This is a genomic window from Candidatus Hydrogenedentota bacterium, from assembly GCA_016791475.1.
Taxonomy (GTDB): Bacteria; Hydrogenedentota; Hydrogenedentia; order Hydrogenedentales; family JAEUWI01; genus JAEUWI01.
Map to the genome: position 1 here is coordinate 1 of JAEUWI010000049.1, position 56153 is coordinate 56153.

Below are 56153 nucleotides of genomic sequence, written 5' to 3' on the forward strand. Positions count from 1 at the left end.
CTTCACCTTCACCTTCACCTTCACCTTCACCTTCACCTTCACCTTCACCTTCGCCCTCGCCCTCGCCTTCGCCACCCAACTGGGTGATGCTGGACATCAGCATCGCGCCCGTCTCCACCTCTGAAAGTTCGATTCGAGACTCCGGAGTCACTACCGGCACTTCATCGCCCAGTCGCGTATCCAGGATCGCGTCGATACCGTCGTCTCTCTTGCTGTCGTCGGGCCTTCCGGCCAGACTTTCAATCGTCGCTACATAGGCGCCGTCAACCCACAAGTCCACCTGTCCCGCGAATGCCAGGTCTTCCGCTTCAATCTTCAGCTTGCGACGGTCGCCCTCCTGCTCGTACTCGGCCTTACCTGTCGCGCCCAGGGCCGACCCGACACCGGACAATAAGATGGAGAATTCGTTCGTCTGGCTCTGGTTTCCGCCCGGGAGAATTACGATTGTGTCGGATACGAGATGGCCGTCCACCGCGAGCGTTCCCGACGCGAATACTCTCAAACCGACGGCGAGATCGGCGGCCGACCCGGTTGGCGCGTCGAAGTCGCTGGGCGTGAAGATCGTGGCGGCGTCAAAGGCGACCGTGATGGCTGCGGCGTCCCGCTTGAGCACGAAGCGCTTGGCTGCGGTATCGATGCTCTCGATCACACCGATGGCCCGAGCCTCCACGGAAGTGTCAAAGAGGTCCACCCGCAGATCCGGTACGAGCTGGTAGGAGCCGTCCTCCAGCGACACCAGGCTGATGTTGCCCAACTCAACGAGCAAAAGACCGGTCCCGTTTTCAGTGGCGGTGAAGTTCACGTTTACCGACAGAATTCCGCCGTCGGGAAGGGCGATGTTATCAATCAAGGCATCGGGTGTCGATGCGAGCCTGAGTCGCGGCGCGGAGAGGCGCAGCTCAACTTCCGTATAGTCGCCCGCGGGCACCACAACGGAGTCCAGCACATCCCGGACGCCCATCAGGTCGAGCAAGTTAACCTGCAGCGGGTCGGAGAAAACGGAGAGCGACTCGCTCAAACCATTCACCAGGCGAATCAGGCGGATTTCGTCCAGATTTACGAAGAGCGAATCGATCTCATCTTGCGGGACGACCCGGGCCTTCGTGTCCAGCGCCTTGACGGATGCGGCGTCGAAGGAGCCATCGCTCGCGCCGAGCAACATGGTGAGCCTGGTTCCGTCCTGAGGGTCAACGGTCACCGGGCATCCGGTGAGCCCCAGGGCCGCCACAAGCACCAGTGCCGAAGCCAGAAGCCGGGTCGGTTGGATAGTACGAATCATCGAAGTTTCTCCGTATCTTTCATGTTCAGTGGCCGCGGCGAAATGCCGGGCTCCTGGGGCACGAGACGGAGAGAGGCGGGCTTTACTTACATCCGGCCCGGAGGGTTACTCCCCCGGTGCGAGGGAGAACAGAAAGGTCGTTTTCCCGCCCGCCGCGTCGATCTCGACTTCGTAGTCTTCGGTATCGAGCTCGGAGAACTCCACCGCCCCTGTTGATTCGAGGGTACGGCTTTCGAGGAGCGCGCCCCCGCTCTTCAGGTGGACCCGACAACGCCTCCCCGGCTCGGGGGCTCCTTCAAAAACGAGCCGGAGCGTGGCCTTCTCCCCCCTGTCGTGTTGCACCGTGACCCGGATCGGACCGGCCGCACTGTCCAGGTCCCAGGACAGAACCTTGGGACACAATGAGCCGTCCAGCACCGGCACGGCGGCAAGGGGAACCGCCGTGAAGGTCTCCACGGCCGCCCCGACCACCTTCAGGCCGTCGCGAAGCCACGCCAGGACAAGTTGCGGGGCGGTTTGGGCCGGTTGTGCCGCCGCCAGGAGCGTATGCAGGTCGGCAACGCTACGGACACAATGCCCGCAGGTCGCCAGATGGGCCTCCGCCGTCACGCGGTCTTCCCAGGACATCACGCCGTCGACATATTCCGCCAGATCGTTGTCGTCGAGGCAGGGCCCCCGGGCACTATCCACGGTTGGGTGCTTGGCCGACCGGCGAAGCCCCGAAAAGAGCGCCAGGGCCTCCCCGCACGCATCACACACGGCGGCATGCTCTATGGCCCGACGCACATCGCCGGACGTAATCGTGCCCGCCGCGGCGCTCAGGGCCGCGTCCATCAGGAGTTCATCGCCGGGGCATGTCGTGCTTTCATTCTTCATGGTTGTGCTCGTTCATCAGGGCGAGTATGCCCGTCCGCAATTTGGTCAGCGCCCGCGAGTTTTCCACCGAAATGGTACCCAGCGGTCTGCCGGTTATCTCCGCAATTTCCTGCAGCGTCTTCCCTTCAAGTCTCAGTCGAATCAGCAGAGCCTGCTTCTCCGGAAGCGACCTCAGCACCGTCTCCAGGGCCGCGCGACGCAGCGACTGTTCTTCATCCTCGCCGGCATCGTGCTCGACCTCTTCGCAGACCTGATACTCCTCGGCGAGGGGGCCCTTGTTTCGCAAGGCGTAATAATCCATCACCAGGTTGCGGGTCACTTGAACCAGGTAGGTGGAAAACCTCGCCCGGCCCTGCCAGGCCCGGATCCGGCGGCGGTCATCTTCCAGCAGTTTCTGGTAGATGTGGTGCTCCAGATCATCCGTGTCGATACTGGCCACCTCATAGCGCCGGCGCAACTGGGCCGAGGTGGACCGGATCAACCGGCGGTACTGGCTCATGAAACTTTCCCAGGCCGCTGGCTCTTCCGCCAGGCAGGCCGCGATAAGTTCATTGTCTGTTCTGTAACTATGAGACGACATGGGGCGCAGTTTACTTACATGCCGCTTCCGGCGCAATGGGCGCCAGTCGCTGCACAGGGTTGCCGTAAAGAATGAACGCGGCCCAGGAAAGATCATCGTCACCCCGGGCACGCCGGGTTACCATCCGGGCCTCCCGAAGCGCCGCGCCGATGGGAGTTCCGCGAAGCAATCGGTGAAAGAATACGTTGGCGAGGGCCGCACTGCTCTCCGCGCGTATGGGCCAGCGTGCGCCCACCACGGCCCCAACCCCCGCCAGCAGCAGCCCCGAGGCCAGCCCTGTGTTGGGGGCGTGGCCCATGTGCTCCTTTTTCTGCGGGGTCTCCTCCGCGGAATTGCACGCGTTGGAAAAGACGAGCCGTGGCGGACGGGACAGGCTGCGAATTTGCGCCGGTCCGAGTGCGCCATCGCTCAGTTGCCAGCCCGAGGCCTCGGGGCGCTCCGGATCATAGACCCCGTGGCCGATATAATAGACGAGGTCGGCCGACTCCATGGCCCGGAGCACCGCGACCTGGGTGGCCCGCCCACCGGCCAGGAAGTCCACATCCAGGAAACTGCGCCCTGATTCCAGTGACCAGAGCAGAGTCTCTGCCTCCTCTCGGGCCTCCGGAAGGTCGCCCCGGGGGTCGGCGATAATCAGCATGCGCTGGCGCTTCGGGGCTCCGTGGATCGCCATACGCTGGCTCAGGTCGCCAAGAACCACCTGGCGACCCAGGGCAAAACGTTCACACCAAAGGAGTTCCCCCGAAAGCACCAGCTCCCAGGGAACATCAATCAACTCGCTGTCATGGGACACAATCAGCCCATCGCTGGGAAGCGCCTCCAACCGTTCGCGGACCCGTTGTGGTATAATTTGCGCACCCAGCAGGGTTCCCAGTTCCCGCAGCTCGGCCATGCCGCCGGACCACCCCGCGTTTCCGCGCTGGGCTATCCGGGCGAGGTCTCGCCCAATGCGGGAAGCCAGCGAATCGGGATAGTCGATGGTATATTGCCGCGACAGGGGGTCGCTTCCGGACAGCCGGTAGCGCAGTTGGCCTTCGGAAAAGGCGATTTGCAGCACCGTCGCCGCGATGACCGGTTCGGGTGACGCGGCGGTGCTGGTGTGGACCTCCGAAAGCACGACCCGGAGGCGGGTCGCGCCGAGGACGAGGACAGTCTCGGGTTGCAGGGGCAGGGGGACAGAAATACGGGAAAGCTGGTCAAGCGATTGGACTAAGAGGCCGTTTCGGCTGCCGCAATCTTCTGCAAACCACTGGCCTGAATCGACATAGATACGGGCGTGACGCTCGGATACCGTGTGGTCGTCGGCGAGGGAAACTTCGTTGTCCGCTCCCCGACCGATGCGGATTTCGGGTCCGGAAAGCCCGATCCGCCGCCCCTGGTGCGGGCCGGATTCCACCTGGATCTCCACCGTCCATTGCGCTCGCTCGATCATGGTACTCCCGTGTCGCCCAATTGCAGGGCAGTATAGTGGAGTGGAAAAGAGGCGGTCAATGTAAGCGAATCACCGGACCGCCCGTCCGATGATATGTGCAACGAATATGCGATTATGCTTGAAGTGTCTTTGGACCGGGAAACAGTACACGTGGTAGCCAACAACCCCATGCCCCATCAGCCGCCGGAGGATTCGCGAGCGCGAACCCAGGCCTTCGATCCGGCAGCGGCCCAATCCGACCCCTGGCTGGGCCGGATGGCGGGCAACTACCATATCCTCTCCAAACTCGGCAGCGGTGGCTTTGGGGCCGTCTACACGGCCCGTGACATCCACCTGGACCGATTGGTCGCCCTCAAGATGCTCCGGTACCCGGAGGATTCCGTCGCCCGGGCGGATCTGCTCAAAGAGGCCCGCGTGCTGGCGAAGCTCGGCGAGCAGCCCGGCGTCGTGCAGGTTTTTGGCTGGGGCGAGGTGGACGGCAACTGCTATTTTGCGCTCGAGATGCTGCCCAGAAGCGCAGCGGACCTGCTGCGCGAAGCGCCTTGCGGTCTCCCCGCCACGCAGGCGCTGGAGCTGCTCATCCCCTGTGCCGAAGCGCTGGCCCAGGCCCATGGCCGGGGCATTGTCCACGGCGATATCAAGCCGGCGAATATCTTGAGCGACGGCGGGCGCGGCAAACTCTGCGATTTTGGCCTGGCCAGATTCTACCGGCACTCGACTCCCGCGAACGGGATGGTGATTGGTTCCCCCGCCTTCATGGCGCCGGAACAATTGCGGGGCGAAATCGCCGGACCGGCCTCCGATATTTTTGCGATCGGCGTCACCCTTTATCAGCTCCTGAGCGGGCAACTGCCCTTCGACCGGCCAACGCCGGAGGAAACGACCGCCGCGATTCTGGACAATCACTGGCGCCCCCTCCGGGATTTGATGCCCAGCGTCGACGCGCGGCTGGAACGCATCGTGGAAGCCTGCCTGGCGCCCGATCCGGACCTGCGCTACCCCTCGGCAAAGGCCCTGGCGGATGCGCTGCGCGCATGCCGGACGCGGGAAAAGTCCGCACGTTCCGGGCGCGACCGGCGGCGCGTCCTTCTGCCTTTTGCGGCGGCCCTGCTGGCCGTGGTACTGGGTGCGGTGCTCTTTCCGTTGCTGGAAACAGGCCTCCACTCCGGCGGCGCCAACACGGCACAGGCCGAGGCCCGGAATCTGCTGGAGCAGGGTAATTATCAGGCCGCCGCTAGAGCGTTTCAGGAAGCACTCGCCGGCGGCGCCGCCGATGACCGCGTTCGGTATGGCCTGGGGTACGCCCTGTTGCTCGATGGCAAACTGGAAGAGGCCGAAACGGCATTCGCTTCCATCGAGGATCCCGTGCGCGCCGCCGAAGGCCATGCCGCCGTGGCCCAGGCCCGCAATGACAGCGACGCCCCCGAGGACCTCGCCGAGGCGGCACGTCAGGATGAATCGAGCTATGCCTCGGTTCTGCTCGCCTCCGCCGATCTCTCGGCGGGACACTGGAGCGAAGCGCGGGATAGACTGGCGCAGCTCGATGAAAATGACCTCGACTACAACTGGCAGCGCGCCCGGCTCTGGCAGTCATTGGGAACGGCCCACTTCCGGCTCGGCGAAGTGGCCGAGGCCCGCGCCGCCTTCGAACGCGCGGCCGGTACGGGAAACGCCCAGAGCGCGGTCGTGGCCGAAGGCTATCTGGAAATAACCGAACGGGAGCTCGCCCGGGAGGCGCGCCAAGATTTGAGCGCCCAGATCGCGCGGCTGCGGGATCTCCGCGATCGCGCGCCTGAAGTGGAGATCACCGACCGCTGGACGAGCCGTCCGATGCGGGTGTGGATCCCCCCGGTCGACGTGGGCAACAGCGCCATCGCCGCCGACTCCGGTCTGGCGGACGTTCTGCCCTGGCGCCTGAGCACGGCGCTTTTTGCCCAGACCGACCGGCCCGTGGACGTGGTCGATCGCAGCATTACCGCGTCGCTCCTTTCGGAACAGGAACTCTCCGCCCAGTTGAGCGCGCCGGAGGACACGGTCCGCCTCGGCGAATTCCTGGGCGCGCGCGTGGCCGTCCTCTGCCAGGCCAACACGGTCTTTGGCGAACAGGCCATTTCCGTATCTCTGGTGGACGTTGAAACCAGCCGCCGCATCCCCGCGGGCGAATTCCCCCTGAACCGTGCGACGGCACTGGCGCCGCTGGTGGAGCAAATCGGCCGGGCTGTCGTGACCGCGCTGGAGAAGGCCTATCCCCTTCGGGGCCAGGTACGCCAGACCGACGAAGGACTCCGAATCAATATCGGCACGGATGCTGGCCTGAAAGCGGGCATGTCCCTGAAGCTTATGACGGGCCCCGGCCCGGAATACACCCTGCCTGGCATCTCGGCCACCATTGCCGAGCCCATTGGCGCGTCCACCGCCGGCGTGACCCTGGTCCCTGCGGATGCGACGGTACCTGCCGAGGGCTGGCACGCGGAGGCAACGCCCCGACCCGAGGTCGACCATGGATAAGCGCATCTTCCTATTGATCGCGCTGGCCGCCTCGGGCTGCGCCTCGGACACGGCACGCTTTGAAAAAGAGGGGGTGGCCTATGGTGTTACCGAGGGCCCCTTTCGCGGGCGCTGGTGGAGCTACTATGAACGGGGTCGCTCTTTCCTGGACGGTGGCTTTTATGCCGAGGCCCAGCGCGATTTTGAGACCGCCTTGAACGAGCGGGATTTGGATCAGCGGTGGGCGCGAACCTATGGGCTCCATTTCACGGCACAATACTTCCCAAATCGGGAGCTCGGTGTAGCCCTCTATCATCAGGGCGCCTATGAGGAAGCGGCGGCCCGCCTCGAAAGCAGCCAGGCCCAGCAGCCCTCCGCCAGAGCGGAATGGTATCTTCGCGAGACACGCAAGAAACTGAGCGAGGGCGACACCGTGGCGCCCGCGCTCTCGTTTGAAGGCGAGCACCCGACGAGCCTGTCCACACGGACGGCCACCCTGATGTTGCGCGCTGAGGACAACACCTACATCGACACCATTACCGTAGACGGGCGCGCGTTGAATATCGGTGCTCCCGCACGGGCTATCGACACCTCCGCGACGGTCACCATCGCCCCCGGAACCAATACAATTGCCGTTCGGGCACGGGATGTCGCCGGACTCGAAACGGAAAGTGCGTGGCAGGTCTACGGCGACTTCGATGGCCCGGCCGTGAGTCTGGATCTCCCGGCGACGCTACCGGGTGTTCTTGAGGGCACGGTGAGCGATCACGCGGGTGTCGCGCGCCTCACGGTTGCGGGCGTGTCCGCCACGCTTTCGGAGAGCGCCGACGGACAACGCTTTCGCGTGGCTCTCGCGGCGCCGGATCTGGCCCAGCCCCTCGTGTGCATTGCGGAAGATGCACTGGGCAATACGTCCACAATCCCCCTGCCTGCCGATCGCCTGAAGGTCGCCGACGCACGCATTGCCGCCGTGTTCGCGCCGCTTGTGACCCTCGCAGAACCGGCGACAGAAGGCACGCCCAAGGTTACCCTGGCCAATCTCGCCAGCGGCCAGCGCTACCTGCGCGAAGAAATCGTGGTAGATATTGAAATAGAAGCACCAGCGGGAGTCCGGAGCCTGACCCTCAACGAGTCCCCCGTCGACATACTGCCTGTGCGCGGCAGCCAACGACTAAGCCGCCGGGTGGCGCTGCCCAAAGCAGGGCCGGTTGCCATGATTGCCGTGCTGGAAGACCAGCAGGGCAATCGCGTTGAAACGCGCGCCGATATCGACCGCGTGCTTACCGACGTAGAGCAGCTTTCCAACCGGCTTAGCCTCGCCATCCTCGGCAATATCTGGGAGGGCCCCAACCGCGTGGCCCAGGCCGAAGAGACCTTCATTGCCGATGAGCTAAACCGTGTGCTCTATGACGAGGGCCGCTTTGATCTCGTCGCGCGCGACGCCCTGCCCGAAGTCCTCACCGAGCAGGAACTCGCCGCCGCCGCCGGTTCGCGCCATGGCGCTTCGCCCCTGCGCGACATCGTGCCGGCGGAGATGATGGCCGTGGGTCTGGTCCGCAAGGACGCGGAATCGGTCGAAATCATACTTCAGGCCATCAGCCTCGAAACTTCCCAACTCATGGGCTACGCCGACATAGCGGGGCGCGCCAATACGCGGGAGGAACTCCGCACCCTCGTGGCGGATCTGGCGCTGCGCTTCCTCCAGGAGTTTCCCCGGGTTCAGGGCCAGGTGGCGAGTGTCCGGAGCGCGGACACGGCCATTTCCAACCTTTCTCAGCGTGATCGGGTACGCCCGAAAATGAAGTGTCTCCTCTTCCGTCAGGGAGAAGAAATTCATGACCCGGTAACGGGCGCTTTGCTCGGTGCTCCGGCCGAAGTGATTGCCGAAGGCTGGTTCGACGGGGTAACCCCAACCCTGTCGACCATTCGCCTGCCCCAGGGCCAGACGGCGATTGAGGTGCAAGACTTTGTCATCACCAAGTAACTATCGCGCCGCCCTCGTTGCGCTCGCACTTGTCGCGCTACCCGCCGCCGCCCAGAACGCCGGCGGGCTCGGGGCCGATCGCGCCATCCCCCCCACGCCCGATCCCGTGGGCGCGGGCGCGCGTGCGGCGGGCATGTCCAATGCCTTCATCGCCATTGCGGACGACGCGACCGCAGCGTCGTGGAATCCGGCAGGCCTCGTGCAACTGGAGCGGCCCGAGGTCGCCATCGTAGGCTCCCTGCTCACACTGCGTCATGATTTTTCGGCAAGTTCCGAGCCAGGATTCGGGGGGGATTTTGAAGACGACTTTTCCGACCTGAACTTTCTGAGTTTCACCGCGCCGCTGCCCCGGCCCATTTTCGATCGCAATGCCACGGTTTCGCTCAGCTACCAGCGCCGCTTCGATTTCAACCAGTCCTTCGAGGGGCGCGTTTCCGGCGCCTCGGTTCTCAATCTGGAGCCGCCGGTGCTGCTTAATCAACGCACCACGCTCCGCTTTGATCAGGAAGGCAGCCTGAGCACGATCTCGCCCGCATTCGCCATCGAACTGACCCGCAAGCTATCCATTGGCGCCGCGCTGAATCTCTGGCGCAGCACCTTTCTGTCGGACAACGGCTGGAAGCAGACTACGCGGGTGAACGGGGTCTCCCTCCTCGGCGCATCGACGTCGCTGTCGCGCGGTTTTTCCAGCGAGTCCTATGAGGATTTCAGCGGCGAAAATTTCACGCTCGGCCTGCTGTGGAAGCCCAACCCCCGCTGGAGTTTCGGCCTGCGCTACGACACGGCCTTTACCGGCACGGCGGACTATGCCGCTCAGGATCGCGAACTGCGCTTTCGACTCGGTGGCAACCGGCCCCTATTCAATGGAAACGCCACCCGCGAAACGCGCGAGATCAGTTTTCCCGACACCCTCGCGCTGGGCCTGGCATGGCGTCCCAACGACCGCCTGACTGTGGGGCTCGATGTGAGCCGCACCGACTGGAACGATCTCGTCGTAAAAGACCGTCAGGGACGCCGCTTTTCCATGGTCGATGGCACCGATCGCGATAATCCGTTTCAGAAAACGGATTTTGATCCGACCTGGGCCGTGCGGCTGGGCGCGGAATATGTTTTCATTCCCAAAGAACCGGGCGAGGATCTCCCCTGGCTGTGGACCCTGCGCGGCGGACTTTCCTATGAGGAAGAGCCGGCTTCGGGTCGCTCCAGCCGGAACTACTTCAGCAAAGGCGATGGCAATGCCGATCAGTTCTACGGGCTTTCCCTCGGCGCGGGTGTGCTCATTGGCCAGCGGGTCAATATCGATCTGGCCTGGCAGATGCGTTACGGCCCGGGCGTGAACGGCGATCTTAACCCCGGCGTGGCGGGCTTTGACGACGACGAACTGCGCCATCGTCTGATGCTTTCCACTGTGGTGTATTTCTGAAGATAAGCAAGGCAGCGCACCGAGGCTCCCGTGGGTCATCGGTATCGGAAATTTCTCCGAAATAAGGTAAAATAGAGGTAACTATGGTTCGTCAATTCCTTAACGGGGGTGGGGTTCTCGTCGCGCTGCCGGTGCTGGTTGCGCTCGGGCTGTGCCGCGCCTGGGCGAATGATATTATCGTGGATATCAACGCCCCGAGCTGTGCCACTTTCCAGGACGGATCCGCCGAATTCCCCTATTGCTCCATTCAGGCCGGCATCGACGCGGCGGCTCTGGAGGGCGAGCACGCCATCACCGTCATGCCGGGCATCTACAATGAACAACTGGTGTTCCAACCCGAAATTGAGCTCCAGGTGGGCGAGACCGAGGGCAAGGGCGGCGATGGTCAGGTCATCGTCGAATTTGCACCCCTGCCCGGTGAATCGCCCTACATCATCACGGGTGCCGACAACGTAAAGCTGGAAGGTCTTACGATCCGGGTCCCTGTTGGGGCAACAGCACCTGCCGTCCTCCTCTACATGCCGAATGTGGAAATGGAAATTGAAGAGCTGTATTTCGACGGTGGACTCAACCTCAACACCACCGGCATCCTCGTGACGGGACCCGAGTCCTCACGCGGTCGAATCAAGGAGTCCACCTTTACGGGCGTTGAAGTCGGTGTAGAGGCCGTCGATTCCGGTATCCGGATCACGCGCAATCTCTTTACCGGCATACTTCGCGATGCCATCTACGTCCACGCGCCCGACGGCGTGACGGGGCCCGTCGAACTGCCTGAAATAGGTTCGGCCAGCGCCCTGGAGATCTCCGGCTTTAACCAGTTCCGCGACGTGGGCGGATTCGTTGGTGACGATGATGATGGCGACGACGGCAAGGGCATCAACCTGAACAACGCCTTCGTGCTGCGCAACACCACGGGCCAGACCCTGGTGGCCCAGTTGAACGACTGGGACGTTTTCAACAGCGGCGAGATCCTGGCCCGACTCAGCACCGCACCCCCGGATGCCAAATCGTTTGGCGGCGCGGAAAGTCAGAAGCAGGCTGCGGTGCCCTTTATTGTCGAGCCCTTCCTGGGCAAGAGCGCTTTTCCGGGCAGCATATACCTGCGAATCAAAGATCAAGGCAACAACCTGCCGCTTGGCACCGCTACTCCCGCCTTGCTGCAGGCCGGGCTGGATCTTGGCATCATCCCCGATTTCGATCCAGAGAGCAGCCTGTACTCCTTTACCTTTCTGACGCCCGGTATCTATCAGGCCAGGGCCACCGCGCCCAACTACACCCCGCAAGACATCGACGTTATCGTCACACCGGGTGCGATTGAGGCACGGGAGATGTTTCTCACCAGCCAGCTGCCGCCGGCACCACCCGCCTTGAGCGGCACCATACCCCTTGGCCCCGCGATCGAAACCATGCCTCTGATCAGCGGCAGCGCCGGCCCCGGACTCAGCATCCGGATCTATGCAAATGCCTCACTCATGATCACGACCAGTGCGGACATCCAGGGGTTCTTCTCCACCACCATCGGACCGCTGCAGTCCGGCACCAATACCCTATACGCTATTGCCGAGGATAGCCTGGGACGGCTGAGTGCTGCCTCCGGAGACTATCTGTACGAAGTCATCGCCGCCGAAGGCGAAGGTGAAGGCGAGGGTGAAGGCGAGGGTGAAGGCGAGGGTGAAGGCGAGGGTGAAGGTGAAGGTGAAGGTGAAGGTGAGGGTGAAGGTGAAGGTGAAGGCGAGGGCGAGGGCGAGGGCGAGGGCGAGGGCGAGGGCGAGGGCGAGGGCGAGGGTGAAGGTGAAGGTGAAGGTGAAGGTGAAGGTGAAGGCGAAGGCGAAGGCGAAGTTCCTGGCTGCACTCAGCCTGCAAAGAGCACCCAACACAACGCTGGCAATGAAATTTTGACGCTGCTCATGTGCGGACTGCTACTCCACCGGAAGATAGTACGCTGAAGCACCGCTACGGGACCGTCCTGAACGCAAGGGCCCGCTGCTGACACAAAGGGCACCATCGACCAACAGCCCACCCCGCTTAAGAAAAACCCGCTGCGCGTTCGGGACCGTCCCGCGCATTTAAAAAGGGGGACAATACTGCACGCCTGACGGGCCTCCCACGGTAAATAGAGCCGTTACACCCAACGACATTTCCCCTGTCCCGGGACCCGTTCGTGCCGGACAGTCCCCCTTTTACGCGCCCCGCCGCTGGACCGTGAGCGGCATGCCCCCCTTGGGTCGCAGCGTAATCCTCGGGTCAATCGCCGGTCGTGGCGCACCCTCGGCGCAGAGGCGCCAGTGCTGTCCAATCGTCGCGAGCACCAGCATGGCCTCCATCATGGCGAAACGTTCGCCGATGCACTTTCGCGGCCCGGCGCCGAAGGGAAACCAGGCGTTGCGCGGACGGCTGTCCCGCTGCTCCGCGCTGAAACGCTCGGGATCGAATCGCTGGGGGTCGGGGAAGAAGCGCGGGTCGCGGTGAGTCGCAAACGGACTCAACAGCACCTGCGAACCCGGTGGAATGCGGTAGCCCAGAATCTCAATCTCGCGCAGGGTCTCCCGTCCGAAGAAGTACGCGGGTGGGTAGAGGCGCAGGGTCTCTTCCACGATCTGTCGCGTCCAGGGGAGCCGCTCGGCATCCTCCATGACAGGCGGACGGCCACCCAACACTTGATCGATCTCGCCATGAAAGCGCGCTTCGACCTCGGGGTTCTCCGCAAGCATACGCCAGGCCCACGTCATGGTGCTCGCGGTCGTTTCGTGGCCCGCTAGAAAAAGCGTGAGGACTTCGTCGCGCAACTCGTCGTCGGTCATGGCACTGCCGTCTTCCTCGTCGCGCGCCTCCAGGAGCATGTGGAGCAGGTCCCCCTCGCCGCCCGAAGCCCGGTGCTCCGCGATGATCCGGAACACAATATCGTCCAGCGTGGCGATAGCCCGCCAGAATCGCCGCGCACGGGGAAAGGGCAGGCGAATGATCCGTTGGCCATGGGGAAGCAGCAGGATGCTGTCCGCCCGAAGGATATCTTCAATCGCGGACGCGATGTGCCGCTTGTCTTCGGCGATCTCGGAATTGAAAAGTGTCTTCCCCACGATATCCAGGGCGAGGGACATCATCTCGCCCATGGCGTCGATCCGCTGGCCGTCCCGCCAGCGCCCCGAGGTCCGCTCGGCAAAGGCAACCATCGTTTCCACGTACTTGGCGATGCGGCCCGTGTGAAAGGCCGGCTGCATCATGCGCCGCTGTTTCAAGTGGGCTTCCCCCTCATTGAGGAGCAGCCCATTGCGGAGCACGGGTCGAAGGAACAACTGGTGGCCGGTGTCTTTGCGCACATCGCGATGGGATACGGCCAGCAGCTCGTGCACGGCGTCCGGCTCGTTTACGAGGTAGACGCGTCCATCCAGCCCGTCCAGCATCACAAAATTCCCATAGCGTTGGAAGCAGTCCATCACAGGCGTGATGCGATCATGGCACATCTTGAAGAGGGGTCGAAGGGAACGGAAGCGGCCGGGGCCGGGCGGGTCGATGGGGTGGGGGATCATGAAGTACGGCAATCCAGTCAAGGGTGTGAGAAGTGCCCGCGGGACACATGGGTGCGCCGCCCCCCGCAAGGCCCCGCTATTATTTCACGTTCCCACGCTCCGATGCATCCGGAGAATCCGCAGACTCAAGAGCTTTGCGCGCGGGTGTGCATGCGGGATTGGCCTGGAGGCAGGCCTCCCAGATCGCCACGGCTTTTTCACGTTCCCCGAGCCGGTCCATCGCGTGGGCCTGCAGGAGCCTGGCCTGCTCCAGAGCCGGATCAATCGCCAGCGCGCGCAGCACCAGCGCCTCGCCCTCCTGCAGCTCCCTGTCCGAAGCGGATGGATTGAAGATCAGCATTTTGGCCTGAGAGACAATGGCCTTCGCATTTGCCGGGTCCAGGCGCAGGGCCTCTTCCACCGCCGCCTTCATCTCACCCTTCATCTTTCCCGCGCGATAGTTGGATCGGATCATGGTTCCCATTAGATCGGCCCGTATCCGGAACTTCTCGCTCGATTCCGGCAGCGACTCCAGGAGGAGCATTCCCGCCTCCGCGTGGACGTCTATCGTCTTCCCGATCTCGCGCCGCTCCGTTACCGCGGACTCGGGAAGCTGCTCGAACTCGATCCGGCACAGTTCCGCGCAGAGCAGCCGTGTCCTGGCCGCAAGTTCGTTGTTCTGCGCGGTGGCCGGCAGCAGGGCCTCCGCCGCTTCGCGGTCATAAGCGCGCGCCGCCTCCTCCAGTTCGGCCAGAGACTGGGCGAGGACCGATTGGCCGATAAGCAGCATAAGCGCGATGGCGACTCTCATGGGGAGGCCCTGCCCAACAACGGTAGAATCGCCGACAGGACTTGGGCTTCGCACTTGCGGAAGAAGTGATCGCAGCCGGGCAGCAATATGAACTCCTTTTCTCCTTGCACCCGCTCGAACAGGGGATCGAAGTCCGCCTGGCTGAAGGCAAAGTCTCTGTCACCCGCAATGAATCGGCAGGGCATCGTCAGGCCCTCGATTCCCACCATGGGCGCACGGGCCACGGGGGGAGCCAGGGCGGCAAGCCAGGCGGGAGGATGGATTCCCGCGAGAAGCACAGCGAGGCAGGATCCGAATGAATAGCCCACGAAACCCAGGCGCGCTTCCGGCAGGGCGCCCCGCAGGAAGTCGCGAGCGGCGAGGGCATCGGGCACTACGCCGCGATAGTCCTTTTTTTCTTCAAGGCGGGCCCAGTATTCATAGGGTGAATCACCCGCCGGCAGGTCCAGCGCGCTGCCGCCGACGCCCGCGTAGTTAAAGCGCAAGGTCGCGCAACTCGCCGCGGCAAGCTGCTGCGCGAGGAACGCTATCACGTTGTTGTCCATGCGTCCGCCCATGTGGGGGTGGGGCGACAGCAGCAGCACGGCCGTCTCCGGCTCGCCCCAGTCGGGATAGGCAAGAATGCCCTCCAGAGTGTTGGACCCCGAGGCGAATTGCACCTGCTCTTCGGTGAAGCTTTCGGTGTGCGCGCTCAATACAAGCCCTCCTGGCGCGTGGCCTGATAGCGGGTCGCCGGTTGGGGGTCGCGAATGCCCGTCGCGTGAAAACCGAGTGCAAGCGCCTCGACGGAATCCACGTTGCAGCGCTCGGCTTCATCGCCCTCCACCACGTGGGGCAGGAAGCACGCGCGGTCGAGGCGATGAAAACGCACGGGACCGCGGGTTTCTCCGAGCTCGGTCGAGACGTCCACGATGAGCCGCGCGCCATGGGCCACATAGACCGGCTGCTCGCCTTCCCGGGCGAACACCTCGGGGCAGACGCCCGCCAGGCTGTTGCCGTATCCCGAGAGGGTCACCGCGTTGGGAAAGGCTTCGCCGAGCCGCGCCCAGAAGCCGGGCTCGGGCGCCATTCCGCCCAGGTGGATGCCCGCGATGCGCTCGCGCGCTTCGGCGGGCATACGCTGGCCCAGCGCTTCGAGCACGGGTGGAGTGCTGAAAAGCACGCCGATGTCCTGCACCGCCGCCACGCGAAGGGCCTGCTCCAGCACGTGCTCCAGATAGCGGGTTCGGCCCAGGGAGCCCTGGGGCAGTTTACGCACCCAGCGCGGATCGAAATCCACACTGAAGGGATCGATGGAGCCGAGGGCCGCCGCGCAATAGCGGGCGGCCTTGCCGATCACATGGGGACCGGAGGGACCCACGAAGAGCCAGTTTCGATCCCGGGGAAAGCGGAGCAGCTCCGCCGCGTGAATAAATGGGGCGACAAAAGCTGCGTAGAAATCGTCGGGGTGGTAGGTCGTGCATTTTGGCGCGCCGGTTGCCCCGCCCGTCTCGGCAGTCACAAAGCCGGAGAGTTGATCGTGATATCGCCTCGGTATGAAATCCGTCACCGGTCGGCCCGCGAGTTCATGCGGCGGAAATGCTGGGAAGCGATTCAGATCCGCCACCGTTTCTATTTCACGCCGGGGGTCAAAGCCGAGACCGCGCGCGGTCTCCAGCCAGTAGGGCGCGCCCCAGGCGGGGTCGAAATGGAGATCGAGAGTCTCCCGAAGATGTTCTGTCGCGTTTATCATGATTTCCGTTCGATCTCTCCCTCGCCCCGGATTTTTTTAGATTCGCTCATGAGCACGGTCACCGGGAGCAGCCAGAGATCCGCCAGCACCGCCACCGCCATCGTTCCCGCCGACAACAGCCCGAAGTAGCGGATTGGCGCAAAGCTGGACAGCCCGAGTGCGAGGAAACCCACGCAGGCCGTCATGGCCGTCGCCAGCATTGCGGGTGTGTTCACTTCCAGGGCCGCGTGAAGCGCGCCGCGATTCTCCTCTCCCCCTTCAATTCGCTCGCGCCAGCTCGAGAGCAGATGCAAGGTATCGTCCACCGCGATGCCGACCGCTATCGCGGCCACCATGACGGTCGCGGGATCGAGGGGGATACCGAAGAGCCCCATGGCGCCGAACAACCCGGCGATGGGCAGCAGATTGGGTGCGACGGACAGGAGCATGAGTTTGATTGAACGCAGCCCGATCCAGATACACAAGAAAACCACGGCCACGGCCAGGCCCAGGCTGTTGACCTGGGTCTGAATCAGACCGAACTGGGCCCGCACCAGGCGGAGCACCACACCCGTGTGATAGCCGGTGATTCCGCCCGGCGCAACCGCCAGCGCGTCATCCGAACGCGCCACGATCGCGAGCAGCTCAGCGCCGTCCATCACCCGCACCAGGCTGGACAGGCGGATCCGTTCGCCGTCGGGCGACACCAGAGAATTGAGCGGCTGCCGGGCCTCCTCCGACATGGCCTCCACGAGCTGGCGCGCGGCCTCGCGATTCTCCGGAAGCCGATAGGCCTCCCCCGCGCCGCCGGCGGACCACTGGTGCAGCTTTTTCAGATAGTCCAGGGGCGAAATGACCCGGGCGATGCCGGGCTCGGCGCTGAGCTGGGCAACCTGGGCCTCGATCGCCGGCCAATTGCGCTCGTCCAGCCAGGAGCCGGGAAGCTGGAGTATCGTCTCCAGGGTATACAATCCTGAGAACTTTTCACTGATCACCGCCGCATCGCGCACCACCTCGTGATCGGCGTCCAGAAAGGTCAGGGGGTTGGACTCCGTCTTCACGCGCGTGCCCAACAGCGAGAATATCAACGTGAACACGATGGCCCCCCAGAGAATTCGTCCGCCGTGGCGTTCATATCCGGGTATGCCGGTGCCGGAGCCCCATATCGTCCGGGGTGCTCGCGCCGTTGCGCGCAAATCGAGCACCACGATAAGGACCGGACCGAGACCCATCGCCACGAGAAACGCAACCGGAATTCCGATACCTCCCGCCACTCCCAGTTCCCGGACGGGGGCCATGCCCGCCGTGCAGAGCGAGAAAAAGCCCAGCGACGTGGTAAGCGCCGCGAGCAGACAAGGCCAGGCGCACTCGGATAGCGCCCGGTCCGCCGCACCGCGAATGCCCCGTCCCTCCAGCAGGGCCGTCTCGTGGTAGCGGAGCAGGTGGACCATGTAGGCCATGGAAAGCACCCAGAGCACGGGCGGAAGGGCCACGGTGACCATGTTCATGGTCAGGCCGAGCCATCCCATGAGCCCGAGCGTGATTACGAGCGAGAGTCCCGAAACAATAAACGCGGCCAGCACTTTGCGCGGTGAACGCAGCGTGAGAAGGAGGATCAGACACGATGCGGTGGCCGCCACGGGCAGGAGCCGCCGGGCCTCGCGCTCCGACTCCCGGTCAAGCGCCGCGTTGAGCACAATCGGACCGGCCCAGTGCACCGACCACCCCACAAGTCGGAGGGGGCTGGCCGCCGCCTTCAGTGCGGCGACATAGGCGCGCCGCTCGGCGGATGCGACGGGCGCGGTACCGCTGATGATCATGCCGCCGGTGGAACGATCGGGAGAAACGATGACACGCTCGTAGAACGGCGAGGAGCGCAACTCCGCCTCCAGCTCCTCCGCGCTTTCCGCGCCGAACTCGTCTCGAAAGAGCGAGGGAATGCTCTTCACGGAGTCCACGCCGGGCACCGCCTCGATCGCCTGCAAGACCCCGATCTGGAGATCGAGAGCGGTCTCGGAAAGCAGCCCGCCGCCGGTGTACACCATCAGAATGTCATCGTCGCCGCCGAAGTCCTTTCGGAAGTCGGCGTAGCGCTGCGCGTCCGCGTCCTGCTCCACCCACTGCTCGATACCGTTGTCGATCGTCAGCCGCGACAGGCCGAGGGGGGCGAACGCGAGCAGCACGACGGTGGACACGGCCGAGATGAAAAAGATTCTGCTCTGGGGAAGGGCCTGTCTCAAGAATGACTCAATCGAAACGCATGTTGCGCAAAAAAGGGCTCCAGCACCGTGCTCAGTTGCAGGCCGAGGGCGATATCCCCCTCGATCTCAATCCGCAGGTCGAAGAAGGCCCGGTCCGGTGGCAGGGTTCCGGTAACGATTTCGAGCAACGTGCCCGACTCCAGCATAAATACGCACTGGGCCGCCTCGGTGCCCGCTTCAATCGCCACAAGGCGTCCGGACGCCACGACCAGTGTCCAGGCGGCGCCCTCGACATCGGTCAGGGACACGCCGAGCGCGCACGAGAGAGAACGCAGCCCGGGTATCAGAAGTTGACCCCGAAGTCCGGGCAGATAGCCGGTGAAGTACTGGCGGCTCGCCGCCCGCTGTCGCTCTCGAAATGAATCCGGCATGGCCTATGCCGTCGCCGCACCCGGCTGAAACTCCCAGCCGTAGTGTTGCTCAAAAAAACTCTGGAGCAGAAAGCGCAGCCCCTCGTGATCCAGGGGGCGCGCCCACGCCGCGGGACAGCCCCGGTGAAACTCCGGATCGCTATTCAGCATGTAGGGCTTGAACACCCCGGAAATACGCTGGAGCACCGCTTCGGACACGGACAAGGTCGCACCGTCCAGCGTCGACACGGCTTCGTATTCCGGGATATTCAGTACGCCCGCGATAACCGAAATCAGGTCGGCCATCGGCGTTGGATTTGGATGGGTCAGGTGATGATAGCCACCCGGCGCGGCCCCTTCCGCCGCAAGGCGAAGCATGTGATACACCACGTCGTCCGCGGAGACAAGATTCTTCGTTGTCTCGGGATCGACCACCACGCGAAAGCTTTGTTCGCCAGGGGCGTGGCTTCGCTGGCCACTCAGACGGGCAAGCCGCAGGAGCTGGGCGACTTTGTAGACCGTCTGGCCATCGCAGAGCCCGGATACCCGTTCCCCCAGGATGATGCTGGGGCGAAAGATTGTCGCGGGAAGGCCCGACTCCGCCACGACGCACTCGGCCGCGAATTTTGACTCCTCGTAAGGATTCTTGAAGCTCGCGGGGCGCGCCAGTCTGGCTTCCGGCATCGTGCTGCCGGGACACTGGTCACCCGCCACGTAAGCCGTGCTGACGTGGTAAAAGCGTCGCAGTCCCGAGAGTGCGCGGGCGAACTCGACCACGTTGCGCGTGCCCTCCAGATTCGTCCGGAAGAGCTCCTCGCGCAACACGTCTTCGAAGCGGGTATCGGCGGCCAGGTGCCAGAGGGCGTCCACCGAGGTCGATAGCCTGTCGCGTTCCTCGGGCGCGACACCCAGACCCGGCAGGCGCACGTCGCCCTGGATGCATCGTATACGGGCGGGATAGAGGTCCTGAAGGTGGGTCAGACGCTGGTCAAAGGGCGCCCGGGATGTGCCACGGACGAGCGCCACGACCTGGGCCTCTCCACACCGCAGCAGGTAGCGCAGGAAATGGCCGCCAAGAAAACCGGTGGCGCCCGTCACCAGCAGGGTGAGGCCCCGCAGGGGCGCCAGACAAGACTGGAGCTCCCGCAGGCGCCGCCCGTGCTCAGCCAGCGACTCGATGTGGAAATCCACGTTCTCATGGAGATCCGAAGCGGGCACCACGCGATCCACCGCACGACTGCGCAAGAGCGCAAAGGCGGCTTCGCGGTCTTCGTTTCGGGTCACCAGACCCACAGGCACGAGGGGGTAGGCGTGCTTCAACAGGGCCAGTGCCTGCGCATGCCCGCCCGACGAATCGAAATCGATCAGGCATACCCAGTCCTGCCCGGCGACTTGAGCACCCGCCAGGGCCGTGCGGAAGGCCGCGTACCCGTTGACACATAAGAGCTTGTCCTCGCAGTCACAGACCGAAAGCGGCGAGGCATCGTTGTCGCCCATCCAGAGAATACGCATTCAGCGCGCCTTACCCTGCTCGTTGAGCGACCAGTCGTAATCGGTGTACTCGATGGCGAAGTCGTCCAGATTGGCGCCTTCCGCCGCGCCGATATACGGCGCGACGAAAGCCGCCAGAGACTTGGACGTCGTCTCAAAGTCGTCCCCGTACCACTTGAAAATGGGCGAGAGCCAGAGGGTCTTCTTCTCCGCGTCCACGCGATTCTTGGCGGGGGTTGTAAGAAATTCCCTGGTTTGCGCGTCGAGCTGCTCTTCGAGCCGCGCTCCGGTGTAGGCTTCGGCGCGCAACGGCGGGCACCCCATGGCCGCGCACACGACGGCAAAGTGAATCCGGGGTTCCTGGTAGTTCTTGCGGATGATCTTGTGCTCCAGCGTGTCCAGGGAAATCTTCTTGCCGAAAAGCTGCACGATCTCCCTGGACCAGGGGCTCTTCACCAGACCCCCGAGGGACTTGATGCTGTCCACCGGGTAGCCGTCGATGATGAGCTGCAGGGTCGCGGCGTTGTACACGTTGATCAGTAAAGCCAGTTGCTCTTCCCGCGTCCACTGCTGGAACTCGGCCATGGGTACCGCGCCGGCCTGGGCCAGGTACGCGTCGAGCGGGGCCCTGTCGGCCTGAAGGCCCTTATAGTCCACGAGGCCCTGCGACACGCGCGCCTTCAGTATTGAGTCGAGCGCGGCATGAGACTGATCGAAGTTGCCGCCGGCCGCGAGGGCGATCGCAAGGGGCAATATCATGTTAAGCATGCAAATTCCTTTCGCCTGACAGGCGGTCACGGCTTCCAGCCGTTATGTTCCAGGTAGCGGGCAAAGTGCCACATGTCGGATTCTTCCTTGTGCTTGAAGAAGAGCGTCGTGTAGAAGCGCCGACCCGCCTCTTCTTTGGGACCGTATTCCCGGTCCTGACCCACATTGTGGTCCCAGGCCCAGAGCCCGAACAGTGCCGTTTCCATGGGCTTGTAAGCCCCCTTCACCAAGCCCTTCCGGCGGCCTTCCGTGTGGTAGAAGGACGTCTCGGCACCATCGGGCAGCGGCAGCGCCTTCAACGCCGCCATATCCGCCGCGACCGCCGACACCACCGACCACGCGGGGGGTAGCGCGGCCTCACGCTCGACGGACACGCCCTTACAGCGGTGGCTGTCGCCGCGAATGCTAATCGCAATCCGCCCGTCAGCGGGTCCATCCTTCAACTTCAGCAGACCCGGCAACCGCTCGCCGTACACCTCAAAGTCATTCTGGTCCCAGCCTTCGGGCCAGGCCTCGCGGGGAAGATAATCCGTGGGCATGATCGCGTGGTAGCAGCCGCAACTCTGTACGGTCGTGAGCCACACGGGCTCCTCCCGACTGTTCAACGTAACCACCGCAATCGCACCCACATTCTTACCCGCACCCACGTTCAGCGGAACCAGACTGAAAGGGTTTCGCTCAAAATGTATGCGGTAGATCAGGTTCGTATAATGCTCACGCGCCGTCTCAAAGGTCTCCACCTCGGTGTAAATCGTCGGGCGGGACGGATCCACATAAACCTGGGTTTTTCCGGATTCCGTCAGGCGGGCCGAGGGCGTGCCGATCTTGTTGTTCGCCTCTTCGTTGTGCTCGATAACGAATATGGGCGCGAAGCGCTGCACCAGTCCGTCGGCGCCTTCCATCACATAGGCCGAAGTCGTGCCCGGGGCCTCCTCGGACCAGGCGGCGCCCGCCGCCGCGCCGAGGGCGGCCGCGAGGGCCAGAATACACAGCCGGATGCTCATTCCGCGCTCTCCTTCTTCTCCGCGATGCGCGCGCGCAACGCCGCGGCGCTCGTGTTGGCCGGATTCAGCGCCAGCGCCTTCTCCGCCGCCTCCAGCGCCTTCTCCCACTGCTTGTCCTTCTGATAGGCCATGGCGAGCATGACCATATATTCATCATTGTCCGGTTTCAGTTCATGGCAGTGAGAAAATGTCTCGATCGCCTTCGGCACGTCGCCTCCCGAGATGGGTGGGTTGTTCAAGTACATGATACCGATGGCGCGCTGGCACTCGGGATCGTCGGGTGTGCGTTTCATGGCCTCGTCCATGTGGTTGCGCGCCTTGGGACCGTTCTTGAAGCCCGCCACCATGCTGGTGATGCTGTTGGCGTAAAGTTCGCCCACCACCCGGTGTGCGGCGGCTATCTCCGCCTCGGTCTTGGCCAGCGTCAGGGCGCGCTCGCCGTAGACCAGTCCCTGCGCCGCCAGGACTTCCTGCTGCTCCTTTAATGCCTTCGCATCCTTGCCTTCCAGGTTGCTGGCCTGGCGCTTTGTGCGCAGATCCGTGGTACTCATGCGGAAGCACTCCGCCGCGTCCCATTGCACCTGGAAGGACGCCTTCTCTTTGCCGGCCTCCTCCGCGAGCGCGGTGCGCAGGGACTCCATCCGGGCCTCGTCGTGGGCCTGGCGGGCCGCCAGAACGTCGGCCATCGCGGGGACTTTTTCCTGGGCCGGCAAATTTGCCACGGCAAACACAAAGAGGATCAGGGTCACCATAAACTGGGCATTGCGCATGTCAGCTTCTCCAGTGGTAGGAATCGGGACAGTTCAGGAGATAGCCGCCGCCGAAGAGGCGGTCCATGGCTTTCCAGAAATTCTGCAGGTACAGCGCCGAGGCGTATTCCCGGCCGTGATCCAACTCCGCCAGAAGGAACTGATCCCAGGCGGCGCGCTTCCAATCCACGAAATGCATTACCGCCCGCTCGCCCGCGACACCCGGCTGGGGGTGGGCGCTGCCCATGGGGGCGTGGATGGCCTTGAGCAATCCATTCACTCCGGGGCCCGCGCAGATCACGTGTCCGTAGATGTTGTACTCGTTGTCCAGATCGTAGAGGCAGGTCACGGCGATCACGGTGCCCAGCTCGATCAACTGGTCTTCCGCGGGAAATACAACCCGGACCAGATTCTCGTTACGCTTCTCGTCCAGATCGAGCTTCTTGTAGAGCCGGGGCAACAGGGATATCTTGTGGTTGCCGCTGCGTTCCGCATAGATTTTCTCCGCCTTGAAGCACTCGCTGTCGAGTACGGCCTGTACGATCCGTTCTTGTTCCGTCATGGTCTTGATTCCTTTATCTTTCCAAAGCTACTGCTTGATGAATTCGACTTCCCGGAGCCGCCTCACGCGGTCGCGGCGACGGCATCGGGCCGGACGAAGGCCCGGGGCGCTTCCCAGTACTCCTCGCGCAGCACGGTCATGGCGCGCTGCAGCTCCTCATTGAAGGCGAGGCTGTCCTCATTCACGTACATCCCCACAAACTTGTCGGCCAGGGACTTCGGCAGGCCGCGCCCGAAATTCAGGCTGTAGTCCACCGCCGCGCTGCGCTGCTTCAGGGCGATCTCCACCGAGCGTCGGTAGGCGCCGGCCACCGTGGTCTTCAGCGCGCTGCTGAGGTCCGCGCGGATGCAATTCACGCCCAGGGGCAGGGGCAGTCCGTCGTGCCGCTCGGAGAAGAGCACGCCCAGGTCCGCCAGCAGCTTGAAGCCTTCATCCGCATAGGTGAGCTGGCCTTCGTGAATGATGACACCGGCTTCCACACTGCCCTTGCGCACCGCATCCATGATGTGGGTAAAGTCCATGTGCACCTCGCGCATGTCGGGGATCAGCTTCCGGGCCACGAGTGTCGCCGTCGTGTAAGGACCGGGCAATGCCACGCGCATGCCGCGCAGATCTTCCAGCGACTTGCATTCCCGCGCGATCAGCCGGGGACCATAGTTCCGCCCCACGCTGGTGCCCACTTCGAGCAACTCGTAGCGATCCTGCACGTGGAGGTATCCGTGCACCGACAGGGCGGTCACCTCCAGGGGGTCCCGGCCCATGGCCAGCTCGTTCAGGGTCTGAATGTCGTGGAGCACATGCTCGATTTTGTGGTCGGGGATCGTCACCTGCTCCGAGGCGAAGCCGTAGAACATGAAGGCGTCGTCGGGATCCGGGCTGTGACCGATGCGGATGGATTTCATGGCGTTGTTCCTCTTATGCGTTGGCGGCCGCAGGCACGCAGCGGGTCGCGGTCTGTCGAAGGTGGGTATACGCGCCGTCGAAGGCCGGCGCGCTTTCATAGCGTTCAAGTTTTTCGTAGGTGGTGGTGCGCTGCACCGGGGTGAAACCGGCATCGCTGATGATGTTCAGTACGGATTCGAGCTGGGTAGCCACCTGGTGGCGCGCCTGGAAGAGCACGTTCTCCTCCAGGAGCAGGCCCCCAAAATCGTCCGCGCCGGCGTGGAGCGCGAGCTGACCCGCGCGCCAACCTTCGCCAAACCAGGAGGCCTGGATGTGCGGAACGTTGTCCAGAAAAAGCCGCGCCATCGCGATCACGCGGACGTAGCGGCTCGCGGCCGCGGGTTCCTTCACCACGCGGCTCAGGGGCGATCCGCCCGGCTTGAAGCTCCACGGAATGAAGGCGTAGAAGCCGCCCGTCTCATCCTGCAGATTACGGATCTGAAGCAGATGCTCGATGATGTCCTCGTCCGTTTCCACGTGGCCGTAGGTCATGGTGGCGCTCGTCTTGAAGCCAACCCGGTGCGCCTCCCGCATCACGGCGAGCCAGTCCGCACTGCGGGTCTTCTTGGGGGATATCTTGCGCCGTACGGCGTCCACGAGGATTTCCGCGCCACCGCCCGGCATCGTGCGCAGTCCCGACGCCCAGAAAGCTTCGAGCACTGTGCGCGCGGTCATGCCGCTGTGCTCCGCTATGTGAAGCACTTCGGACGGCGAGAAGAGGTGCGGGTGCATCCCCGGCGCATGCTTTCGCAACGCTTCGATCACGGCCAGGTAGTAGTCAAGCCGCAACTCGGGATTATGCCCGCCCTGAAGCAGGATCGTTGTTGCCCCCTGGCGCTGCGCCAGTGCGGCGCCACGGCCGATCTCCTCGGGCGTCTGCGCGTAGGCCTCGGCATGACCGGGGCGACGATAGAAGCTGCAGAAGGTGCAGTCCGTGGTGCACACGTTCGTATAGTTCGGATTCGTATCCACCACAAAGGTCACGTCCCGGCCGGGGTGCAATGCCTGGCGCAAGGCCGTGGCCCGCGCCATGAGATCGGACTGGGCCGCGTGGCGGTAGAGGTTAAGGGCCTTCTCAGGCGACAGGCGCGGCGTGGACATTGGCGTACCCTTCCAGCAGTTGGAGAAAGTGGGACTGACCGGCGATGTCCGTCACGGACAAGTGCGCGCGCAGCCGTCGATAGTAAACTTGCAGCGCGAGGCGATCTTCGGGGGCCATCGCCAGACCGTCCGCCAACGCGTTCTTTCCGGCATCGCTCGCGGCGGCGTTTGCGCAGGATTCCAGCCAGCCTGAGACGCGGGCTTTGTGGGACTCGTCCAGACCGCGGGAAACGACCCAGCGCGCATAGACAAAGGGCAGGCCCGTCTCCGACAGCCACCACGCGCCCAGGTCAACATTGTTTGGATTGCCGCCCTGGCGCTGCGCGCATTCGAAAGCCGCATCACCGATAAGCAAGTGGGCCGCCCCATCCCCGTATACGGATGTGAGCCGCGGCGCGACACCGAAGCGGCGGAGACAGAGAAGCTCCAACAGGGCCACGGAAGTCCGGGACTTGGGGGTGGCGTAAACCGGCACTCCCGCCGCAAGCAGGCTGCCGAGCGGAGCGCTGGAGAACAACTGCACACTGCGCACCGCGCCCGTGCAGGCAATGCCGAAGTCGCCCGCGGGCTCCACCGCGTGGCCCAGCCCCGGAAGGGCCGCCACCGGCACCAGCGCAGCGTCACAGTGACCCGCCGCCAACAGCGCATGCACCTTTGCTGGTGTTTCAAATCGCAGGCTGTGGTCGAAGGCCGGCGCGCATAGGCGATAGGTCCGCGCGGAGAGATTGTCTATGGATGCGATGCGTATCATGGGGCGCCCCTTAGTTCATCACGCCGAGTTCGTACTGGCCGTTGCGCGCGGCGGGCAACTGGCCGGCATCCCGGATGATTTGCTCCATGAAGCGGCGCGTAAGCGCGGCGGGCGAGTCGGAAGCGGCCATTTGCATGATCCGCTCCTTGCCCAGCGTGCCGTCGAGGTCGTCCGCGCCAAAGGTGAGGGCCGCCGCCGCGGTTTCGAGGCCAATCGTGGGCCAGTAAGCCTTCACGTGGGGAAAATTGTCCAGCACCAGCCGGGACAGAGCGATAATCCGGAGGCTGCGCGGCGCCGATACCGCCCGGGGTGCCAGCCGGGTCTCGCCGGGAAGATAGGCCAGCGGGATAAAACTCTGAAATCCGCCCGTGCGATCTTGCAACTCGCGCAGGCGCATCAGATGGACCACGATCTCCTCATCGGTTTCGATGTGACCAAAAAGCATCGTGGCGTTGCTGGGCAGGCCGACCTCATGCGCTTCTCCGTGAATACGCAACCAGTCTTCACCGCCGATCTTGTCTTTGTAGAGCGCCTGGTGGATGCGCTCGCTGAATATTTCAGCGCCACCGCCGGGGACCATGTCCACACCCGCCTCACGCATGCGCACCAGTATCTCCCGCGTGGTGCAGCGTTCCATGCGGGCAAAGTAGGCAATTTCCACCGCCGTAAAGGCCTTTATCCACAGGCCGGGCCGGGCCACCCGAATCGAAGAAACGAGCGCCAGAGAGCGGTTGAAGTTCCAGCCAGGCCACAAGCCTCCCACGATGTGGGCCTCTGAAATAGAAGGATCTTCGAGGTCACGCAGAATGTCCGCCTCCTGAAGTTCGTAGGCGTGGGCGTCCCCCTTCTTCGCCGCATAGTCGCAGAACTTGCAGGAGTAAACGCAGAGGTTGGTCGGGTTTACGTGTCTATTGTGGACAAAGGTAACGCGGTCGCCGTAACGCGCCCGCTTCGCGGCAAAGGCCTCCCGGCCGAGCGTCACCAGCGGCGCAGTCTTCAGCATCGCCAGAGCTTCGTCTGCGTCAATCCGATTTAAAGTTTTCAGCATGGGCATCTCCTTTTGCATGCCCATGTAGAGAAAGAACCATGCCAATAATCGAAATGGCCCTCAAATGGTTCGATTTGCTCGCCTTTTCGCGGATCGGCGCGAAGCAATCTCCTGTAGAAAGGTGCAACCTTTGTTGACAACGTTATGCCAAACATAGTTATTGCAGGGACTTACGTGCCGCAACCCCCAACCTCCCCGCAAACTGCGTTGCACCCTCCTAATACAATCGGGCCCCGCCCTCGATTTCGAAGGCGGGGCCCGATGCGTGCGCTGAATCTTTTTCAGGTAGTGCGACGCCCGACGACCGAAATGGCGGCCATGGTGATAAGGGCCATACCAAAGACAAAGAAGTCGCTGGCCCGGTTCTTCAACCCACGGATGTCCAAGGTCTTGCCGCCCAGCGGACAGCCGGTGTCCACGTCGACCACGGCTTCCAGTTCAGGCTCGCTGAGCAGCCCGTCATCATCCGTATCTATCTCGTCGAACTGATCCTGCGTTAACTCGTCAGCAACGGTCAACGCTTCGGAGAAGCTCAATTTTCCATCATCGTTCAAATCCGCCTCGGCAAAGACGTCGAGCAGCGCTGCGGCGACTTCCTCTAATGTACTTTCACCTTCACCTTCACCTTCACCTTCTCCTTCACCTTCTCCTTCTCCTTCTCCTTCTCCTTCGCCTTCACCTTCACCTTCTCCCTCGCCTTCTCCTTCACCTTCACCTTCGCCTTCGCCTTCGCCTTCGCCTTCACCTTCGCCTTCACCTTCGCCCTCACCCTCGCCTTCGCCTTCGCCTTCGCCTTCACCTTCACCTTCACCTTCACCTTCACCTTCACCTTCACCTTCGCCCTCACCCTCGCCTTCGCCTTCTCCTTCGCCCTCACCTTCGCCTTCGCCTTCGCCTTCGCCTTCACCTTCGCCTTCACCTTCGCCTTCGCCTTCGCCTTCACCTTCTCCTTCGCCTTCACCTTCTCCTTCTCCTTCTCCTTCTCCTTCTCCTTCTCCTTCTCCTTCTCCTTCACCTTCTCCTTCACCTTCGCCTTCGCCTTCGCCTTCGCCCTCACCTTCGCCTTCACCTTCTCCTTCGCCTTCGCCCTCACCTTCGCCCTCACCTTCACCTTCGCCTTCGCCTTCGCCTTCACCTTCACCTTCGCCTTCTCCTTCTCCTTCTCCTTCTCCTTCACCTTCACCTTCGCCTTCACCTTCACCTTCACCTTCTCCTTCACCTTCGCCTTCACCTTCGCCTTCGCCTTCACCTTCGCCTTCGCCTTCGCCTTCTCCTTCTCCCTCGCCCTCACCCTCACCCTCACCCTCACCCTCGCCTTCGCCGGAACTCAATATCTCAAGCTCATCGGAGGTCTGGTCGCTTCCAGTATTCCCCAGGGCGTCCGCGGCTTCCACAAGGACGTTATAGATTCCGGGAGCCTGGACAGCAACCGCATTGTCGGGGAGCGTCCATGTGCCATCGCCGTTATTGGTCGCGCTGTACTGAATCGACGACAGGAACACTGAAACCGTTGCGGCGGGGTCGTCCACCGTACCCGAGAGCGCCGGGGTCGTATCCGCAGTGATCAGCGAGTCCACGGTTACCGCCGGAGCCGTCTTGTCGACCTCGTATCCGTCTTCGGAGTACCGCGTTCCATTGCCCTCCCCCGCGCCCCCAAGCCTATTGCCGATTCCTCCGTAAATCGAATCGTCATCCAGCACTCCGAGAGAAAAGGCGCTGTCTTCACTCCCCGTAAAAATGGAGACGCGGTAGCTTGACTGGGAGAGCTGCTCGATACCAGACACAAAGGCGCTGGCGTTTCCTTCGTAGGTATAGGGGCTGAAGTCGGACGTGTCAATACCGAACACGTTCATATTGAAAGTTACCGTGAACGACACCGTATCCGCATTCGTGGGCGAGGGGTTGTCAAGCACGATTGATTCGACCTTCGGGGGTGTGGAGCTGGCCACAAACAGATCGAATTCGTAGCCGATTGTGCCCCCGATGTTGTCGTTCCCCTCCCAGACCGTGAGCCACGCGCCGGCGCCATCCGAAACCACCTGGGGCAGGCGATCCGTATCCAGCGGATCGGGATTCAGCACATCCGGAAACGACCAGGTCTCGCCCGCGTCAATACTGTAGGCGGCGACAATCTGCGACTCGAAATACCAGGTCGCCACCCAGGCGCTGCCATCCGTGTCCAGCGTCGGCGTGAGGTCTTCGTGGCTGTCAAACTTGGCGTCGAGGTTAAGTTGCGACAACGGACTCCACGTCATACCGTTGTCCGCGGAGCGGGACAGGAAGATATCGGTATCGGTGCCCACCTGATTAAGAACATTTTCATCGGTCTGCCAGACGGCAATCCAGTTTCCCGCGCGGTCCGTGGCCACATAGGGCACGAGGTCATCCCCGATATCGGTGGCGGCGTTGGAATTCAGCGGCGACGCCGAATCCCAGGAAACCCCGCCGTCGAATGATTGGGTCACCATGATGTCCGCGTCACCCGAGGTATCGTCGCTCCAGACCGCCACCCAGTTTCCAGACCGGTTCGTGGCAAGACGCGGCGAGAGCGTGTCCGGCAGGGACGTGAAACCAGCCGCGCCGATGGTGGCCGGGTCGGACCAGGTCACCCCGCCATCATCGGATCGCGCGAAGTTTACTTCCTCGTTGGCGACCCACAGGACGAGGTAGTTGCCAAATCCATCCGCGGCAATTTCCGGACCCCGGTCATCGGTATCGCCGTCCACCGCCGCATCCGAATTGAGCGGGACAGGCACGCTCCACGTGGCGCCATTGTCCAGCGACCGGGAAACGAAGAGATCCATATCCGTACCGATAGTGCCGCCGAGATCGTTCCGGGAAGACCATACGGCGACCCACGAGCCTTCCGTGTCGAAGGCGATCTGGGGACCTTCATCCGCGCCGATACTTTCGTGAAGCGCCGTCACTTCCGTCCAGTTTTGCCCGTTGTCCGCCGATTGCTGGTGATAGAGCAGGTCGTTGTCGGGGGAGTACCATACCGCTACCCAGTTCCCCTCTTGGTCCGTCGTCAGGTCCGGACGATAATCGAGAATCTCATCATACTCCGCGTTGGTATTCAGCACACGCAGCGGGGAGAACAATAGCCGGGGGGACTCGGTGACGAAGAGCGCGATGGTTTCGCTGTCCGTCTGGTTGCTGTCGTCTTCCACTTCGAAGACCACATTGGCGTAGGTGCCAATATCATTCTGCAGCGGCAACCAGATGAAACTGCCCGTACCGTTGCCCTGGTCTTCAAAGGTCGAGCCCGGCGGCAGGTTTGTCGCGGTCAACGTTACCGGGCCACTTTCTGGATCCGAAGCATTCACGCTGAACGTGAAGAATCCCGAATCCGCAAAGCCGTTTCGGTTGCCGATAGGCTCAAGCACGGGTGGATTGTTCACGTTATTCACGGTGATGGATATGGTCTCCGTGTCCGTCAAGAGGCCGTCGCTCGCGGTGAAGACCATATTGCTGAACGTGCCGGCGTCATTAAAGTCCAGCACCCAGTTGAAGGTGCCTGTGCCGTTTCGATTGTCGGTAAACGTTGCTCCCACCGGCAGACCGCTTACGGTGAGCAGGGGGAACACACCGCTGATCTCATCCGTCGCGCTGACCTGAAAGTTGAGGGTGGTACCCTCGGTCGACGCCTTGTTGCCGATGCTGTTCAAGACCGGCGCCGCATTGGCCGTGGCGGGTGCGTTGCCGGAATTCCCCGGAAATTTCAGCCCAATAATTTCGTGGAGGTTGGTAAAATTGTCGCCGTCCGTATCGTTGTACTCGATCTCGGCGAGACCATTGGCGGAATCGGGTCCCGCGGCGGAGTTCTTGAATGCGCTCCCGTAGGAATTCAAGTTTGGCGCGCCGGCGTGGCACAGGGTGCACCCGGAGGCCGCGATACTGCTCATGACTGTGGCCGGGTATTTGTTGTTAAAGATAACGACCTGATCGACGTTTGCACTGGCGCTCAGCGTCGCCAGACCCATCAATCCCGCCAGACCAAACCGAACGAACGAGGACGCACTCGCGACGCGCATAGAAGGAACCTTCCCGATTATTGCAGCATCGAGCATCGCTGCCACGCTCGACCACCTGCTGTCTGTCCCGACGGGGCAATTCAGCCCTGTCCGCCGACCCACATTTCACTCCACATGCAGCATCCTATACGGGTGCGCCTGGCGGGTGCAATATTCGGCACCTGGCGCCGGAGAGCCGGCGAAGCCGGGTGGGGAGGTCCAATCAACGGCGCTGGGCCATTCGCAGGATCTTGAAGGCGGGACTGTTCCGCCCCCCTACGCAATCACATCCTTCACCACATGGCAGTGCACATCGGTCAACCGGAAATCCCGGCCCGCGTGGCGGCAGGTGAACTTCTCGTGATCGAAGCCCATCCTATGCGGCATGGACGCATGAAGATCGTGGACCTTCAGCGCGTTTTCGTGGCGCACTATTCCATGATGGTGAGGCTATACCTTGCCCAGCGCGAACACACTGTTTCTCGCGGGAAGGCTGAAGGGCTTCGCGTAGTGATAGACTTCGCATGCATTCGGCCCGTCGGGATATACCCGGGTCGGTTGTTCCACGACCCAGTCTGCGAAATCCGGGGCGTTGAAGGCCACGAAGGCCAACCGCAGGCGGTCGATGTGCGCGGGATAGTCCATCGTCAAATCGGCATAGGCCACGGGCCCTGTGTCGACTTGGTAACGCTTTCCGTCCAGATCCACGTTCATGGTCTTCGTGGGGCATTCGATGATGGCCCGCAGCCTCTCGTCCGCACTCCAGATTTCCGTCTGCGTCACGATAGGGATGGCCGACGCCGTTGCATCGCGAATTTGTTCCCAGCTATCCAGACGCGTCGATTCGGGTGCCTCGTGCAGTTTCAGGATGGGCGGCCCCCACAGGGAACCGACGGGGCTCACCGTCCGGTAACGGTCGCTCAAGCGCACCCCGCGCCGGAAGATCAGCCATTCACCCTCGCCCAGAATGGGCAGGAAGTCATAGTTGTCCTCCATGAACAAGTCTTTCTCCGCAAAGGTATGCTCGCTCTTGCAGGAGGCGCACTGGATAAAGTCGGTCTGGGTGCCCGATGCGTTGTCGATGAGGCGGGTGCGGCTCTCAACCCAGAAGCGAACCGCGTTCATGGCGGCCGTGTTGCAGACGAAGGAACGTCCGTAGTCCAGGGGTATCATGGCCCCGACGTCGCCGACCCCGCGTGCCGTAGTACTGGCCAGTGAAAAGGTGCCAGCGGCGATGGCGGATTGCAGCATCTCTCTGCGCGTTGGATTCATGGCCAACTCCTTCTGGTCGGTTGCTTGTGGAGCTCATACGTGGGACGTGAGTGTCAGGCAATCACATCCTTCACCACATGGCCGTGCACATCGGTCAACCGGAAATCCCGGCCCGCGTAGCGGTAGGTGAACTTCTCGTGATCAAAGCCCATCAGATGCAGTATGGTCGCATGAAGATCGTGGACCTCCAGCACGTTTTCCTGGGCCTTGAAGCCGAAATCATCGGTGCTGCCGTAGGTCGTGCCGCCTTTGACTCCGCCGCCGGCCATCCACATGCTGAAGCCGTAGGGGTTGTGGTCGCGGCCCTTCATGGGCCTGCCGTCACCGCCGAGTTCCACCGTGGGTGTGCGACCAAACTCGCCGCCCCAGATGATCAGGGTCTCGTCGAGCATGCCCCGCTGCTTCAAATCTTTGATTAATGCGGCGATGGGTTGATCGATCTGCTTCGCCAGCGTGGCGTGGTTCATGATATCGCCGTGGTCGTCCCAGGGCTGACCGGCGCCATGCCACAATTGCACGAAACGCACCCCCCGCTCCAGGAGCCGCCGCGCGATAAGCGTCTGGCGCGCATGAACCCCCTCGCCGTACATCTCGCGGATGTGCAAGGGTTCCTGCTCAATATCGAAAGCGTCCGCCGCCTCCATCTGCATGCGGTAGGCGAGCTCGAAGGACTGGATCTGGGCTTCGAGCTTGGCATCCTGATCGCGCCGTGCCGCGTGCTCTTCGTTCATCGCATAGAGCAGGTCGAGCTGCTGGCGCTGTTCGGTGCGCGTCGTGTTGGCGTTGCGAATGTTTTCTATGAGCTTGTCGAGCCGCGTATGCTGCGAGTCGATGAAGGTGCCCTGGAAGGTGCCGGGCAGGAAGCCCGCACGCCAGTTCTCCGCCTCCTTGATCGGGTAACCACCGGGACACATCACCACGAAGCCGGGAAGGTTCTGGTTCTCCGTGCCGAGCCCATAGTTCACCCAGGAGCCAAGGCTCGGGCGGCTCATGACGGCATCGCCGCTGTTCATCAACATCAGGGAGGGCTCGTGGTTCGGGACTTTGGCCTTGAGGGAACGGATGACCGCGATATCGTCGATGTGGGCCGCGGTCTTCTCAAAGATCTCGCTCACATGGATACCGCTCTGGCCGTACTGCTTGAACTTGAAGGGAGATGGAAAGGCGGCGCCGGTCTTGCGCTCGGTGCGAAGATACTCCATGGGCAGACCTTTGCCCGCATACTTTTCCAGCTCGGGCTTATAGTCGAAAGTGTCCACCGCCGACGGCCCGCCGTTCAGGAAGAAGTGAATGACACGCTTGGCCTTTCCAGGGAAATGAGGCGCTTTGGCGTCCAGAGGATTCGCGGCAAAGGCCGGGTTTCCCGCCAGCATACTGCCCAGGGTCAGCGCGCCCATGCCCATGCCGCCGCGGCGCAGAAAATCGCGGCGGGTGAGAAAGGCGTCTTCGATGCGGGGCTTGTGATGGGACATGGGGTTTCCTTGTCTGTTTGGCAACTTTGGCCATCAAGCTTATGGGTCGTCTAGGTCTTATGGGTCGTATGGGCCCTATGAATTCATACTGACCTATAGGACCCGTACGACCTATAAGACCCATTCTTTTCCGGCGCCGCAAAGCGAGCCGGCGATCAATCCACAAACATAAACTCATTCGACGAAAGCAGCACCTGCGCATACTTCTCCCAGGGCCTCAGGGGTACGGGTGTAGGTTCCTGTGGTCCACCGAACTCGGCCTTCGCGTCCCACGCCTTTGCCACGGCGCCCTCCGCCGGTGGGTCCATCATGGTCACCACCGGCGCCCAGAGGTACTGGTCGCTGTTCAGACCGGCCTTGACGTCAACTTCGAAATCAATCGTGTCGCCGGCCTCCACCGCGATGCCGTAGAAATTCGCATCCGACTCCGAGGCATGGAGGGACCACGCGCCCAGCAGTCCATGGCGGCTGCTGATGACCCGGGCCATGATTCCGTCGCCTTCGGCGGGTTCATGCTTGATGCGCCCGGTTATCTGCACTTTGCCCGATGCGGGCGCGGTCCAGCGTCGCACTACGGCGTGGTCGAGGGTGTTTCCGGGGTGGCCGCCTTCGGCGTGGAGCTTCAGCCAGCCGAGTCCGGGATCGGGATAATTCGGGCCGCCCTGCCACTCGGCGCCGGTATAGTGGGGCAACGGGGTGAAGTCCGCCAGCGCATTCGTGGACGGATCGAGTTTGCCGTAGCCATAGCTCCAGGCCGTGGGAATCACCTCGGGCGGTGGCGGGGGCGTGATGGCTTCCGCCGCCTGAACGAAGGCCAGCGATCGCGCCACCTGTTCGGGTGTTGCGGCGCGCTGGTAGGCCTGGCGATAGAGCCATTCAACGCGCGCGGCATCGGCCGTGGAAACCGTGGCTTCGGCCTTCGCTGCGAAGGCCCGCGCCTGATCCTGCACGAAGGGATTGTTCATAAAGTACAAGGCCTGCTGCGGCACCGTGGTGTCCAGCCGGCCCGGACTGTGCATGTCGGGGTTGGGAAAATCGAAGACGCGAAAGACACCCGGAAGGAACTGGCGATCGACGCGGCCATAGAGCGTGCGGCGCACGGGATAGGGCGCACTTGCAAGCTCCACCGGACGCCCCCCCAGACTCAGATCGAGTTCACCCGAGGCAAAAAGCACGGCATCGCGCAGGGACTCGAAATCGAGGCGGTAGCGATTGAAATGCCACAGGAGGGCATTCTCCGGATCGGCCAGCGCGGCCTTCGCCACACGGGGATCTTCGGCGGGCGCGTCGCTGCTCTGGCGGTAGGTCGCCGAAAGCACCAGTTGCCGGTGCAGTTGTTTCAAGGACCAGCCATCGGCCACAAATCGTTGCGCGAGCCAGTCGAGCAATTCCGGATGACTCGGCGCGGGCGCGCGGGTGCCGAAATCGCTCGGCGTCTCGACGAGACCGCGGCCAAAGTGCCATCCCCATACGCGGTTCACAAAAACCCGCGCGGTAAGGGGGTTGTCCGCGCTCGCAATGGCTTCGGCCATCTCGCGCCGACCGCTGCCGTTGGCGAAGGGCTTGCGATCCGGACCCGACAGCAACTCGAGAAACTGGCGCGGCACCGTGGGGCCCGGGTTCGCGGGGTTGCCGCGCCCAAACACGCGGGGCGGTGTCATCTCCGGCTTGTCGGCCAGAATCACGGCATAGTCCGGCGACGTTTCCGCGCCGATAATCCAGCGATCGATCTCGGCGTTCAATCGGCCCAGTTCCACGCGGGCGGGTTCGGCGAACATCCACTCCAGATCGACAATCGCACCCTCGGGCACGCGGATCGGTGAGCCATCCATCATCAGAATCTGGCGGAGGGATTCGCGTGCGGGATCGGGCAGGGCCGTGGGCGCGTCAATGCCGCTTCCCGTGGAAGACGCCACGAGCGCGGCCCATTCGTCTTCCACGCTCTTGAATGCCGCTCCGTAACGCGCGGCAACCTCTTCAAAAGTCGCGGGCGCTTCCGGTCCGAGGGCCGCCAGCACGGCGGCGTTTACTTCCGGAATGTCAGCCTCCGAAGAGGCCGCCAGCACCACATCACCCGGCTGGGGGTCTGTGGCGTAGGCCGCGAGCAGCGCCTTTGCCCCGGTGGCAAACTGATCGCCTGGAAGTTGCGCCAGGCGATTCCAGGGACCGAACACCGGATCCTGCTCGCCGCGCTGGGCGATGAAGGTGGCCCAGCGGCGCACTATCGTGGGGTTCAGGTCGTCTTCGTTGCGTATCTCGTAAAACTCATCGGTCGGCAGGCTGTTTGCCGAGGGTACCGCCGCCAGGTAACGGTCGGACTGGCTTCGCAGGCGCGTTTCCAGCGCGGCCTTTTCCTGCTCAAAGCGATCCTGCAGGGCCTGCTGCCGCTTCTTCATCTCCTCCGCGAAGGCCGCGTATTTCGGGTCGTCGATATCCGCCGGATTCAGCGCCACAGTCCGCTCGGAACTGGCGGAAAAAACACCATAGAGCGAATAGTAGTCCTTGATTGGAACGGGGTCGAACTTGTGATCATGACAGCGCGCACAGCTTACCGTAAGCCCCATGAGGCCCCGGGTTACGGTGTCGATCTTGTCATCCACGATATCGGGCATCACGCCGAGGAAGCGCTGGCCCAGCGTGAGGAAGCCCATGGCCGCCAGATCACTGCGCGTGCTCTCATCGGTGAGGGTATCCGCCGCCAGTTGCAGGCGCAGAAATTGATCATAGGGCAGATCGCGGTTCAGCGCCTTCACCACCCAGTCGCGGTAGACATGGCTGTGGGTGAATTTCACTTCTTCGCGGCCGCCGTAGACATAGCCCTTGGTGTCCGCGTAGCGCGCCACATCGAGCCAGTGTCGCGCCCAGCGCTCGCCGTAGTGGGGCGAGGCCAGGTAACGCTCCACGAGCTTTTCGTAGGCCTGGGGATCGGGGTCGTTCACGAAGGCATCCACTTCCTCGGGCACCGGCGGCAGACCCAGCAGACCGAAAGAGAGGCGACGGATCAGCGTGCGGCGATCGGCTTCGGGCGCGGGGCCGAGGCCCTTTGCCTCCAGCGCCGAGAGGACGAAGTAATCCACTTCCGTGCGGGGCCAGGCACTATCGCGTACGGCGGGCACGCTCTGGGGCGCGGGGGGATGGAAGGCCCAGTGCTGTTTTGCCTTCTCCATAAGGTCGAGAGGCTTGTCGCTCCTGGGGAAGACCGCGCCATCGCGAATCCACTGTTCGAAATCCGCGATCACCGAATCCGAAAGTTGTTCCTTGGGCGGCATCTGAAGATCAGGGTTCTTATAGCGGATGGCCTCCAGCAGACGGGAGGCCGACGGATCACCCGCAACCACGGCCGCCAGGCCGGACTTGCCGCCTTTGGCCGCCGCTTCCAGCGAGTCGAGCATCAGCGCGCCCTTGACCGCATCCGTGGCGGAGCTGTGGCACCCAAAGCATTTATCCGCCAGCACGGGACGGATCTTCTGCTCAAAAAAGTCTTCCGGCGAGGCCAGGGCCACGGGCGCGAGGGCTGCCAGCGCCACGCCGAACAAAAGGCGGGCCGCTCGCCTGTTCACTTTGTAGGTCATAAGACTAACTCCTGACCTTCTACTATACCGCATTTGCCGCAAATCTGTATAATTTGGGCGATGCGCCGGGCCATGGGACCCTCGGGGTGGGCGCTTACCCGCCGATGTATTTCCCGTAGTCAAAATCGGCCAGTTTGCCCGCAAAAAACACCAGTTTCCCCGCGATGGACGCGCGCGCGCCAGGCGGCAGATTGGGGAACTTCGGATCGGCATGGGCGCAGGGGTGGTTGGGGTTGCTGACCATCGAAAGCGTGCTTTCCCGCCAGGTCAGGGCAAAGAAGCGGTCGCCTGCATTCGATTGGGTGATGATCATGGGCACATCGGACACGGGGTTGCCTCGGGAACGCCAGCCCACGCGATACGGCTGGGTGCCGCCCGGCGGCAGGGCGCGGGCCGCTTCCATGCTGATCCAGCCTTGCTCCGGGGTGTGGATGAACTTATTCTCCCGCGTATAGTCCCCGAATTCCTTGATGCCGCGCAGAAAGGCGCAGGTTTGGAGTTCGATGTCGTTCAACGGCTCTTTCGATCCGTTGTGAATATGCAACTCAAGGTCCACGACGGTCTCGGCGGACTTCTTCAGGCTTCCGCCAAAGGAAATTCCACTGGGAAGAACGCGCTCGAAAGATATTCCATCCGCCTGTACCTCCCACGGCACCGCCGGGAGGCTTGCGTAAACGGTGGGAATCGGCGGATTGATGTGGCTCAGGAAAAGAAGCCCCTGACTGCTGAAAATCGCCTCGGGGAAATCGAACCAGAGGTAATCCTGCGACGGCCAGGACGGGCTGATCCACGCGATGTGCTCCCAGGGATAATGGGGCCGCCAATGTCCCGGAAGGATGCGGATCCCCTTCGCTTGTGTCTCGTAGGTTTCCTTCGTTTCCGGCTGCGCCGTCGCAGCCAGCGCCGCGAGCGAGGCGGCCGCGCCGAGGAAGTTGCGGCGGGACACTTGGGGAACTTCAATGGCTCGTGCAGTCACGTTCAAGACTCCTTCATTGCATTTTGCGCGGAAACCTGGCCGCGTCAGTATGACATACTCCTGGAAATCGTGAAATAGCGCATTCCCCTGGGCGATGCATGCAGCATATGTGACGGCATTGCGAGCATATTTGCTGGAACGCACTTCAATAACGCCTGCGTACCGATCCGCTCGGTGATTTCATTACGCCGACAACCGCGTCAAACCTATGGCGTAAAACCCTGCAATTACTGGGCAAACGGATATCCTCCGCCACGAAGCATGCTCCGATTTGGGATGCCGCGCCAATTGGCACGCCCATTGCACTAAAGTCGGCAAGCGCTACCGCACTCGCGGCGCTCACAGCTCAACCCAATCCCCCAGAGCGCATTCTCGACCGGACCACCGGAGGTTTCTCTCCCCCAGAAGGAAACCCTGTCATGCGTGATCCCATCGCGGCCCGCCCCCCCGCGGGTGAACACCTGACCTCCTGTACGCGGCCACCCGCTCCCGCTCCGCGCCTCGCGCCGGAGCTCTGCGCGGTCCTGACCGTGAATGAAAGCGACCGATGTAGACGCATTCCGCTTTCTCAGTATATCCCCATAAACTCGACATCTGCCCCCCAAGGAAGTACCCCAATGAACAAAAAACAAGGTTTTACCCTCATCGAACTTCTAGTCGTCATCGCCATCATCGGCATCCTCGCGGCCATTCTCCTTCCAGCACTGGCCCGAGCGCGCGAAGCCGCGCGGCGCGCGTCGTGCCAGAACAACCTGAAGCAACTGGGCGTGGTGTACAAGATGTACGCCAACGAGTCGGAGGGCGAGAAGTTCCCGCCGGCCTCCCGGGCAAATTCGAACAACCGCCAGAACTTCCGGGTGATCTACCCCGAATACCTCACGGATCTGAAGGTGCTGGTTTGCCCTTCGGATTCCATGGCCGACGCCGACGGCTTCGTGAAGCAAATCAACGACCTCTTCGCCACCGCCGGGGCCGACGCGGCCTTCGACGAGTTGGAGTTGGTACGATCCTATTCCTACACCTCGTGGGTCACGGATAGTAACGAGACATTTCAGGCCTCCCGCGTGGGCCGCGCGGCCTACCGGGCTCAACGCGGTTGCGGGAGCAACTGCGACTATGACACGGACCTGAATCTGGCCTCCCTGGGCGTCTATCAGCAGGAAGCGACGCAGTCCAACTACCCCTATTCGCCCCAGCCATTGGCCTTGGGCAACGGGGGCGGCTCCACCCTGCTCCGGCTACGCGAAGGCGTGGAACGATTCCTCATCACCGACGTTAATAATGCGGGGGCAAGCGCCAAAGCGCAGAGTGTCATTCCGATTCAGTTTGATACCTTTGGTTCAAATCCGTCCAGCTCGGGCTCCAACAGCGTCGTCTCCTTCAACCACCTGCCCAGCGGCAGCAATGTCCTTTACCTCGACGGACACGTTTCGCTGCTGAAGTACAAGTCCGGCCCGAACGGCGATTATCCACTGACGGAATTCGTGGCTTCCTGGGGCCTCGGCGGCACAGCCCGCTAGATTGCACCCGCACTCCCCGGCGGGCACGCACCGCCCGCCGGGGCGATGCGACGGCATGGCGCAGGTCGCAGGGACAACAGCGACAACCAATACATCAGCAACCGAAAACCCGCGGCCATCAACCTGCCGTCCCTGCGTCTGTGAGACTTCGCACCAACCCATCCACAACTTTGAAACCCCCGTCTCAATTCACGATACTTAGAATCCACCGAAGGAGAGATTCATGCCCATTACGCCCCGCCCCTTCTTGCTCGCGCTGGCGCTGGCCCTGTTCGCCCTGGCCGCCTGGCGCGCCACCGCCCAGCCCCGCGAAGCCGACACGTCGAAAAAAACCCGGCCCAATATCATCTTCATTCTCGCCGATGATCTGGGCTACGGCGACCTCGGTGTTTTCGGCCAGGAAAAAATCAAGACGCCGCATCTTGATCGCCTCGCCGCCGAAGGAACGCGATTCACCAGCGCCTATGCCGGCCACGCGGTCTGCGCGCCGAGCCGCAGCGTGCTCATGACCGGGCAGCATACGGGCCACACCCGCATCCGGAACAATTCCGGACAGAACGCCCCCAAACACGACGGCCAGGAAGGGCGGATTCCCCTCCATGCCGAGGACTACACCGTGGCGCAGTTGTTGAAGGAGGCGGGTTACCGCACGGGTATCGCGGGAAAATGGGGTCTGGGTGAGCCCGGCTCCACGGGCTTGCCGAACGACCATGGCTTCGACGAGTGGCTCGGCTATCTGAATCAGGATCACGCGCCCGACTATTACACGGACTTTCTCTGGCACAACAAAGAGAAGCAGCCCATCCCCGAGAACGCCAATGGCGCGCGGGTGAAATACTCCTGCGATCTCTTTGCCGACTTTGCGGAAGCATTTATTCGTCGGGAAGCCGGCAATCCTTTCTTCCTCTACCTCCCCTTCACCACGCCCCACGCGAAGATTGAAGTACCGGACCTGGGCGAATACGCCAATGCCAACTGGAGCGAAGAAGAGAAGATCCTCGCCGCCATGATCACGCGCCTCGACGGCTATGTGGGCCGTATCACCTCGCTGCTCAAAGAACTCGGGATTGACGAGAACACCATCATTCTCTTCGCTTCCGACAATGGCGCCTCGGGTTCGTCCCACGAGTTCTTCCAGCGTTCCGGCCCGCTGCGGGCGAAGAAGGGCGCCCTCTACGAAGGCGGTATCCGCACCCCGGCTATCGTGCGCTGGCCCGGCAAGGTGCCCGCCGGAGCCGTGAGCGAGGTGCCCTGGTATTTCGCCGATTTCCTGCCCACGGCGGGTGCTCTGGCGGGCGTGCGTCCTCCCCAGAACATCGACGGAGTCAACGTGCTCCCCACACTCCTCGGCGGTGTACAGCCTTCGCTCCAGAGCCGCTTCCTCTACTGGGAGACCCACGAAGGCGGCGCACTGGCCCAGGCCGTGCGCTGGGGCCAATGGAAGGCCGTGCGCTATGGCATCCAAGAACCCCTGGAGCTATACAACCTGAACGAAGACGTGGAGGAAACAAAGAACGTGGCGGCGGACCACGCCGATGTTGTGACGCGTATCGAGAAGTATCTGGAGACCGCTCGCACGGATTCCTCTCCTTATTATCCTACCGATCTGACGAAGCGCCAGGTTAATCGCTACGACTCGCTGAGTGCGACCGGCGAGCGGAACCCGTAAACGGCAAAAATGAACCTCTTACGGAATATAATAAGCACTTGACGAGCGAAGGCAGACCACATGATTAGAATGTCATTTCCAAGCCATGCCGGATTTAATATTGCTCTGGCGTCCATGTTTCTTGTGCTCGCCAGTGCAACGCAAGCCCAGCCGTTGCCCGCTTCGGGCGCGGCACTCCAGGGCCTGATAGACGCCGCGCCAAACCACGGCACCGTGACGGCCGATCGCAATGCACCGCTCGTGCTCTCCACGCCGCTGGTCATCCGCAAGCCCCTGACTTTGCAGGGACTCAACGCGGAGCTTCCGGCGGGCCTGGGCAAGACCCCGCTGGTCGCTATTGAGGCCGACAGCGTGAGCATTATCGACTTCGAGTTGCGCGGCAATGCCGACAGTGTGGATCAGAAGGACCGCAATGCCCTGCTGGAGATTCGGGGCAGCAATTTCCGCATCGAGCGCGGCGCCTTCCTCAACAGTGCCAAGGACGGCATCATGGTGGACGGTGCCGGTGTGCCCGACAAAGACATTGTCGGGGGCGTCATCCGCGACATCGTGGGCCGGGGCAACATTCGGGACCTGGTTTCTATCGGTGGCGGCGGCGAACATGGCCGGCGGATTCGCAATGTGCTGGTGGACAATGTCCGGGGCTACGACAGCAAGTTGCGGGGCGCCGTGGAAGTCAGCGACGGCACGGAAAACATCACGGTCCGAAACGTGTACGCGGAGAATAGCGTCTATGGCGTGGACGTGCAGGACCACGGCAAACCCCTTCAGATCAACACCAACGTCCGGATCGAGGGCGTGACCGCCGTTGACTGCACCCATATCCTCCGCACGGCGAATCGCCCCCACGGCCACGCGGGCCTCACGATTCGCGACGCCGTGGGCGTGCGCTGCGCGCAGCCCCTTAAGATTTCCAACACGCGGGACGTGACCTTGGAAAATGTGCGTATTTCGGAGCATCCCGCCGGGGACAAGCCGCCCATCGCCATAAACAAATCAGACGGTGTTTCGATTCGCGATGTGGTGATTCGAGACAGCGCCCATGAAGGCGCCGGTTTGCTGATCGAGAACACCGGCGATGTCCGCATCGACGGCCTCGTGCTGTTGGGTGATGGCAATTACCTCGCGAATGTGTTGCGCTACCGCATCACCGAGGAAGGGAGCTTCGCGGGTCTGCGTGTGCACGGCGTGGCGGGCGCCACCACCGAAACCGGAATCGTCCTGGAGAAAGGAAACGAGAACGCGATCCTGACCGATGTGGTGATCGCTGGCAATGCGTCCGCTGTGGATGATCAGTTCCATGGCGCGCGAACGACCATCGAAAGCAACACGGAATCCAAACCGGTGCCCGCGCGGTTAGTCCAGGGCGAGGCGTGGAAGCGCCACGTCATCGACAACACCTCGGACGGCGCGGATGGCACGCGGCTGGCCGATTTCAATGGCGACGGGCTTCTCGACATTGCGACGCCATGGGAGCAGGGCGGCGTGGTCCGGGTCTACCCCCATCCCGGCAGGGACAAGGTGCGCACGCCCTGGCCCGCGATTACCGTGGGTCAAGTGAAGAGTCCGGAGGACGCGGTGTTTCATGATCTCGACGGGGACGGCGCACTGGATGTGGTCAGCTCGACCGAAGGCGAAGAGCGGGCGCTGTTTATCCACTGGTCGCCCCTGGAAGCCGCGCAGCGACTGGACGGCGCGGCCTGGCAAACGGTCGCGTTGCCCCAGAGCCTCGGGAAGCAGTGGATGTATGTGGCGCCCGCTCAGGTGGATGGGCGGCACGGTCCGGACCTCGTGGCCGCTGGGAAAAATGAAGACGCCTGGATTGGCTGGTTTCAGTCTCCAACCGACCCGCGCAACGCGGGTGAATGGCAATGGAAACCCCTGCGCCAGGCCGGCTGGGTCATGTCGATCGTCAACGTGGACCTGGACGGCGATGGCGACCTCGACATTCTCTACAGCGACCGCAAGGGCGATAACCGGGGCGTGTGGTGGCTCGAACACCCCGGCGCGGCGAACGCCGATGGCGAATGGGCGCACCACGCCGTTGGCGGCCTCAAGCGCGAAGCCATGTTTCTCGATGTGGGCTATCTCGATGCCGATGGTGTCCTCGATATCGCGGCCGCGGTGCGCGATGGTGAAATCTTGCTCTTCTCGCGCCCGGCACTGGACGCGGCGTGGACCGAGCGGGAAATCCCGCTGCCGGCGGATGGTGGAATCGCGAAATCCGTAAGTATTGCGGATGTGGATGGCAACGGACACAATGATCTGGTGGTGAGCACGGTGGAGGCGAAGGACAGGCACGCGATCTTCTGGCTGGACGGCACGCCCGGCGCTCACTGGGCACCGACGGATATCAGCGGGCTGGAGGGCACCAAGTTTGATCGTGTGGAGCCGCTGGATGTGGACGGCGACGGTGATCTCGACTTTATCTCCAGCGAGGAGGTGGAGAAGCTCGGTGTGTTCTGGTACGAGAATCCGCATATCGGCGCTGTGGATGAGCCCGAGAGCCCGCCGGTCTCCCCCCTGGCCGGGCGAAAGCTGATCCCCGCCGATGTGGACTGGGAGCACCCGGTCTATTCAACGACTTTCGACGATCCCGCGGAATTGAGCCGCTGGGTGCTGGAGGGGGGCAAAGGCGCGGCAATCGAGAGCGGCCATCTCGTGTTGGAGAGTACGCCTCCTGTTGAGGGGGAGAAAAGCGATCACCTCGTGTTCTGGTTGAATGAGGTTTTCCCGGCCGACTTTCTGCTGGAGTTTTCTATCCGCCCGCAGAACCGAAAAGATGGCCTCGCGATTGTATTTTTCAATGCGCGCGGCATCAACGGCGAGAGCATCTTCGATCCCGTGCTGAAGCCGCGCGACGGTGTTTTCAAGCAATATCACAGCGGCGATCTGAACAATTACCACATCTCCTACTGGGCGGGTGATCGCGGCACGGCGAACATTCGCAAGAACGCGGGCTTCAACCTCGTGGCCACGGGACCGGATCTGGTGACCGGCGGTGCGGCGGATGCCTTTCAGACCGTGCGAATTTACAAGAAGGGCGGAACAATTCGCCTGATCGTGGACGACGTCATTTCCGCCGCGTGGGATGATGATGGCGTCACATACGGCCCCGTGCACGCCAATGATGGCTGGATCGGCCTGCGCCAGATGGAGCACGCAATCCGCTGCGAGTACGACCACCTGAAGGTGTATCCCCTGCTGCCGTAGGTGGTGATGTCGGCTTTACGCGTCCATTCCGCTCAGGTAGTTGAGCTGTCCGTTGCTGTCGCCCAGTTTGTCCGTGGGGCAGCCCGCGTATTCGAGCACGTTGAGATAGAGGTTGGTCATGGGGGTGTCGGGCGCGTACTTGATGTGGCGGCCCGTTTTGATCTTGCCGCCCGCGCGCCCGGCGATAAGCACAGGCAGGTTGTTGTGGCTGTGGGCATTGCCATCGCTGATGCCGCTGCCATAGACAATCACAGAATGATCGAGGAGCGAGCCATCGCCGTCCTGGGTCGACTTCATCTTGTCGAGGAAGTATGCGAACTGCTCCATGTGGTAGCGGTTGATCTCCCTCAGGCCCGCGATCTTGGCTTCGTCGTTCAGGTGGTGGCTGATTTCATGATGGCCGCCGGATACACCCACTTCGCGATAGGCCCGGTTGCTGCCTTCCATGCCCATCATGAAGGTGCTTACACGAACCTGGTCGGTCTGGTAGGCCAGCACCTGCAGGTCAAACATGAGCCGCGCGTATTCCGCGTACGTCTCCGGCGCACTCTCGGGCACGGCCAGGTCGGGCGCCTTGTCGGCCACGTGGGCCTCGTTCCACTCGATTTGCCGTTCCACCAGCCGGATGGCGTAGAGGTACTCGTCCAGCTTGCGACGATCCGTCGGGCCCAAGTTGCGCTGAAGCGCCCGGGCGTCGTCCATCACCAGATCGAGGATACTGCCCCGGTAGTGCATGCGCTTCGCCAGGGCTTCCGGGCTCAACTTCTTGTCCTCGCCGCCAAAGAGCCGCTCGAACACCGCGCGGGGTTTGCCCTCGGCGGGGTTAGGCGTGGTCTCGGTGCGCCAGGAAATGCTGTTGGAGTAGGCGCAGCTATAGCCCGAGTCGCAGTTGCCCGCCAGCCGTCCGGGCTCCACCGTAAGCTCCAGCGAGGGATAGCGCGTATGTTCGCCGAGGTGCTTCGCCGCAATCTGATCGACCGAGATGCCGTTGCGGATATCCGCGCCCGCCGTCTTGTTCGGGTGCACGCCCGTCAGGAAGGCCGCCGACGCCCGTGCGTGGTCACCACCGCCGTCACCCAGCGCGCGGGCGTTCAGGTGGGCCAGTTCCGTGGCCACGATAACATCGCCGCGGTGGGCGGCGATGGGCTCGAGCGTCCTGGGAAGGACGAAGTCCACTCCTTCCGCCGCCGGGGTCCATTGATCCATGATCACGCCATTGGGCACATAGACAAAGCCCAGGCGAATCGGCGCCGTGACCGCCTGCGATGCAAAGGCTCGCGCGGGCGCCATGGCGTCCAGCAGGGGCAGCGAAAGGGCCGCGCCCATGCCGCGCAGAAAGGTTCGACGATCCAGGTGTTTCTTCGTCAGATAACTGCTCATGATGCCTCTGCTTCGATTTCCTGCCGGGTGAAAGGCAAGCTCCGCACAATCTCGTAAATCAGCGCCGAGAATCGGTAGTCACGCTGCTCGACTCCCGCCACGATGCCGTCGATTACGGGGGTGTCGAAATCTTCGACACCCCGGCCCAGTGCATAGGTTAGCATTTTTTCCGTCAGGCAGCGAGTAAAATCGGTCTTGCGCTCCAGCAGCACCCGCTTCAGTTCGCCCGGTCCGGCGAAGGTCTTACCGTCGGGCAGTACGCCGGAAGTGTCCAGCGGCTGGCTGTTGTCTTCCGTGCGCCACGCGCCGATGGCGTCGTAGTTCTCCAGGCCGAAGCCCAGGGGATCCATGCGGTTGTGACAACTCGCGCAGCTCGGGTTTTCCCGGTGCATCTCCAGCTTCTGGCGGAGCGTGGCGCTGGAATCGATCTTCACCTCGTCCAGAGGCGGCACGTCCGGCGGCGGTGGTGGCGGCGCGGAAGCCAGCATGTTTTCCAGCACCCACAGCCCGCGAATCACGGGTGAAGTGCGCGTGGGCAGCGAAGTCACCGTCAGCACGCTCGCCTGGCCCAGCAGGCCCCCGCGCACACTGGGATCCACGCTGACCCGTTGAAACTCGGGCCCTGCGATGCCGTCGATCCCATAATGTTTGGCCAGCGCTTCGTTCACATACGTGTAGTCCGCATCGATAAATTCGAGCAGGCTGCGATCTTCTTTCACCACCGATTCAAAGAACAGGTTGGTCTCGGTGGCCATGGCCTCCCGCAGATCGTCGGTGAACTGGGGAAACTTGCCCGGATCGGGATCGACCCGCTTCAGGTTGCGGATCTGGAGCCACTGGCCGCCGAAGTTCTCCGCCAGCGCCTTCGACCGGGGATCGCGCAGCATCCGGCCCACCTGGTCGCGCAGGGTGCGCGGATGGCGGATGGTGCCATCCTGGGCGCAGGCCATCAGTTCTTCATCGGGCATACTGCTCCAGAGGAAATAGGACAGGCGGGAGGCATAGTCATAATTGGCGACGCGAAAGTCGGCGGCGGGGTCGGCGGCGACCCGCTCGCCTTCGACGCGGAAGAGGAAGTGGGGCGACACGAGCATGGCCTGGAGGGCCAGTTCCAGCCCTTCGCTGAAACCGTCGCCCGAGTCGATGGCCAACTGGTAGAGCGCCTCAAGTTTTTCGATCTCGTCCTTCGTTACCGGGCGCCGATAGGCCCGGGGAGCCAGCGTCTTGATAATGCGCTCTGCACAAACGGCGTCGTGCTCGGGAATGGCGTGATTGCACACCAGAATGCGGCGGTTCGCGGGCGAGATCTTGCCATACTCCGCCATCTCCCGGGCCAGCGCATCGCCCACGATTTCCTCCGCCACATCAAGATACTTCTCAGCCAGCATGGGCGAAAGGGTGAGGACATCGCCGATGTTGTCGAATCCGTAGCCCGTGTCATCCGGGGGAAAGGCCTCCGCCGGGGTGGATTCGACGCCAAGCAGATCGCGCACCGTGTTGTTGTATTCCACCCGGTTCAACCGGCGCACGGTAACGCGCCCGGCGGTGGGTTTCATGGCGGCAAGCTGTAACTCGCGCTGTTGCTGGAGCGCGGCAACGAAACCTTCGACTTCGGCGGGCTCGGGCGGATTCTTGGGCGGCATCTCGCCGGTGGAGACCACCTGAATGATCTTGTCGAGGAGTTCCAAGTCGTTGATCGCGCCGTGCGCCTTGATCAGGGCCTCGAAGTCCAAGCCCCCTTTTTGTACGTCGGCCCCGTGGCAGTCATAGCAATGCTTCGCAAAGAACTCGCTGGACGGACTCGCGGAGGCGGACAGCTCTGGTGGTGCGGCGCGCTCGCCCGGGGGCACGCTCTGGCAGCCTTCGCCCGCCAGTGCCGCTGCAATGCTGAGCGCACCGGCGCACACGATGCGGCGCCCCGGCAAGCCCGCAACGCCGCGCTCTGAATAAATTCGGCGTTTCATGGTGTCACTATAGCAGTCTGGACGTCCGGGATGCACCCGAACTGCGCGCGGCGTTTCCCGACCGTTGGTTTACCAACGCGGGTGCCATAGCGGAAACCATCTGTAAAGTAAGCTAGTCTAACATCTGTCAATACTGATATCACGACCCGCGGCCGGCAGCAGGCGGGCGTGGCGACCCGGCAGGCCCCTGTCCAGGGACTGCGTGTCGATCCCAACCGAACGGACAGAAAATGGAGTGGCTTACCATGTCGCGTAAAGGTTTTACCCTCATCGAGTTACTGGTTGTAATCGCCATCATCGGCATACTGGCGGCGATCCTGCTGCCAGCCCTGGCGAGAGCCCGGGAGGCCGCACGGCGGGCCTCCTGCCAGAACAATTTGAAACAACTGGGACTGGCCTTCAAGATGTACGCCAACGAGTCCCGCAGCGAGAAGTTCCCGCAGCGAAAACCCCTGAAATGCAACGGGGCGTTATCAACGGACACTATTTTCGACGGCGAGGCGATCATTCCCGAGTACCTGAGCGACGTCAATGTCGTGTTTTGCCCGAGCTGGATGAACGAGTCCAGCGCCCAGGACCGCTATGATCGGGCGCGGGGCAACAACAACGGGGTAGTCGAAGCCTGCGAATTGACCAAGGAGCCCTACGACTATACGGGCTGGCTGATACTGGACGACTTGAACATTCTCGGCGCCGCCAAAGTGGACACGCTGGGCGCCGGGAAGAATGGGCAATTTGAGGAACTGGACTTCATCGGGACCCCCTGGGGTGATCTGGGGGCGCAAAACGCCGCCACCCTCGGCGCGGCAAATGACCAGGATTTTCGGGCGAGCGCCTTTCCCGGATCGCAGGCGGGTGGGGGCGATACGCTCTTCCGGCTGCGCGAGGGCGTCGAGCGCTTCCTGGTCACGGATATTAACAATCCCGGGGGAAGCGCCCAGGCCCAGAGCCACGTGCCGGTGATGTGGGACCACATTACAACGGCGGAAAACGACGTGCCGCACAAACCGGGCGGCTGCAACGTGCTGTACATGGACGGCCACGACGTCTTTGTGAAGTACCCTGCGGAGCTATTCCCCGTGACGGCCGCGAGCGCCCGCACCTTTGCGCGCTACAACCGCGTCTTTGACGGATTCTGAAGACCGTAACGACGGGGGCGCCGCATCGGAAAGACCGATGCGGCGCCGCCAGATTACTTTCCTTTCGCCACCAATTCACCGTCCCAGGGCGCGGCTTCGAAAATGCCTACACGACCATCCAGCCCGGCGGTGGCCAGAATGTGTCCATCGGGACTGAAGGCGACGTCCTGGGCGCCATGGGAGAGGGTAAGAAGCGCGGCGCCGGTTTCCAAATTCCAGATTTTCACCATTGTCTCGTCGCAGGCGGCCACACGGGTGCCATCGGGATTAAAGGCAACCTTGCTGGCGCGCACTTTCAAGCCCTCCAGCCGTTGGCGCAATTCACCAGTTCTTGCATCCCAAATCAGGACGGGCGAGGCGTTGGAGGAACCTGCGATAAGTGCGCCGTCACTTGAAAAGGCTACGCCATAGATCCAGCCCTCGTCTCCCTCCAGTTTGGAGACCAGCGTTCCTTCGCGCACGTCCCAGATATACAAACCGCCGTCGCGACTGCCGCCGGCAACCCGGGTGCCGTCGGGACTGAAGGCGACGGAATCAACGCATCCAGTCGGCCCGGTCAGATCGCGCAATCGGCGCTGGGTAGTGGCGTCCCAGATCTGTACCGTGCTGAGTTCGGGCTGGCCCTGACCCCACCCTGCGGTGGCCATGAGGCTGCCGTCGGAACTGTAGTCCACACAGCGGGCGCCATTGGTATACTCCGGCACCACCAGTTCAGTCACCCGTTCCCCTGTCGTCCAGTTCCAGGTGATGTACTTGCAATCGGCGTCAGCCCCGGTCAGAAGATCGGAATTGGGAAGAAATGCGAGGTGATTGGTCCACCGCCCGTCACCCTCAAGTACCCGCAGTGGCGCCGAAGGAAGACGCCCCCCATCGGACTCCATCGCCCAGAGGAGCACCCGGTTGTCCCCGCCCGAAAGCCAGTGCCCCGCCGAAGAGGCGAGATAGCGACCATCGGGACTGAATCGTACGGCGTTGACCTCCGAAGTGTGACCGACAAGAAAGACACCCTTCCCGGGGGACTCGAGATCCCAGCGGGTGGCGCAGGCCGAGCCTTCCACGGTCACCAGATGGCGACCGTCGGGTTCGAATACGGCCCGCCGGATATTCCGATCACAGCGTATTCCGGTCGGCTTCTCCGTCCCGGTCCGGGTATCCCAGAGCTTGACCCCCCGCTCGGAATGGGTGGCGATCAAGGCGCTATCGGGGGAAAAATAGATCCCAACGACCTTTTTCGTATGCCCGTCCAGCGTGCTCTGGAGCGACCAGTCACTTGTATTCCAGAGCTTGGCGTTGGCGTCGCAACCGGACGAAGCCATCAGGCTGCCGTCTGGACTAAAGACAACACGCAGCGCGCCCTGGGTGCCCGTTTGCAGATTGGTCAGGTGCGCTTCGAGGTTCTGGACGGCTTCTCCCCGCTCCCAGTCCCACACCTGGAGCAGGCCCGACTCGCCAGCGGACACAAGCCAGCGGCCGTCGGGTGAGAAGGCGAATCCGTTCAAAATACTGGACTCTGAAATCAGCACCGACATCGATTCGCCCGACGCCAGGTCCCACCGATGGATCTGGCCGCCGGCGGCACCCGCAACCAGAAAGCGGCCATCGGGCGAATAGGCCAGGGCATTGCCCCTATCACCCGTATCCAGGGCGTAGGACGCGATGGGGGCCGCCGACAGGATATTCCAGCGCACCGCGCCCCGACCGGTCAGGTGAAGGGCGAACTCCTCGCCCCCCGGTCGAAAAACAGGCGTGACGTCGGACGCGCCGACCGCGCCAACCGCGTCATACGCGCGGACATGCGCCAGGGCCGGAAGGGACCAAAGATCCACCGCCCCCGCGTCGCTCACCGTCAGGATATGGCGGCCATCCGGCGATATCTCCGCGGAAGCCAGCCAGCCGTCCCCAAGCTGGCCGACAGACTGAATCCGATCCAGCGCGAAGGAAAGCCTGCCCCACTCCCAGTCGCGATAGTCGGGCGGACAGGCCGCAAGTACCGTGCGCGCTTCGGAATAGCGGTTCTCCTCCAGGGCGCGCTGGGCCGTCAAAATCGACAGGTCATACCCCTTGCGCTCCGAACTGACCCGGAGATCGTGCTCCGCGGCATGACGGGCGCTGAGGCTGATGTACGAATAGATTCCCAGGCCGCAGAGGAGGCCCAGCGCGAGACAGACGGTAACCACGACGGGCCGGTGCCGCCGGAGGAAGCGGCCCAGAAGTTCGGCGGTTCCGTACTCATAGGCGCGCACCCGCGCACCCGCCTGGTACAGCGCGATCTCTTCCGCCAGCTCCGACGCGGAGGCATAGCGCGCGGAGGGCTCCCGCTCCATGGCGCGACGGCAGACGGCGATCAGGGCGGGGGGCGCTTCGGGACACAAGCGCTCCGGGGGTGACGGCGGTTCGGACGCCGACTTTCGGAGCACCTCCAGCCCCGTGGAGGCCTGATAAGGGCGACTGCCCGTAAGCAATTCGTACAGCACCGCGCCCAGGGCGTAGACATCGGCCCGCTCATCCAGCTCGTCGTGTTTTCCGGCCGCCTGCTCGGGAGCCATATAGTGGGGAGTACCGAGTAATTGCCCCGCCATGGTCAGCTCTTGCCCGGAGGCGTCTTCGCCTTCAAAGACGGCCGGTTTACCGGTCGCCTCGGCGCTCCCCACTTCTTTGGCAAGGCCCCAGTCAATCACCTGGGTCTCGCCGAATTCACCGATCATGACATTGCTTGGCTTGATGTCACGGTGGATAACACCGTGGGCGTGGGCATATGCGATAGCCTGGCAGAGGCCGAGGAAATGGGGCAACAGCGCCATCCGCGATTCCAGCTTCGGCGACGCTTTGATCGCATCGCGCAGGGTTCGCCCCCGCACCAGCTTCATCGTGTAATAGAGCGCGCCGTTCTCGCGCACGCCAATTTCGTGAACCGGGATGATGGAAGGATGCTGGAGCCGGCTCGTGATGCGGGCCTCGCGGAGAAATCGGGCCACCACCCGACCATCGCCGGCGGAGTCCCCGGTCAGCAACTCCTTCAGGGCGACCTCGCGATGCATGCGCCGGTCCCAGACGGCCAGAATTCGGCCCATGCCTCCCCGCCCGTGTTCGTGGCGCACTTCATAGCGCTGCTCTTCACGGGCCTGTTTCCGCAAGCCGGGCTCGGGATCGGCAAGGTCCCGGAAGCGCGCCAGCGTGTCCAGGGGAGAAGCCCCGCGCTTAAGCAAGTCGGCGGGATATCCGCTTTCTGTGGCCAGTTCGTGGCGTTGGATCGCTTCGGAGAGATCCTCGAGCAGGCGCTTTTCTTCTTTGCGGAGGTGCCCCAGTTCGGAAAGAGTTTCCAGAAGAGAGAGATCGGGCGAAGACTGGGACAGCGCCATGGCCTCTTCAATGCTCGCGGGAGGCACATGGAACATGCGCACGCTCAACGCGGAAACCACCGCGTCAAAATTGCTCTGCATCGTTCCCTCCCAGCCCGGAAACAATCCGAAATACTTCCGAAAACAAAGTCAGTGCGCTGCTACCATACTACCGAAAAAATAACCGAAACGCCAGCCGTGTTTTCGATCGGATTCTTGGGTCCAGGCGGCTCCGTAGTGGTTTACACGCGGACCGGTCCCGTGCCATGATGGTCATGGACACTTCCACAACGCGGAAAGGATGCGCTTCATGGATAAATCGAGACAACCCATCGGCCGACGGGCCTTTATTCAGGCGGGGATCGCCACCGGCGTGCTGGCGGCGGGCGCCGCGGGCGCATCGGACAAACCGGCCGGGGCCGCGCTTCGGGGCACGGGCAACATGCCCACCCGGTTTTTTGGCCGCACGGGCCTGGAACTACCCCGTCTGGCCTATGGCAGCGCGCCGCTCATGACCTGGGAGGACGACTACTACGGTATCGACGCCGGAAGCTATGAGGCCAGAGTGAAGATGGTGCGCCTCGGCTACGAAAAGGGCCTGCGCTACTTTGATACCGCGCGAATCTACGGCGACAGCGAGAAGATTTTCGGCGAGGCCCTGGCCGACGTGCGCGGTGATATCTATGTCGCCTCCAAGGTGCTGGTGGGCTCGTCCGGGGAAGTCCGCAAGAGCGTGGAGGAGTCCCTCGCCACCCTCAAGATGGATAAGGTGGACTGCATGCAGTTGCACGGCCCCGTGATCGAGCAGCAGGGCTACGACGGCTGCATGCCCTTCGTGGAGGAGCTGGTGAAGATGCGGGACGAGGGGCTGTTCACCTATATCGGCCTCACGGGGCACTCCCGCTTCGAGGAGATGTACAAGCTCATCGCCACGAATACCTTTGACACGCTCCTCATCGAATTTGGTTACTTCCACAAAGGCTACAACACCCTTCACTCGAATCGCTCGGTCGCCAACCGCGATCTCTGTGTGGCCAAGGCAAGCGAACTTAACATGGGCATCCTGGCGATGAAAGTCATGGGCGCGAGCATCTTCGGCCATAACGCCGCGGCGCTGGTCCCGGACTATGACCGCGAAGCGGTAAAGAAGCTTCCGCCCGCGGCAATCCGCTGGGTGCTGAACGACTCGCGAATTCACCTGCTCAATATCGGGGTGTCGGTGCCTGGGGATCTGGATGCCAACATCGCCACCATCAATGCCGACACCACGCTGACCAATGAAGATCGGATGCTGCTGGCTTCCTTCGCGGAGAAGGCGTATTTGCAGGAGGCGGTGACAAAACTGGAGACGGTATGAGCAGTTGATAGTTGATGGTTGATAGTTGATAGTTGATAGTTGATAGTTGATAGTTGATAGTGGCAATTCGGGAGTCTGCATCGATGGAGAAACCGGGGGCGCTTCATACAAAGTCTTTCGCGTTTGCCTTGCGAATCGTGAAAGCGTACAAGCACCTGTGCGATGAGAAACGGGAGTACGTTCTCAGCAAACAGCTATTGCGCGCTGGAACAGCAATTGGCGCACTGATAAGGGAGGCGGAGCAGGCCGAAAGCAAACCGGACTTCGTCCACAAACTCGCCATTGCACTTAAAGAAGCGAAGGAAACTGAATACTGGATCGAGCTCCTCGAACAATCTGAAATTCTGGACAGCAAAGGTGCTCAATCTCTACTGGCGGATCTGGTCGAACTAATTAAGCTACTTACATCGATTATAAAATCTTCAAAATCGTTAACCCCTTAAGTCCAAGCTATCAACTATCAACTATCAACTATCAACTATCAACTATCAACTATCAATCGTACCGCCGCCATGGCCGCCTCGACCAGCGTGCGGCCCGCCGTGGGGGCCACGCGGGAAATCGCCTTCTCGTAGCCGCCGGTGGCGTCGGCCCGGGGCGTGATGATGTAACCAATATAGTCATTGGCATAGCCCACGAGGATCATGGGCCGCTTCACATCCTGAGCGACGCGGCGCTTCATTTCCAGGCCGTACTCGACGAAGATCTCGCCGGGAATGCCGACCGCCACCAGAGGGCCAATCTGCATCACGTGCACCGACGCCTGGGTGGCCGCCTGCAGGCTGTCGGGCCGTTCGGCGGCTGCTCTGGCAACGGAGGCCGTGGTATTGGAGGCGCTAATCTCGCGACTCAGATCTTTCACGATGTATTCCGGCTTCCCGGCGTCCACGGCGGCCTTGTGGGCCGCCTCGGCGACGGCGATAGCCGCCTCCGCATCCGCCGGGGTTGGCAACGCGCGCGGTTCCACAGTCACCGGCTCCCAGTGGCTCCGCAGGTCGGTCTCCTCGCCGGGCGTGATCTGTTCGGAGGTGGAAATAATCTCGCCCGCCACCACACGGCCAATCCGGGTCACTTCCTCAAAGGGCGGGCCGCTGCGCTTCATGGTTACATCGCCGCAGGCGCCTTGCGTAAAGATGGCGACGCCACCGACCACATTCTCGACCGTTTCACAGGCCACACCGGGGTATTCACAGGATAGCAGCAGATTATCTCCGCCGAGAATGACGGGATGGCCCGTGAAATTGGCCAGCGTGGCGATGGTATTGCGCGTGCCTTTTTCCTGCACCTTGAGCACGCCCACCTCGGGATCGACCACATCATTGTTCTGCTGGCGGTTCACCGTGACGCCGTCCAGGCGGCCATAGGAAAAGCCGAGCGCGGCCGGGCGCATGGCGGCGTGGGCATCGATGATCGCACCGGCGATCTCGTCAATAAGAAACTCTGTCAACCGGACGTCCTCGGCGGGTCCAAGCAGTCCAGATCCCTGGAAACCCGACGGCGCGGAGTGGCTGTGCGTCGCGGAAACGAGAATGCTTTCGGGCTTGAGCCCGGTTATCTCCGACACCTTGGCGCGGATACCCTCCACCAGATTGCGTGAAACGGCAATGAGATCCGCCACGGCAAGAGCCACCCCCGTCTCGCCGTTGTCGCACACCAGCGCCCGAACCATCACGGGTCGGCTCACGCCGGTAAAGTTGTCCTTGCGATCAAAGTAGCCGCCCATCTGGGTGGGAAAGGGGGGCACGATACTCCGCTTTGCGGCGCCGGCTTTCAATTCCGCGTGCGCGGCATTCACCCCGACAACTACCAGTACAAGAGCAAGTATCGTGCGGCCCATGGGGGGACTCCTTTTGGTTATGACCCCGTTCACCATACTCCACGAGGCATGTCGTGTGGTAATACTTCGCCAACTGAGGCGTCGACGAGATTGGCGACCCTCGAAAGAGTCTGGAGCAGCCATCGGCAGCAATCATGATCTCTGTTGTTTTCCGCAACCGGCAAGAAGCTTGCTGACCACGGAGTACAAAGAGGCACGGAGAAAACAGAACAAGGGAGAGAAGTTGGAGGGCCCCTGTGGATGACGTAGCATATGTTCTGTAAATTGAAAATGCGACCACGCATTCGTTCCAATCTTGGGTAGCTAACCAAGAAC

Annotated in this window: 38 protein-coding genes and 1 pseudogene; 10 read left to right on the forward strand and 29 right to left on the reverse strand. The window is 62.6% G+C overall.

Annotated features, from left to right (window positions below):
• The 4 genes from JNK74_21685 to JNK74_21700 form a co-directional block, all read right to left on the reverse strand.
• On the reverse strand, positions 1–1279 hold a 1279-nt coding region (locus JNK74_21685; protein ID MBL7648798.1), incomplete at its 3' end, for a DUF4382 domain-containing protein.
• Between the two features lie 105 nt (positions 1280–1384).
• On the reverse strand, positions 1385–2155 hold the full coding sequence (locus JNK74_21690; GenBank protein ID MBL7648799.1) for a zf-HC2 domain-containing protein: 771 nt from the start codon (positions 2153–2155) through the stop codon (positions 1385–1387).
• Positions 2145–2735: a sigma-70 family RNA polymerase sigma factor gene (locus tag JNK74_21695; GenBank protein MBL7648800.1), complete on the reverse strand. Its 591-nt coding sequence runs from the start codon at positions 2733–2735 to the stop codon at positions 2145–2147. Before JNK74_21695 ends, JNK74_21690 begins: the two co-directional genes overlap by 11 nt.
• A gap of 10 nt (positions 2736–2745) precedes the next feature.
• A complete protein-coding gene (locus tag JNK74_21700; GenBank protein ID MBL7648801.1) occupies positions 2746–4167 on the reverse strand; it encodes a CHAT domain-containing protein in 1422 nt (473 codons plus the stop codon).
• 150 nt (positions 4168–4317) lie between these two features.
• On the opposite strand from JNK74_21700, the gene JNK74_21705 reads away from it, so the two are divergent.
• From JNK74_21705 to JNK74_21720, 4 genes are all read left to right on the forward strand, one after another.
• Complete coding sequence (locus JNK74_21705; GenBank protein ID MBL7648802.1) at positions 4318–6675, forward strand: protein kinase; 2358 nt, start codon at positions 4318–4320, stop codon at positions 6673–6675.
• On the forward strand, positions 6668–8638 hold the full coding sequence (locus JNK74_21710) for a hypothetical protein (GenBank protein ID MBL7648803.1): 1971 nt from the start codon (positions 6668–6670) through the stop codon (positions 8636–8638). Before JNK74_21705 ends, JNK74_21710 begins: the two co-directional genes overlap by 8 nt.
• Entirely contained in the window at positions 8622–10061 is a 1440-nt protein-coding gene (locus JNK74_21715; protein MBL7648804.1) for an outer membrane protein transport protein, read from the forward strand. Before JNK74_21710 ends, JNK74_21715 begins: the two co-directional genes overlap by 17 nt.
• Positions 10062–10144: 83 nt before the next feature.
• Positions 10145–12007, forward strand: a complete 1863-nt coding sequence (locus JNK74_21720) for a hypothetical protein (GenBank protein ID MBL7648805.1) — start codon at positions 10145–10147, stop codon at positions 12005–12007.
• Positions 12008–12241: 234 nt separating this feature from the next.
• Here JNK74_21720 and JNK74_21725 read toward each other — a convergent pair whose 3' ends face one another.
• The 21 genes from JNK74_21725 to JNK74_21825 form a co-directional block, all read right to left on the reverse strand.
• Positions 12242–13588, reverse strand: a complete 1347-nt coding sequence (locus JNK74_21725) for a cytochrome P450 (GenBank protein MBL7648806.1) — start codon at positions 13586–13588, stop codon at positions 12242–12244.
• Between the two features lie 79 nt (positions 13589–13667).
• Positions 13668–14378: a hypothetical protein gene (locus JNK74_21730; GenBank protein ID MBL7648807.1), complete on the reverse strand. Its 711-nt coding sequence runs from the start codon at positions 14376–14378 to the stop codon at positions 13668–13670.
• Positions 14375–15073 carry a hypothetical protein gene (locus JNK74_21735; GenBank protein ID MBL7648808.1) on the reverse strand — a complete coding sequence of 233 codons (699 nt, stop codon included), beginning with the start codon at positions 15071–15073 and terminating at the stop codon, positions 14375–14377. The genes JNK74_21730 and JNK74_21735 overlap by 4 nt, the downstream gene beginning before the upstream one ends.
• The gene (locus tag JNK74_21740; GenBank protein MBL7648809.1) at positions 15070–16110 is read right to left on the reverse strand and encodes a hypothetical protein; all 1041 of its coding nucleotides are present in this window, start codon (positions 16108–16110) and stop codon (positions 15070–15072) included. The genes JNK74_21735 and JNK74_21740 overlap by 4 nt, the downstream gene beginning before the upstream one ends.
• A complete protein-coding gene (locus JNK74_21745) occupies positions 16107–18329 on the reverse strand; it encodes an MMPL family transporter (GenBank protein MBL7648810.1) in 2223 nt (740 codons plus the stop codon). Before JNK74_21745 ends, JNK74_21740 begins: the two co-directional genes overlap by 4 nt.
• Positions 18326–18721, reverse strand: coding sequence for an SCP2 sterol-binding domain-containing protein (locus JNK74_21750; GenBank protein ID MBL7648811.1), 396 nt, complete (start codon positions 18719–18721; stop codon positions 18326–18328). The genes JNK74_21745 and JNK74_21750 overlap by 4 nt, the downstream gene beginning before the upstream one ends.
• 3 nt (positions 18722–18724) lie before the next feature.
• Positions 18725–20212 carry an SDR family oxidoreductase gene (locus JNK74_21755; GenBank protein ID MBL7648812.1) on the reverse strand — a complete coding sequence of 496 codons (1488 nt, stop codon included), beginning with the start codon at positions 20210–20212 and terminating at the stop codon, positions 18725–18727.
• Positions 20213–20959, reverse strand: a complete 747-nt coding sequence (locus JNK74_21760; protein MBL7648813.1) for a DUF547 domain-containing protein — start codon at positions 20957–20959, stop codon at positions 20213–20215.
• A gap of 26 nt (positions 20960–20985) precedes the next feature.
• A complete protein-coding gene (locus JNK74_21765; GenBank protein MBL7648814.1) occupies positions 20986–21963 on the reverse strand; it encodes a hypothetical protein in 978 nt (325 codons plus the stop codon).
• Positions 21960–22733 (reverse strand): tetratricopeptide repeat protein, encoded by a 774-nt coding sequence (locus tag JNK74_21770; protein ID MBL7648815.1) that lies wholly within the window; start codon positions 22731–22733, stop codon positions 21960–21962. The genes JNK74_21765 and JNK74_21770 overlap by 4 nt, the downstream gene beginning before the upstream one ends.
• A gap of 1 nt (position 22734) precedes the next feature.
• Entirely contained in the window at positions 22735–23274 is a 540-nt protein-coding gene (locus JNK74_21775; GenBank protein MBL7648816.1) for a hypothetical protein, read from the reverse strand.
• Positions 23275–23336: 62 nt separating this feature from the next.
• The gene (locus JNK74_21780) at positions 23337–24176 is read right to left on the reverse strand and encodes an ABC transporter substrate-binding protein (GenBank protein ID MBL7648817.1); all 840 of its coding nucleotides are present in this window, start codon (positions 24174–24176) and stop codon (positions 23337–23339) included.
• A gap of 13 nt (positions 24177–24189) precedes the next feature.
• Entirely contained in the window at positions 24190–25317 is a 1128-nt protein-coding gene (mqnC, locus tag JNK74_21785) for a dehypoxanthine futalosine cyclase (protein ID MBL7648818.1), read from the reverse strand.
• Positions 25292–26068: a hypothetical protein gene (locus JNK74_21790; GenBank protein MBL7648819.1), complete on the reverse strand. Its 777-nt coding sequence runs from the start codon at positions 26066–26068 to the stop codon at positions 25292–25294. The genes mqnC and JNK74_21790 overlap by 26 nt, the downstream gene beginning before the upstream one ends.
• Positions 26069–26078: 10 nt before the next feature.
• Positions 26079–27116 carry a CofH family radical SAM protein gene (locus tag JNK74_21795; protein MBL7648820.1) on the reverse strand — a complete coding sequence of 346 codons (1038 nt, stop codon included), beginning with the start codon at positions 27114–27116 and terminating at the stop codon, positions 26079–26081.
• A 281-nt stretch (positions 27117–27397) separates the two neighbouring features.
• Entirely contained in the window at positions 27398–31150 is a 3753-nt protein-coding gene (locus JNK74_21800; protein MBL7648821.1) for an exo-alpha-sialidase, read from the reverse strand.
• Positions 31151–31405: 255 nt separating this feature from the next.
• A complete protein-coding gene (locus JNK74_21805; protein MBL7648822.1) occupies positions 31406–31516 on the reverse strand; it encodes a DUF1501 domain-containing protein in 111 nt (36 codons plus the stop codon).
• A 63-nt stretch (positions 31517–31579) separates the two neighbouring features.
• Positions 31580–32401, reverse strand: a complete 822-nt coding sequence (locus JNK74_21810) for a hypothetical protein (protein MBL7648823.1) — start codon at positions 32399–32401, stop codon at positions 31580–31582.
• Between the two features lie 53 nt (positions 32402–32454).
• A complete protein-coding gene (locus JNK74_21815; GenBank protein MBL7648824.1) occupies positions 32455–33873 on the reverse strand; it encodes a DUF1501 domain-containing protein in 1419 nt (472 codons plus the stop codon).
• 155 nt (positions 33874–34028) lie between these two features.
• Positions 34029–37445 carry a PSD1 domain-containing protein gene (locus tag JNK74_21820; GenBank protein ID MBL7648825.1) on the reverse strand — a complete coding sequence of 1139 codons (3417 nt, stop codon included), beginning with the start codon at positions 37443–37445 and terminating at the stop codon, positions 34029–34031.
• A 94-nt stretch (positions 37446–37539) separates the two neighbouring features.
• Positions 37540–38421, reverse strand: a complete 882-nt coding sequence (locus JNK74_21825) for a twin-arginine translocation signal domain-containing protein (protein MBL7648826.1) — start codon at positions 38419–38421, stop codon at positions 37540–37542.
• Between the two features lie 617 nt (positions 38422–39038).
• Here JNK74_21825 and JNK74_21830 point away from each other — a divergent pair.
• The 3 genes and pseudogenes from JNK74_21830 to JNK74_21840 all read left to right on the forward strand — a co-directional run bounded on the left by JNK74_21830 (position 39039) and on the right by JNK74_21840 (position 44823).
• Positions 39039–39332, forward strand: a pseudogene (locus tag JNK74_21830) (prepilin-type N-terminal cleavage/methylation domain-containing protein).
• Positions 39333–40164: 832 nt separating this feature from the next.
• Positions 40165–41610, forward strand: a complete 1446-nt coding sequence (locus JNK74_21835; GenBank protein MBL7648827.1) for an arylsulfatase — start codon at positions 40165–40167, stop codon at positions 41608–41610.
• Between the two features lie 60 nt (positions 41611–41670).
• On the forward strand, positions 41671–44823 hold the full coding sequence (locus tag JNK74_21840) for a DUF1961 family protein (protein ID MBL7648828.1): 3153 nt from the start codon (positions 41671–41673) through the stop codon (positions 44821–44823).
• Positions 44824–44838: 15 nt separating this feature from the next.
• Here the strand turns inward: JNK74_21840 and JNK74_21845 are convergent, their stop codons facing one another.
• Positions 44839–46203: a DUF1552 domain-containing protein gene (locus JNK74_21845; GenBank protein ID MBL7648829.1), complete on the reverse strand. Its 1365-nt coding sequence runs from the start codon at positions 46201–46203 to the stop codon at positions 44839–44841.
• Positions 46200–48167, reverse strand: coding sequence for a DUF1592 domain-containing protein (locus JNK74_21850; protein MBL7648830.1), 1968 nt, complete (start codon positions 48165–48167; stop codon positions 46200–46202). The genes JNK74_21845 and JNK74_21850 overlap by 4 nt, the downstream gene beginning before the upstream one ends.
• A gap of 245 nt (positions 48168–48412) precedes the next feature.
• On the opposite strand from JNK74_21850, the gene JNK74_21855 reads away from it, so the two are divergent.
• Positions 48413–49306 carry a DUF1559 domain-containing protein gene (locus JNK74_21855; protein MBL7648831.1) on the forward strand — a complete coding sequence of 298 codons (894 nt, stop codon included), beginning with the start codon at positions 48413–48415 and terminating at the stop codon, positions 49304–49306.
• Between the two features lie 53 nt (positions 49307–49359).
• Here the strand turns inward: JNK74_21855 and JNK74_21860 are convergent, their stop codons facing one another.
• Complete coding sequence (locus JNK74_21860) at positions 49360–52746, reverse strand: serine/threonine protein kinase (protein ID MBL7648832.1); 3387 nt, start codon at positions 52744–52746, stop codon at positions 49360–49362.
• A 208-nt stretch (positions 52747–52954) separates the two neighbouring features.
• On the opposite strand from JNK74_21860, the gene JNK74_21865 reads away from it, so the two are divergent.
• Positions 52955–54001, forward strand: a complete 1047-nt coding sequence (locus tag JNK74_21865; GenBank protein ID MBL7648833.1) for an aldo/keto reductase — start codon at positions 52955–52957, stop codon at positions 53999–54001.
• An 83-nt stretch (positions 54002–54084) separates the two neighbouring features.
• Positions 54085–54444 carry a four helix bundle protein gene (locus JNK74_21870; GenBank protein MBL7648834.1) on the forward strand — a complete coding sequence of 120 codons (360 nt, stop codon included), beginning with the start codon at positions 54085–54087 and terminating at the stop codon, positions 54442–54444.
• A gap of 38 nt (positions 54445–54482) precedes the next feature.
• On the opposite strand, the gene JNK74_21875 is transcribed toward JNK74_21870, so the two are convergent.
• Complete coding sequence (locus JNK74_21875; protein MBL7648835.1) at positions 54483–55838, reverse strand: neutral/alkaline non-lysosomal ceramidase N-terminal domain-containing protein; 1356 nt, start codon at positions 55836–55838, stop codon at positions 54483–54485.
• Between the last annotated feature and the right edge of the window lie 315 nt (positions 55839–56153).

Coding starts and splice junctions, on each gene's coding strand:
- JNK74_21720 (MBL7648805.1), top strand. CDS start 10,145: ATGGTTCGTCAATTCCTTAACGGGGGTGGGGTTCTCGTCGCGCTGCCG.
- JNK74_21840 (MBL7648828.1), top strand. CDS start 41,671: ATGATTAGAATGTCATTTCCAAGCCATGCCGGATTTAATATTGCTCTG.
- JNK74_21710 (MBL7648803.1), top strand. CDS start 6,668: ATGGATAAGCGCATCTTCCTATTGATCGCGCTGGCCGCCTCGGGCTGC.
- JNK74_21865 (MBL7648833.1), top strand. CDS start 52,955: ATGGATAAATCGAGACAACCCATCGGCCGACGGGCCTTTATTCAGGCG.
- JNK74_21815 (MBL7648824.1), bottom strand. CDS start 33,873: ATGTCCCATCACAAGCCCCGCATCGAAGACGCCTTTCTCACCCGCCGC.
- JNK74_21690 (MBL7648799.1), bottom strand. CDS start 2,155: ATGAAGAATGAAAGCACGACATGCCCCGGCGATGAACTCCTGATGGAC.
- JNK74_21770 (MBL7648815.1), bottom strand. CDS start 22,733: ATGCGCAATGCCCAGTTTATGGTGACCCTGATCCTCTTTGTGTTTGCC.
- JNK74_21750 (MBL7648811.1), bottom strand. CDS start 18,721: ATGCCGGATTCATTTCGAGAGCGACAGCGGGCGGCGAGCCGCCAGTAC.
- JNK74_21835 (MBL7648827.1), top strand. CDS start 40,165: ATGCCCATTACGCCCCGCCCCTTCTTGCTCGCGCTGGCGCTGGCCCTG.
- JNK74_21800 (MBL7648821.1), bottom strand. CDS start 31,150: ATGCGCGTCGCGAGTGCGTCCTCGTTCGTTCGGTTTGGTCTGGCGGGA.
- JNK74_21765 (MBL7648814.1), bottom strand. CDS start 21,963: ATGAGCATCCGGCTGTGTATTCTGGCCCTCGCGGCCGCCCTCGGCGCG.
- JNK74_21855 (MBL7648831.1), top strand. CDS start 48,413: ATGTCGCGTAAAGGTTTTACCCTCATCGAGTTACTGGTTGTAATCGCC.
- JNK74_21790 (MBL7648819.1), bottom strand. CDS start 26,068: ATGATACGCATCGCATCCATAGACAATCTCTCCGCGCGGACCTATCGC.
- JNK74_21780 (MBL7648817.1), bottom strand. CDS start 24,176: ATGAAATCCATCCGCATCGGTCACAGCCCGGATCCCGACGACGCCTTC.
- JNK74_21775 (MBL7648816.1), bottom strand. CDS start 23,274: ATGACGGAACAAGAACGGATCGTACAGGCCGTACTCGACAGCGAGTGC.
- JNK74_21760 (MBL7648813.1), bottom strand. CDS start 20,959: ATGCTTAACATGATATTGCCCCTTGCGATCGCCCTCGCGGCCGGCGGC.
- JNK74_21795 (MBL7648820.1), bottom strand. CDS start 27,116: ATGCTGAAAACTTTAAATCGGATTGACGCAGACGAAGCTCTGGCGATG.
- JNK74_21725 (MBL7648806.1), bottom strand. CDS start 13,588: ATGATCCCCCACCCCATCGACCCGCCCGGCCCCGGCCGCTTCCGTTCC.
- JNK74_21870 (MBL7648834.1), top strand. CDS start 54,085: ATGGAGAAACCGGGGGCGCTTCATACAAAGTCTTTCGCGTTTGCCTTG.
- mqnC (MBL7648818.1), bottom strand. CDS start 25,317: ATGTCCACGCCGCGCCTGTCGCCTGAGAAGGCCCTTAACCTCTACCGC.
- JNK74_21850 (MBL7648830.1), bottom strand. CDS start 48,167: ATGAAACGCCGAATTTATTCAGAGCGCGGCGTTGCGGGCTTGCCGGGG.
- JNK74_21875 (MBL7648835.1), bottom strand. CDS start 55,838: ATGGGCCGCACGATACTTGCTCTTGTACTGGTAGTTGTCGGGGTGAAT.
- JNK74_21755 (MBL7648812.1), bottom strand. CDS start 20,212: ATGCGTATTCTCTGGATGGGCGACAACGATGCCTCGCCGCTTTCGGTC.
- JNK74_21695 (MBL7648800.1), bottom strand. CDS start 2,735: ATGTCGTCTCATAGTTACAGAACAGACAATGAACTTATCGCGGCCTGC.
- JNK74_21740 (MBL7648809.1), bottom strand. CDS start 16,110: ATGATAAACGCGACAGAACATCTTCGGGAGACTCTCGATCTCCATTTC.
- JNK74_21845 (MBL7648829.1), bottom strand. CDS start 46,203: ATGAGCAGTTATCTGACGAAGAAACACCTGGATCGTCGAACCTTTCTG.
- JNK74_21805 (MBL7648822.1), bottom strand. CDS start 31,516: ATGCCGCATAGGATGGGCTTCGATCACGAGAAGTTCACCTGCCGCCAC.
- JNK74_21730 (MBL7648807.1), bottom strand. CDS start 14,378: ATGAGAGTCGCCATCGCGCTTATGCTGCTTATCGGCCAATCGGTCCTC.
- JNK74_21860 (MBL7648832.1), bottom strand. CDS start 52,746: ATGCAGAGCAATTTTGACGCGGTGGTTTCCGCGTTGAGCGTGCGCATG.
- JNK74_21810 (MBL7648823.1), bottom strand. CDS start 32,401: ATGAATCCAACGCGCAGAGAGATGCTGCAATCCGCCATCGCCGCTGGC.
- JNK74_21820 (MBL7648825.1), bottom strand. CDS start 37,445: ATGACCTACAAAGTGAACAGGCGAGCGGCCCGCCTTTTGTTCGGCGTG.
- JNK74_21700 (MBL7648801.1), bottom strand. CDS start 4,167: ATGATCGAGCGAGCGCAATGGACGGTGGAGATCCAGGTGGAATCCGGC.